At 60.6% G+C, this 57,671-nt stretch carries 42 protein-coding genes (1 of these 42 only partly in view); 32 read left to right on the plus strand and 10 right to left on the minus strand.

What is annotated here, in order from left to right:
* Nucleotides 1-257 precede the first annotated feature (257 nt).
* Entirely contained in the window at nucleotides 258-1,247 is a 990-nt protein-coding gene (locus tag ACOZK9_RS10715) for a GntR family transcriptional regulator (protein ID WP_421555865.1), read from the minus strand.
* Nucleotides 1,248-1,581: 334 nt separating this feature from the next.
* Here ACOZK9_RS10715 and ACOZK9_RS10720 point away from each other — a divergent pair, with 334 nt between their 5' ends.
* The 12 genes from ACOZK9_RS10720 to ACOZK9_RS10775 all read left to right on the plus strand — a co-directional run bounded on the left by ACOZK9_RS10720 (nucleotide 1,582) and on the right by ACOZK9_RS10775 (nucleotide 14,294).
* The gene (locus ACOZK9_RS10720) at nucleotides 1,582-2,913 is read left to right on the plus strand and encodes an amidase (RefSeq protein ID WP_421555807.1); all 1,332 of its coding nucleotides are present in this window, start codon (nucleotides 1,582-1,584) and stop codon (nucleotides 2,911-2,913) included.
* A gap of 11 nt (nucleotides 2,914-2,924) precedes the next feature.
* Nucleotides 2,925-3,803 carry a polysaccharide deacetylase family protein gene (locus ACOZK9_RS10725; RefSeq protein ID WP_099237173.1) on the plus strand — a complete coding sequence of 293 codons (879 nt, stop codon included), beginning with the start codon at nucleotides 2,925-2,927 and terminating at the stop codon, nucleotides 3,801-3,803.
* 30 nt (nucleotides 3,804-3,833) lie between these two features.
* Nucleotides 3,834-5,174: an MFS transporter gene (locus ACOZK9_RS10730; protein ID WP_058414024.1), complete on the plus strand. Its 1,341-nt coding sequence runs from the start codon at nucleotides 3,834-3,836 to the stop codon at nucleotides 5,172-5,174.
* Between the two features lie 10 nt (nucleotides 5,175-5,184).
* The gene (locus ACOZK9_RS10735) at nucleotides 5,185-5,946 is read left to right on the plus strand and encodes an SDR family NAD(P)-dependent oxidoreductase (RefSeq protein ID WP_122252072.1); all 762 of its coding nucleotides are present in this window, start codon (nucleotides 5,185-5,187) and stop codon (nucleotides 5,944-5,946) included.
* A 481-nt stretch (nucleotides 5,947-6,427) separates the two neighbouring features.
* Entirely contained in the window at nucleotides 6,428-7,177 is a 750-nt protein-coding gene (locus tag ACOZK9_RS10740; protein ID WP_058412990.1) for an SDR family NAD(P)-dependent oxidoreductase, read from the plus strand.
* Nucleotides 7,178-7,190: 13 nt separating this feature from the next.
* The gene (locus ACOZK9_RS10745) at nucleotides 7,191-7,490 is read left to right on the plus strand and encodes a hypothetical protein (protein WP_421555808.1); all 300 of its coding nucleotides are present in this window, start codon (nucleotides 7,191-7,193) and stop codon (nucleotides 7,488-7,490) included.
* Nucleotides 7,487-8,461: a CobW family GTP-binding protein gene (locus ACOZK9_RS10750; RefSeq protein WP_421555809.1), complete on the plus strand. Its 975-nt coding sequence runs from the start codon at nucleotides 7,487-7,489 to the stop codon at nucleotides 8,459-8,461. The genes ACOZK9_RS10745 and ACOZK9_RS10750 overlap by 4 nt, the downstream gene beginning before the upstream one ends.
* Nucleotides 8,458-9,636, plus strand: coding sequence for an ABC transporter substrate-binding protein (locus tag ACOZK9_RS10755; protein WP_421555810.1), 1,179 nt, complete (start codon nucleotides 8,458-8,460; stop codon nucleotides 9,634-9,636). The genes ACOZK9_RS10750 and ACOZK9_RS10755 overlap by 4 nt, the downstream gene beginning before the upstream one ends.
* 354 nt (nucleotides 9,637-9,990) lie before the next feature.
* Nucleotides 9,991-10,674, plus strand: a complete 684-nt coding sequence (locus ACOZK9_RS10760; RefSeq protein WP_421555811.1) for a methylamine utilization protein — start codon at nucleotides 9,991-9,993, stop codon at nucleotides 10,672-10,674.
* Nucleotides 10,658-13,006: a putative bifunctional diguanylate cyclase/phosphodiesterase gene (locus tag ACOZK9_RS10765; protein ID WP_421555812.1), complete on the plus strand. Its 2,349-nt coding sequence runs from the start codon at nucleotides 10,658-10,660 to the stop codon at nucleotides 13,004-13,006. Before ACOZK9_RS10760 ends, ACOZK9_RS10765 begins: the two co-directional genes overlap by 17 nt.
* A gap of 5 nt (nucleotides 13,007-13,011) precedes the next feature.
* Nucleotides 13,012-13,875: a DUF3034 family protein gene (locus tag ACOZK9_RS10770; protein ID WP_421555813.1), complete on the plus strand. Its 864-nt coding sequence runs from the start codon at nucleotides 13,012-13,014 to the stop codon at nucleotides 13,873-13,875.
* A complete protein-coding gene (locus ACOZK9_RS10775; RefSeq protein ID WP_058412983.1) occupies nucleotides 13,875-14,294 on the plus strand; it encodes a group I truncated hemoglobin in 420 nt (139 codons plus the stop codon). Before ACOZK9_RS10770 ends, ACOZK9_RS10775 begins: the two co-directional genes overlap by 1 nt.
* Before the next feature lie 1,037 nt (nucleotides 14,295-15,331).
* On the opposite strand, the gene ACOZK9_RS10780 is transcribed toward ACOZK9_RS10775, so the two are convergent.
* Complete coding sequence (locus ACOZK9_RS10780; RefSeq protein WP_058412982.1) at nucleotides 15,332-17,749, minus strand: glucose/quinate/shikimate family membrane-bound PQQ-dependent dehydrogenase; 2,418 nt, start codon at nucleotides 17,747-17,749, stop codon at nucleotides 15,332-15,334.
* Between the two features lie 368 nt (nucleotides 17,750-18,117).
* On the minus strand, nucleotides 18,118-20,136 hold the full coding sequence (locus ACOZK9_RS10785; RefSeq protein WP_421555814.1) for a TonB-dependent receptor: 2,019 nt from the start codon (nucleotides 20,134-20,136) through the stop codon (nucleotides 18,118-18,120).
* 215 nt (nucleotides 20,137-20,351) lie between these two features.
* Here ACOZK9_RS10785 and ACOZK9_RS10790 point away from each other — a divergent pair, with 215 nt between their 5' ends.
* Nucleotides 20,352-20,585 (plus strand): VF530 family protein, encoded by a 234-nt coding sequence (locus ACOZK9_RS10790; RefSeq protein ID WP_048720273.1) that lies wholly within the window; start codon nucleotides 20,352-20,354, stop codon nucleotides 20,583-20,585.
* A gap of 4 nt (nucleotides 20,586-20,589) precedes the next feature.
* Nucleotides 20,590-21,216: a Pr6Pr family membrane protein gene (locus tag ACOZK9_RS10795; RefSeq protein WP_421555815.1), complete on the plus strand. Its 627-nt coding sequence runs from the start codon at nucleotides 20,590-20,592 to the stop codon at nucleotides 21,214-21,216.
* 32 nt (nucleotides 21,217-21,248) lie between these two features.
* On the opposite strand, the gene ACOZK9_RS10800 is transcribed toward ACOZK9_RS10795, so the two are convergent.
* The 3 genes from ACOZK9_RS10800 to ACOZK9_RS10810 all read right to left on the minus strand — a co-directional run bounded on the left by ACOZK9_RS10800 (nucleotide 21,249) and on the right by ACOZK9_RS10810 (nucleotide 28,289).
* Nucleotides 21,249-26,366, minus strand: coding sequence for a dermonecrotic toxin domain-containing protein (locus ACOZK9_RS10800; protein ID WP_421555816.1), 5,118 nt, complete (start codon nucleotides 26,364-26,366; stop codon nucleotides 21,249-21,251).
* 637 nt (nucleotides 26,367-27,003) lie between these two features.
* Complete coding sequence (locus tag ACOZK9_RS10805) at nucleotides 27,004-27,771, minus strand: siderophore-interacting protein (RefSeq protein ID WP_421555817.1); 768 nt, start codon at nucleotides 27,769-27,771, stop codon at nucleotides 27,004-27,006.
* Nucleotides 27,768-28,289 (minus strand): PadR family transcriptional regulator, encoded by a 522-nt coding sequence (locus ACOZK9_RS10810; RefSeq protein WP_421555818.1) that lies wholly within the window; start codon nucleotides 28,287-28,289, stop codon nucleotides 27,768-27,770. Before ACOZK9_RS10810 ends, ACOZK9_RS10805 begins: the two co-directional genes overlap by 4 nt.
* Before the next feature lie 505 nt (nucleotides 28,290-28,794).
* Here ACOZK9_RS10810 and ACOZK9_RS10815 point away from each other — a divergent pair.
* From ACOZK9_RS10815 to ACOZK9_RS10875, 13 genes are all read left to right on the plus strand, one after another.
* The gene (locus tag ACOZK9_RS10815) at nucleotides 28,795-29,316 is read left to right on the plus strand and encodes a fimbrial protein (RefSeq protein WP_152751468.1); all 522 of its coding nucleotides are present in this window, start codon (nucleotides 28,795-28,797) and stop codon (nucleotides 29,314-29,316) included.
* Nucleotides 29,317-29,368: 52 nt separating this feature from the next.
* Nucleotides 29,369-29,929, plus strand: a complete 561-nt coding sequence (locus tag ACOZK9_RS10820) for a fimbrial protein (RefSeq protein ID WP_058412975.1) — start codon at nucleotides 29,369-29,371, stop codon at nucleotides 29,927-29,929.
* Between the two features lie 19 nt (nucleotides 29,930-29,948).
* Nucleotides 29,949-32,564, plus strand: a complete 2,616-nt coding sequence (locus ACOZK9_RS10825) for a fimbria/pilus outer membrane usher protein (protein WP_421555819.1) — start codon at nucleotides 29,949-29,951, stop codon at nucleotides 32,562-32,564.
* Nucleotides 32,561-33,322: a fimbria/pilus periplasmic chaperone gene (locus ACOZK9_RS10830; RefSeq protein ID WP_421555820.1), complete on the plus strand. Its 762-nt coding sequence runs from the start codon at nucleotides 32,561-32,563 to the stop codon at nucleotides 33,320-33,322. The genes ACOZK9_RS10825 and ACOZK9_RS10830 overlap by 4 nt, the downstream gene beginning before the upstream one ends.
* A 21-nt stretch (nucleotides 33,323-33,343) precedes the next feature.
* The gene (locus ACOZK9_RS10835) at nucleotides 33,344-33,916 is read left to right on the plus strand and encodes a fimbrial protein (RefSeq protein ID WP_152745415.1); all 573 of its coding nucleotides are present in this window, start codon (nucleotides 33,344-33,346) and stop codon (nucleotides 33,914-33,916) included.
* Nucleotides 33,917-33,926: 10 nt separating this feature from the next.
* The gene (locus ACOZK9_RS10840) at nucleotides 33,927-34,421 is read left to right on the plus strand and encodes a fimbrial protein (protein ID WP_152751476.1); all 495 of its coding nucleotides are present in this window, start codon (nucleotides 33,927-33,929) and stop codon (nucleotides 34,419-34,421) included.
* A gap of 29 nt (nucleotides 34,422-34,450) precedes the next feature.
* A complete protein-coding gene (locus ACOZK9_RS10845) occupies nucleotides 34,451-34,930 on the plus strand; it encodes a fimbrial protein (protein ID WP_421555821.1) in 480 nt (159 codons plus the stop codon).
* 11 nt (nucleotides 34,931-34,941) lie between these two features.
* Nucleotides 34,942-35,493, plus strand: coding sequence for a fimbrial protein (locus ACOZK9_RS10850; RefSeq protein WP_421555822.1), 552 nt, complete (start codon nucleotides 34,942-34,944; stop codon nucleotides 35,491-35,493).
* An 84-nt stretch (nucleotides 35,494-35,577) separates the two neighbouring features.
* Nucleotides 35,578-36,534, plus strand: a complete 957-nt coding sequence (locus ACOZK9_RS10855) for a fimbrial protein (protein WP_421555823.1) — start codon at nucleotides 35,578-35,580, stop codon at nucleotides 36,532-36,534.
* A 350-nt stretch (nucleotides 36,535-36,884) separates the two neighbouring features.
* Nucleotides 36,885-37,379: a CS1 type fimbrial major subunit gene (locus ACOZK9_RS10860; RefSeq protein WP_421555824.1), complete on the plus strand. Its 495-nt coding sequence runs from the start codon at nucleotides 36,885-36,887 to the stop codon at nucleotides 37,377-37,379.
* A 101-nt stretch (nucleotides 37,380-37,480) separates the two neighbouring features.
* Entirely contained in the window at nucleotides 37,481-40,000 is a 2,520-nt protein-coding gene (locus tag ACOZK9_RS10865; RefSeq protein ID WP_152751482.1) for a CS1-pili formation C-terminal domain-containing protein, read from the plus strand.
* Between the two features lie 62 nt (nucleotides 40,001-40,062).
* Complete coding sequence (locus tag ACOZK9_RS10870; RefSeq protein ID WP_152751484.1) at nucleotides 40,063-40,803, plus strand: molecular chaperone; 741 nt, start codon at nucleotides 40,063-40,065, stop codon at nucleotides 40,801-40,803.
* Nucleotides 40,800-41,297 (plus strand): CS1 type fimbrial major subunit, encoded by a 498-nt coding sequence (locus tag ACOZK9_RS10875; protein ID WP_421555825.1) that lies wholly within the window; start codon nucleotides 40,800-40,802, stop codon nucleotides 41,295-41,297. The genes ACOZK9_RS10870 and ACOZK9_RS10875 overlap by 4 nt, the downstream gene beginning before the upstream one ends.
* On the opposite strand, the gene ACOZK9_RS10880 is transcribed toward ACOZK9_RS10875, so the two are convergent.
* Nucleotides 41,255-41,584 carry a hypothetical protein gene (locus ACOZK9_RS10880; protein WP_421555826.1) on the minus strand — a complete coding sequence of 110 codons (330 nt, stop codon included), beginning with the start codon at nucleotides 41,582-41,584 and terminating at the stop codon, nucleotides 41,255-41,257. The two genes, ACOZK9_RS10875 and ACOZK9_RS10880, sit on opposite strands and share 43 nt — an antisense overlap.
* A 235-nt stretch (nucleotides 41,585-41,819) precedes the next feature.
* Between ACOZK9_RS10880 and ACOZK9_RS10885 the strand changes: the two genes are divergently transcribed.
* Nucleotides 41,820-42,584, plus strand: a complete 765-nt coding sequence (locus tag ACOZK9_RS10885) for a hypothetical protein (protein ID WP_421555827.1) — start codon at nucleotides 41,820-41,822, stop codon at nucleotides 42,582-42,584.
* A gap of 183 nt (nucleotides 42,585-42,767) precedes the next feature.
* Nucleotides 42,768-44,012, plus strand: a complete 1,245-nt coding sequence (locus ACOZK9_RS10890; RefSeq protein ID WP_421555828.1) for a hypothetical protein — start codon at nucleotides 42,768-42,770, stop codon at nucleotides 44,010-44,012.
* Nucleotides 44,013-44,029: 17 nt separating this feature from the next.
* Here the strand turns inward: ACOZK9_RS10890 and ACOZK9_RS10895 are convergent, their stop codons facing one another.
* From ACOZK9_RS10895 to ACOZK9_RS10905, 3 genes are all read right to left on the minus strand, one after another.
* Complete coding sequence (locus ACOZK9_RS10895) at nucleotides 44,030-48,991, minus strand: NEL-type E3 ubiquitin ligase domain-containing protein (RefSeq protein ID WP_421555829.1); 4,962 nt, start codon at nucleotides 48,989-48,991, stop codon at nucleotides 44,030-44,032.
* A 435-nt stretch (nucleotides 48,992-49,426) separates the two neighbouring features.
* A complete protein-coding gene (locus tag ACOZK9_RS10900) occupies nucleotides 49,427-54,505 on the minus strand; it encodes a dermonecrotic toxin domain-containing protein (protein ID WP_421555830.1) in 5,079 nt (1,692 codons plus the stop codon).
* Nucleotides 54,506-54,638: 133 nt separating this feature from the next.
* Entirely contained in the window at nucleotides 54,639-55,763 is a 1,125-nt protein-coding gene (locus ACOZK9_RS10905) for an OpgC family protein (protein WP_421555866.1), read from the minus strand.
* A gap of 222 nt (nucleotides 55,764-55,985) precedes the next feature.
* On the opposite strand from ACOZK9_RS10905, the gene ACOZK9_RS10910 reads away from it, so the two are divergent.
* The 3 genes in view from ACOZK9_RS10910 to ACOZK9_RS10920 are tightly spaced (at most 14 nt apart) and all read left to right on the plus strand, a layout consistent with a single transcriptional unit that may run on beyond the window.
* Nucleotides 55,986-56,360: a GtrA family protein gene (locus tag ACOZK9_RS10910; protein ID WP_058412960.1), complete on the plus strand. Its 375-nt coding sequence runs from the start codon at nucleotides 55,986-55,988 to the stop codon at nucleotides 56,358-56,360.
* Entirely contained in the window at nucleotides 56,357-57,313 is a 957-nt protein-coding gene (locus ACOZK9_RS10915; protein WP_421555831.1) for a glycosyltransferase family 2 protein, read from the plus strand. The genes ACOZK9_RS10910 and ACOZK9_RS10915 overlap by 4 nt, the downstream gene beginning before the upstream one ends.
* A gap of 14 nt (nucleotides 57,314-57,327) precedes the next feature.
* Nucleotides 57,328-57,671, plus strand: the 5' portion of a protein-coding gene (locus ACOZK9_RS10920; RefSeq protein WP_421555832.1) for a glycosyltransferase family 39 protein. Its footprint extends 1,192 nt past the window's final position; the window shows 344 of its 1,536 coding nt (coding positions 1-344); the start codon lies at nucleotides 57,328-57,330; its stop codon lies beyond the right edge, outside the window.

The following is a 57,671-nucleotide window of genomic DNA, read 5'->3' on the forward strand; positions in this document are numbered from 1 at the left end:
GGGTTTTGCATCACGGCAGATCTGCTTTTTTTGCTTTTTGTGGGAGGGGGCTTGCTCCCGATAGCAGTTTTACAGTTGATACATGAGTTGACTGACCCGCCGCCATCGGGAGCAAGCCCCCTCCCACAGTTTGAATGCATTCTGCTTGGGAGATTGGGTCGGCTTAGATGATCGTTCCCACGCTCTGCGTGGTAATGCCGCTCCGGACGCTCTGCGTCCCGCTTTTTCAGCCATAGAATCTCCCACAGCTGGCGGCATCAACTGATCTTGTGCAGGTACCCAGGCAGTGGCTGCTCGGGTAACACCGACAGCACTTTCAGCCGCTGCAACATCCGCTGCCGTGCTCGCTGCAAATGCTCGCGCAAATTCAGCGCAGCAGCATCGAACGCGCCGTGCAATAACAGCTCCAGGATCAAGCGATGTTCGGCAAGCATGGCCGGATCAGCGCCGATCCCCAGCAAACGGTAAAAAATCCGGCTGATGATCATCGGGCTCTGGCCCTGGCGAATCAGCGTAGCGATCTTGCGGTTTTGCAGGCCCGCCAGGCAATGCTGGTGCAAGTCCTCTTCGATTCGTTCGAGGGTCTCCAGGCTGCAGTGGGGGCTGTCCTGGGCGTCCAGCACGCGTTGCAACATGGCTTCGAGCACCTCGCGGTCGAGGTGCGGCGCGCTCTGGCGCAGGGCTTCGGGCTCCAGGCAGGCGCGCAGTTCGTAGTCTTCGGTCACTTCGCGCGCGGTCAGTGGCCCGGCCAGCCATTGCGAGTAGGGCTCTTTTTCGACCAGGCCACGGTCGCGCAGGCGCATCAGCGCTTCGCGTACTACCGCGCGGCTGACGCCGTAGTGGTCGGCGGCGGCTTGCTCATCCAGCCGGTAGTGGCCGAACGCGATGCAGGTGGACAGCGCCGCGCCGATTTCCTCGACGATGCGCTCGCCCAGTGGCCGCGTGTCGACCAACTCGTCGTCGCCATTCAGGCCCAGGTGCGCAGGGCTCACGGGCAGGCGCAACGGCTCCATTGCCAGGCCTTCAGGGTTGATCAGGTAGCCGCGACCGTTGAAGCGGCAGATCAACCCTTCGGCATGCAGCAGGTCCAGCGCCTTGCGCACCGGCACGCGGCTGGTGCCGAACAGTTCGGCGAGCGGCGCCTCAAGCAACACCAAACCGTGGCGGGCGGTGCCGTTGACGATCGCATCACGCAATAGCTGGTGAATCATCGCGTAACGGGAGGCCGAGGCGGACACTGCTTTCATCGCGTTCTTTGAAGCCTTCAGGAAGTTGGCCGGGGATTCTCTCATAGTTGCGCCTGTCACTCTGCGCCACGAAGGGGGCACTTTTTTGGGGCCTTGAAAGTCGCAGTGTTACTTTTTGCACCAAAATGTACTTATTAATAAAAGATACATTATTTCATGTCAGGCTTGGCCACGCGCCGTCGCCAGGTTTTTTTGCTGCCTGCCATGCCCTCTATCCCGCAGCTCCAAGCGATAAAGGCGGTTCGCGCAAAAAATCGTCAACAGAGACTGGCACGAAAGCTGCCTTTGTAAAACGTACATTTTATTAATATGTACGTTTTAGAGGGTTTTCTTGATGCCAGACGCCACTTCAATGGCCGAAGCGTTCGCCAGTGGTCGCAGCGACCCGGTGCAGGTCCTCGAACAGGCCCTGAGCCAAGCGAGCCAGGCGCCAGGCGTGTTTATCTCGCTGAGCGCCGAGCGCGCCCTGCGCGAGGCGCAAGCCGCCAGCGCACGTTGGCGCGCAGGCCAACCCCTGAGTGTGTTCGATGGCGTGCCACTGGCCTGGAAAGACCTGTTCGACGTGGCAGGCAGCATCACCACCGCCGGCGCCGCTTACCGCCGCAATGCGCCCGCCGCCTTGCTCGATGCGCCGTGCGTGGGCCTGTTGTGCCGCGCCGGAATGGTCAGCATGGGCAAGACCAACCTCAGTGAACTGGCGTACTCGGGCCTTGGCTTGAACCCGCATTTTGGTACGCCGCACAACCCCCACGGGCATGACCAACCGCGTATTCCCGGCGGTTCGTCTGCAGGCTCTGCGGTGGCCGTTGCCGCCGGGATCGTGCCCATCGCCATGGGCACCGACACCGCCGGTTCGATCCGCATTCCCGCTGCCCTCAACGGCCTGGTGGGTTACCGCGCCAGCAGCCGACGCTACAGCCGCGACGGCGTGTTCCCGCTGGCGCACACCCTCGACAGCCTCGGCCCGTTGACCCGCAGCGTGCGCGATGCGCTGGCCATCGACGACTTGCTTCACGGCCGCAGCCAGCGCCACCTCCCGCGTAGCCTCAAGGGCCAGCGCCTGGTGCTGGAGCAAGGTGCGCTGGAAGCCATTGAACCGGGCGTGCGCAATAACCTGTTGCGTGCGGTGGACCAACTCAAGGCCGCCGGTGCGCTGGTCGAGGTGCGCCCATCGGCGACGTTCCAGGCCACTCTGGACCTGATCAAAGACCACGGCTGGCTCGGCTCATTCGAAGCGTTTGCGCTGCATCAAGCGTTGCTCGACAGCACTGACGCGCAACAACTTGACCCGCGCGTACGCCGCCGCCTTGAAGCGGCGCGCGCACTGCCGGCCAGCCAGCTTATTTACCTGACGACGGCGCGCCGCCGCCTGCAACAACAACTGATCGACGAGCTCGACGGCGCCCTTCTGATCACCCCAACCGTCGCGCATGTAGCCCCGCCGTTGGCGCCGCTGGAGGCCGACGATGCGTTGTTCGTCAACACCAACCTCGCCACCCTGCGCCTGACCATGCCCGGCAGTTTGCTCGACATGCCGGGCGTCAGCTTGCCCAGCGGTCGCGATGCCCAAGGCCTGCCGACCGGGCTGCTGCTCAGCGCCCCGGCCGGGGAAGACGCACGCCTGTTGCGCGCTGCGTTGTCGGTCGAATCCGCAATGATTATTTAAGGAGACACACCATGGCTAAAGACATTCTCTGTGCATTTGGCGTCGACGTTGATGCCGTCGCCGGTTGGCTCGGCTCTTACGGCGGCGAAGATTCGCCCGACGACATTTCCCGCGGCCTGTTCGCCGGTGAAATCGGCGCACCGCGCCTGCTCAAATTGTTTGAACGCTACGGCCTGCGCACCACCTGGTTTATCCCCGGCCACTCGATGGAAACCTTCCCCGAGCAAATGAAAGCGGTGGCCGACGCCGGCCACGAAATCGGTGTGCACGGCTACAGCCACGAAAACCCTATCGCGATGACGGCCGAGCAGGAAGAAATCGTCCTCGACAAGGCCATCGAACTGATCACCCACGTCACCGGCAAACGCCCCACCGGCTACGTCGCGCCGTGGTGGGAATTCAGCAAAGTCACCAACGAGCTGTTGCTGAAAAAAGGCATCAAGTACGACCACAGCCTGATGCACAACGACTTCCACCCGTACTACGTGCGCAAGGGCGATAGCTGGACCAAGATCGATTACAGCCAGCACCCCGACACCTGGATGAAACCGCTGGTGCGCGGTGAAGAAACCGATTTGGTCGAGATCCCCGCCAACTGGTACCTCGACGACCTGCCACCGATGATGTTTATCAAAAAGGCGCCCAACAGCCACGGCTTCGTCAACCCGCGCCACCTTGAAGAAATGTGGCGCGACCAGTTCGACTGGGTGTACCGCGAGCATGAGCACGCGGTGTTCACCATGACCATTCACCCCGACGTGTCCGGTCGCCCACAAGTGCTGCTGATGCTTGAGCGCCTGATCGAACACATCCAGAGCCATGCCGGCGTGCGTTTTGTCACCTTCGACGAAATCGCCGACGACTTCATCCGCCGCCAACCGCGTACCTGACCCTTTGCTCCCACCCTTGAGGCGCGATTTATGTCCATCTATAACAAGCTTGACCTGACTGGCTGGAAACCCCGGCAACTGACGTCCCAGGAAGTGCGCTTCGCCACCTGGATCGCGTTTTTCGCCTGGGTGTTTGCGGTGTACGACTTCATTCTGTTTGGCACCTTGTTGCCGGAGATCGGCCGGCATTTTGGCTGGGGCGAAGTGGAGCAAGCTGAAATCGCGACATGGGTGGCGCTGGGCACGGCGGTGGTTGCGCTGGGCATCGGGCCTATCGTGGATAAATTGGGGCGGCGCAAAGGGATTATTTTTACCGTCGCAGGTTCGGCGCTTTGCTCGGCGCTGACCGCAATTGGTGGGGCGTGGGGCAAGTCGTCATTGATTCTGATCCGTTCGTTGGGCGGCTTGGGGTATGCCGAAGAAACCGTCAACGCCACGTATTTGAGTGAGCTGTACGCCGCCTCGCAAGACCCGAAACTGGCCAAGCGTCGCGGGTTTATCTACAGCCTGGTGCAAGGCGGCTGGCCGGTGGGGGCGCTGATTGCGGCGGGTTTGACCGCGCTGTTGCTGCCGGTCATTGGCTGGCAGGGCTGTTTCATTTTCGCCGCGATCCCGGCGATTGTGATTGCGGTGATGGCGCGCAAGCTTAAGGAAAGCCCGCAATTTCAGATTCACCAGCGCATCAGCCAACTGCGTAAAAGCGGCGCGGTGAGCGAAGCGCAAAACGTCGCCATGACCTATGGCGTGGACTACGACGAACACAGTAAGGCGGGCCTGAAAGCCGCGTTCCGTGGCCCGGCGCGTCGCGCCACGTTGGTGATTGGCGCCGCGCTGCTGCTCAACTGGGCGGCGATCCAGGTGTTCAGCGTGCTCGGTACGTCGGTGATTGTCAGCGTGCACCACATCTCGTTCGAGAACTCGCTGATTATCCTCGTGCTGTCGAACCTGGTGGGTTACTGCGGTTACCTGACTCACGGTTGGATGGGCGACAAAATCGGCCGTCGCAACGTGATTGGCCTGGGTTGGATGCTCGGCGGCCTGTCGTTTGCCGGGATGCTGTTTGGCCCAAGCAATATGCCGATGGTGGTCGGGCTGTACAGCTTGGGCCTGTTCTTCCTGATCGGGCCTTACTCGGCCGCGCTGTTTTTTATCAGCGAGAGTTTCCCGACCAGCATCCGCGCCACCGGTGGCGCGATTATTCATGCGATGGGCCCGATTGGTGCAGTGGTCGCAGGCTTTGGCGCCACCCAAGTGTTGGCCGCCGGCAGTGACTGGCAAACCGCCGCGCTGTGGTTCGGCGCGCTGCCGTGCTTCTTGTCCGGTGCCCTGATGTTTGCCGCGCGCCACGTGCGCCCGGAAACCGTTCAGTAAGGAGAGTGTGATGACGCGCAAAACAGCCCTGATTACCGGTGCCGCCAGCGGCATCGGCCAAGCCCTCGCCGTGGCCTATGCGCGCGCGGGTGTGCAGGTGGTGGGCGGGTATTACCCGGCCGATCCGCATGACCCGAAAACCACGCTCGATTTGGTTGAAGCCGCGGGCGGTGAGTGCCTGATGCTGGCGCTGGACGTGGGTGACACCGCTTCGGTAGACGCGCTTGCGGCGCATGCCGTGGAGCATTTCGGGCGCCTCGATTACGCGGTGGCCAACGCGGGGTTGTTGCGCCGCGCGCCGTTGCTGGAGATGACCGATGCGCTGTGGAACGAGATGCTCAATGTCGACCTGACGGGGGTGATGCGCACCTTCCGCGCGGCCACCCGGCATATGCGCGAAGGCGGCGCGCTGGTCGCGATTTCGTCGATAGCCGGCGGCGTGTATGGCTGGCAGGAGCACAGTCATTACGCGGCGGCCAAGGCTGGCGTGCCGGGCTTGTGCCGCTCGTTGGCGGTGGAGTTGGCGCCGTTGGGCATTCGCTGCAATGCGGTGATCCCGGGGTTGATCGAGACGCCGCAGTCGCTGGATGCAAAGAATTCGCTCGGGCCTGAAGGGTTAGCCAAAGCGGCGCGCGCCATTCCGCTGGGGCGAGTAGGGCGAGCGGATGAAGTAGCGTCGCTGGTGCAGTTTTTGACCAGTGAGGCGTCAAGCTACCTGACGGGGCAAAGCATCGTCATCGACGGCGGCCTCACCGTACGCTGGCCCGACTGAACTGTGGGAGGGGTTGCTCTAGAGGGTGGTGTGTCAGTCACAGTTGCTTTGTCTGGCCCACCGCCATCGGGAGCAAGCCCCCTCCCACAGTGGAATGTGTTTTTTTCAGGTGTTTTTGTATGGGCCACTCATCCGCAGCAGCATATTACCGTGCGCCGGTGAGGGTTAAATATGAGGGTTAAATGTGGGAGGGGGCTTGCTCCCGATGGCGGTGTGTCAGTCACAGTGTTTTATCTGGCCCACCGCTATCGGGAGCAAGCCCCCTCCCACAGTGGAATGTGTTTTTTTCAGATGTTTTTGTATGGGCCACTCACCATCTGCAGCGTATTACCGTGCGCCGGTGAGGGTTAAATATGAGGGTTAAATGTGGGAGGGGGTTTGCTCCCGATGGTGGTGTGTCAGTCACAGTGCTTTATCTGGCCCACCGCCATCGGGAGCAAGCCCCCTCCCACAGTGGAATTTGGTTTTTCAGGAGTTTTGTATGGATCAGTTGATTAACCGTCGTGCGGTTATTACCGGCGCAGGCAGTGGCATTGGCGCCGCCATCGCCCGGGCTTATGCGGCCGAAGGCGCGCGCTTGCTGTTGGCCGATCGCAATGCGGCAAGCCTTGCCGAAACCGCTATCACCTGCCGCAACCTCGGCGCCGAGGTGGTCGAATGCCTGGCCGACGTGGGCACCGTTGAGGGCGCCCAGGCCAGTGTCGACCGCTGCGTCGAACACTTCGGCGGCATCGATATTCTGGTCAACAACGCCGGTATGCTCACCCAGGCGCGTTGCGTCGACCTCACTGTCGAGATGTGGAACGACATGCTGCGCGTCGACCTCACCAGCGTGTTCGTCGCCAGCCAGCGCGCGTTGCCGCACATGCTGGCGCAGCGCTGGGGGCGCATCATCAATGTGGCCTCGCAACTGGGCATCAAGGGCGGCGCCGAGCTGACCCATTACGCCGCGGCCAAGGCCGGAGTGATTGGCTTCACCAAATCGCTGGCGCTGGAAGTGGCCAAGGACAACGTGCTGGTCAACGCCATCGCGCCTGGCCCTATTGAAACGCCGTTGGTGGGCGGCATCAGCGATACCTGGAAACGCGCCAAGGCCGCCGAGTTGCCGCTGGGCCGCTTTGGCCTGGCAGACGAAGTCGCGCCTACCGCCGTGCTGCTCGCGAGTGAGCCGGGCGGCAACCTGTTCGTCGGCCAGACCCTGGGCCCTAATTCCGGCGATGTCATGCCATGAGTGAGGTGTAGCCATGTGCGGACTCTGCGGGTTGCTCGGTGAAGACCTGCACTGGAGCGACCCCTTGGGCGATGAATTGCCCAGACGCCGCGAGCGCCAGCGCCGCATCGCCGCGATCAACCAGGTATTGGCGGTGTTCCGGCTCAAGGTCGAAGACTTCCAGGGCGCGTCGTATCTGCTGTTGGGCGCCACCGGCAAGCAAGCGCTGGCGAGCGGCCTGGATCAACTCTGGCAAGCGGCAGAAAGCATGCTCGGCCGCCCCATCGACCCACTCGACCCCAACCTGCTCGACTACATGATGGAGTCTGTATGAGCATCGCCCTCAACGTCATTACCGGCTTTCTCGGCAGCGGCAAAACCACGTTGCTCAAGCGCCTGTTACACGGCGAGAGCCTCGGTGACACCGCCTTGCTGATCAACGAGTTCGGCGACGTCGGCATCGATCATCTGTTGGTTGAAGAGGTTGCGCCAGACACCGTGCTGCTGCCCAGCGGCTGCGTCTGCTGCTCGATTCGCGGTGAGCTGAAAGACGCCCTGCTGAACCTGTTGCAACGGCGTGAACGCGGCGAAATCCCGGCCTTCAAACGGGTCATCCTGGAGACCACCGGGCTCGCCGACCCGGCACCGATCCTCGCCACATTGAACAATGACGTGCAACTGCGCGGGCGTTTCCATATTGGCCTGGTGATCACCCTGGTCGACGCCAGCCATGCCGCCCTGCAAGAACGCCTGCACCCGGAATGGCTGGCCCAGGTGGCGGCGGCGGATCGGTTGCTGCTCAGCAAGACCGACGTGGTCGGCGACTGCACGGCGCTGCGCACGCACTTGCAGGCGCTGAACGCGGGCACACCGATCCTCAACACCGATGAGGTTCACAGCGGCGATCAACTGCTGCTCGGCGAAGGCCTGCGCAGCGCCGAACCCGCTGCCGAAGTCAGCCGCTGGCAATTGCACCAAACCACCACCGCGACTCACGGCACCGCGCAAGTGTGCTGCCTGACCTTCGACCAGCCGCTGGACTGGGTGGGCTTCGGGGTGTGGTTGTCGATGCTGTTAAGATGCCACGGCGAACGAATCCTTCGCGTCAAAGGACTGCTCAACGTGAACGCAAGCTCGGCCCCTATCGTCATTCATGGCGTGCAGCACTGCCTGCATGCCCCGGTGCATTTGCCTGCGTGGCCAGGCACCGACCGGCAATCGCGCCTGGTATTTATTCTGCGTGGCCTCGACCCGGCGCTGGTACGGCGCTCGTTTGAGGTGTTCTCCCGGCGTTTTGCCGCATGATCACACTTCGCGTGCTCGGCACGTCCGTGACCTTGCTGGAATGCCTGCGCGTGCGCGCCGAGCAAGAGCTGGGCATTCGCCTGGTGTATCAGGTGCACGATGTTGAACAGGCCCAGCGCATTGCGGTGATGCAGCCCGACAGCTATGACCTGTACGACCAGTGGTTTCACAACGTCGACTTCGTGTGGCCGGCGCGGGCGATCCAGCCCATCGACACGCGGCGCATCGCGCTGTGGCACGAGATCAACGACCTGCCCAAGCGCGGTCGCTTGTCGGCCAACGACCGCCTCGGCAGTGGCAGCGTGCCCAGTGAGCGCCTGTTTGTGCAGCACGATGGCAGCCTCGGCAGCACCGTGACCGAGCGCATCAGCATGTTGCCGCTGACGCACAACGCCGACAGTTTTGCCTACCGCCCCGAGCGTTTGCCCGAAGGCTTCAGCCACGGCAACGAAAGCTGGGGCTGGCTGCTCGACCCGGCCTGGAGCGCGCGGACGGCGTTGCAAAGTGACGCCGCGATTGGCGCGCTGGACGCCGCGCTGGCGGTGCAGGGCGCGGGGCTGGCGCAGTTCAAGGACATCGGCAATATGAGCATCGAAGAGATCGATGTGCTGGCTGACATTCTGGTGCGCAAGCAGAAGGAGGGGCATTTTGCGGCGTTCTGGTCGGACGACGAAGAGGCGGCGCAGTTGATGTTAAGCCCCAGCATTGATATTCAGAGCTTATGGTCGCCGACATTGATGCGCTTGCACCGCGCCGGGGTCAAGTATCGGCTGGCGGTGCCGCGTGAGGGCTATCGCGCCTGGTTTGGTGGCCTGTCGCTGTCGCGGCATGCGCAGGGCGCGGTGTTGGATGCGGCCTATGCCTATTTGAATTGGTGGCTGTCGGGTTGGCCGGGGGCGGTGATGGCGCGCCAAGGCTATTACATCGGCAACCCGGCGCGCACGCGCGATCACTTGAGCCGTGCCGAGTGGGATTACTGGTATGCCGGTTTGCCTGCCCGGGAGCAATTGTTGGGCAGTGACGGCTTGCCGCTGATCGATGTCGGCGAGGTGCGCGATGGCGGCTCGTATGAGCAACGCATGGGGCACATCGCCGTGTGGAACTCAGTGATGGATGAGCACAATTACCTGGTGCGCCGATGGGGCGATTTCATGCGCGCCCGCTTGGGCACTTAGCCGAGAGCGTATTGATCGCTCCCACGCAGCGCGTGGGAGCGATCCTGCTGGCCAAATTCCCCGTTTGGCTGGGTGTACTTATCCCAACTCCCGGCTAATCTTCCAGCATTCGATTTTTCTGAAAATGAAGGCTTGGGCTGGCTTATCGGTGGGCTACAGCTTTTTCGGCTGTGGTCGATAACTTCTACAGAGCTTGTCCCGTTGCACAGGTTTTACCGACCAGCGGTTAGCGCTTGTCATACATTCAATAGTGGCTATTTGCCTTGTTTGCGGCATCATCTAAACCCTAACGCCTGTTGCAGCGTTTTTATGCCAAGGCTGGCCGCCACTTTTTTTCTTTCACGTGGACCCCGAATGGCCAGGTTATTTCAGCAGTTATCCCTAGTCATCCTCTTGCTCTCGGCCCACGCATTGGCCGCTGCGGCGACGCTTGAGGTGACGGTGCATCAAGCGGATGGCACCTCGGTCGGTGATGCGGTGGTGACACTGCAAGGGCCTATCGGTGCACCCGCGGGCACCCTCAAAGCCGACATGGACCAGCGCGGCCAGCAATTCGCGCCCCATGTGCTGGCGGTGCACACTGGCACGCAAGTGCGCTTTCCCAACAGCGACAACATCCGCCATCAGGTCTATTCCTTCTCTGCCGCCAAACGCTTTGAGCTGCGCCTGTACGAAGGCACGCCGGCTGCGCCACTGCTGTTCGATAAACCCGGTGTGGTGGTGCTCGGCTGCAATATTCATGACTGGATGCTTGGCTATATTTACGTCACCGACGACCCACGTTTCGGCGTCAGCGATGCTCAGGGCCGGGTGCGCCTGGAGCAACTGCCGGTCGGTGAATACCACGTCACCCTGTGGCACCCGCAATTGGCGGACATGCAACCGCTGGATGGCGGCACCTTGCGCATTCCTGCCACCGGCCTCAGCCACAACGTCGTCTTGAGCCTGGAGCCTGCCTCGGCGGACGTGCCGCCAACACCTGCGCCGACGCCTTTTGGCGACGCCTTCAATCGAGCTGCCCGTGAAACTGCGCAGTAGTTTCCAGGCGCGCGTCGCCAGTGTGCTGATCCTGCTATTGCTGGTGGTGATCGGTGCGCTGTATTTCAGCGTAAAAGCCGCGACCAGTTCCGCCGTGCGCGGCCAGGCCATGATGCAGTTGGAGGTGGGGTCGCGGGTGTTCGAACGCTTGCTGGACGTGCGCAGTCGGCGGCTGGCCGACGGTGTGCAACTGCTGGCGGCGGACTTCGGTTTTCGCGATGCGGTGGCCAGCGGTGATTCGGCGACGATGCGCTCGGTGCTGCTCAACCATGGCAAACGCATCAACGCCAGCGACATGATTTTGCTCGGCATGGACGGCACAGTCCTCGCCAGCACCCTGGCCGACGTGCCGGAAGGCTCGACCTTTCGCTACGACATGGCGCTGCGTGAGGCCCGACGCAACCGCCAAACCACGCTGATGGTGCCGCTGCAAGGCAAGCCGCACCTGTTGGTGGAAGCACCGGTGCTGGCGCCGTTGCCGATTGCCCGGGTGGTGATGGGCTTCAGCATGGACAGCGCGTTTGCCGATGAGCTGCGCTCGCTGAGCAATCTGGAGGTGTCATTCCTGACCATTGATCGCCAACAACCCGGCGAGTTGGTCAGCACTCAGCCGCAGGTATTGCGCGACAGCATCGTCAGCCTGATGTTGGGCACTGCCACGCGCAATGGGGTGTCCACCACCGAACACATGGAACACAGTTTTCTCAGCCAGACGCTGGTGTTGGCCAGCGACGACGACGGCCAGGTACTCGCGTTGCTGCAAAGCCCGCTGGACATGGCGCTGCAGGCTTTTGTGCCGCTCGATGAAAAGATTCTGGTGATTGCCTTGATCGCGCTGATGGCCTCGCTGACCGGCGCCTTGCTCCTGGCGCGTGGCGTGTCGCGACCGGTGCAGGCGCTGGCCCTGGCGGCCGAGCGCATTGGCCAGGGTGATTACCAGACGCCCGTGGCGCTGGACCGCAGTGACGAACTCGGGCGGTTGGCGCATACGCTCAATTTGATGCAAAACGGCATTGCCGAGCGCGAACAACAACTGGCGCACAACGCGCTGCATGATCGCCTCACCGGTTTGCCCAACCGCGCGCTGGCGATGGAGCGCCTCGGCAGTGCGATTTCCACCCAGCGGCCGATGGCGCTGATTTACCTGGGCATTGATAACCTGCGCATCGCCAGCGAAACCGTCGGGCCGGACGCTGTCGACCACGTGCTGCTGGAGGTCAGCCGCCGCCTGCAGGCCGCGTTACGCCCTGGCGATACCCTGGCGCATTTGATTGCCGACGAATTCCTGTTGCTGCTTGAAGGTGCGGGCAGCCAGGAAGCCGTGGGCCTGGCCGACAAACTTCAACAGTTGCTGCTGCGCCCCCAACGCATCAACGGCCATGACCTGGCGCTGGATTGCCGCTTGGGCATCGCCGCGTACCCGGCCGATGGCGAAAGCCCCCAGACCTTGCTGGAGCGCGCGGCGATTGCGATGAAAGACGCCGCACAAATGCCTGGCCGCTTGCAGGTTTACGAACACGGCAGCGACCTCGCACACCGCCGTCAGGTCACCTTGATTCGCGATTTGCGCCACGCGCCGAGCCAAGGCCAATTGCTGCTGCATTACCAGCCCAAGCTGGACATTCGCCAGGGCCATGTGCGCCAGGCCGAAGCCTTGTTGCGCTGGCAGCACCCGCAGTTCGGCATGGTCTCGCCGGCAGAATTTATCCCGTTGGCCGAGCGCTCGGGCAGCATTCGGTTGCTGACCCACTGGGTGATCGAGGAGGGCATTCGCCAGTTGTGCGACTGGAACCGGCGCGGGTTGTACCTGCAACTGTCGCTGAACATCTCGGCCGACGATTTGCTCGGCGACGAGTTGGCCCATCGCGTCTCGGCGCTGCTGCGCCGCTATAACCTGCCCGCCGAACAACTGTTGTTCGAGATCACCGAAAGCGCGGTCATGCGTGAGCCGGAAAAAGCCCTGCACGTGCTGCACCTGCTGCGCGACTGCGGTATCGGCCTGTCGGTGGACGATTTCGGCACGGGCTATTCGTCGCTGGCGCACCTCAAGCGCCTGCCGGTGCAGGAATTGAAGATCGACCAATCCTTCGTTCGCAACCTCGATGAAACCAGTGAAGACGCAGTAATCGTGCGTTCCACCATCGAGATGAGCCACAACCTGGGCCTTAAAGTGGTCGCCGAGGGCGTCGAATACGCCCACAGCCTGCGCCTGTTGGAGCGTTGGCAGTGCGACACGGCGCAGGGTTACCTGATCAGTCGGCCATTGACCGCCGACGCCTTCGAAGCTTGGGTGGCCCTGCCGCTCAGCGTGCACACTTCCATGGTTCATTGAGCGATATGACGGTGCGTTTTTATCTATTGATAGGCTGCCTCACCGCGTTAACCCTGCAAACGGCAGTGGCCGACAACGGCCGTCTGCTTGCCACCGGCGGCGCCAGCAGCCTTGAGGGCGCGGCGGGCGGCGGCATCACGCCGTGGGCCGTGTTGGCCGGTTACGGCGAACAGGGCGAATGGGGCGCGACGGCGTTCGCCACCACGGTCAACCTGCCGGACTACCGCTTGGATGTGGCCGGGCTGGCGCTGGCGTATGACAACCGCGTCGAGGTGTCTTTCGCGCGTCAGCGCTTCGACCTCGGCACCTTGGTGCACCGGCTGAATTTGCCGGATGACCACCTCGGCCAAGACGTGCTGGGCCTCAAGGTTCGGCTGTTTGGCGATGTGATTTACGACCGTCTGCCGCAGGTCTCCCTCGGCCTGGAGTACAAGCACCAGAACAATTTTGAGATACCCAGCCTGGTCGGCGCCAAACGCGACAGCGACGTCGAAGGCTATTTGGCCGCCAGCCGGTTGTTCATGGGCGCAGCCTTTGGCTACAACGTGTTGGTCAACGGCAGCCTGCGTTACAGCCGGGCGAATGAAACCGGTTTGCTCGGTTTTGGCGGTGACCGCCGCGACAGCCGCAGCCTGCTCAAGGAAGGCTCGCTGGCGCTGCTGTTCAACCCGCGCTGGGCGGTGGGCGTGGAATATCGCCAGAAGCCCGACAACCTGTCGTTTGCCGGTGAAAGTGACTGGGCGGATGTGTTTGTCGGGTACTTCCCCAACAAGCATGTGTCGTTTGTATTGGCCTATGCGCGGCTTGGGGAGATCGCCACGCTGGATAACCAGAACGGCACGTATTTGTCGGTGCAGGGGAGTTTCTGATGCGTTTTCTGGCGTTTTTTATGATGCTGTTGATCGGCGCATGCGCTCAGCAACCGGTCAAGGATGACAGCTTGTACCGCGACCTTGGGGCGATGCCCGGGATTACCCGGATTGTTGAAGGCATGCTGCTTAACGTCGCGCGCGATGGGCGCATTGTTGAGCACTTTCGCCGGGTCGATATACAGCGCTTGCGTAACAAGTTGATCGAGAAGTTCTGTGTAGAGGCGGGCGGGCCATGTACGTATACCGGAGACGGTATGGCTGAGGTGCATAAGGGCCAGAAGGTCAGTCGCAGTGATTTTAATGCGCTGGTGGAGGACTTGATCAAGGCCATGGACAGCGAAGGTATCGCAGTGCCCGTGCAGAATCGGTTAATAGCGCGACTGGCGTTGTTGCGCGGTGAAGTGATCGAACACTGATCCAAGTGTGGCTTCAATCCCCCAAGCAGACTGCATTCAAAATGTGGGAGCGGGCTTGCTCGCGATGCAGGCACCACGGACCATCAGGTACACCGCATCGATGCCATCGGGAGCAAGCCCCCTCCCACAGTTGGCGGCACTGCGCGGTGGCAGGGGACTTGCCCACCTCCCACTTTCAATCCCCCGAGCAGACTGCATTCAAAATGTGGGAGCGGGCTTGCTCGCGATGCAGGCACCTCGGACCATCAGTCACACCGCGTCAATGCCATCGGGAGCAAGCCCCCTCCCACAGTTGGCGGCGCTGCGCGGTGGCGGGGGGCTTGCCCACATGCCACTTTCAACCCCCCAAGCAGACTGCATTCAAAAATGTGGGAGCGGGCTTGCTCGCGATGCAGGCACCTCGGACCATCAGTTACACCGCGTTGATGCCATCGGGAGCAAGCCCCCTCCCACAGTTGGCAGCACTGCGCGGTGGCAGGGGGCTTGCCCACCTCCCACTTTCAACCCCCCAAGCAGACTGCAGTCAAAATGTGGGAGCGGGCTTGCTCGCGATGCAGGCACCTCGGACCATCAGGTACACCGCGTCGATGCCATCGGGAGCAAGCCCCCTCCCACAGTTGGCGGCGCTGCGCGGTGGCAGGGGCTTTGCCCAACTCCCACTTTCAATCCCCCAAGCAGACTGCATTCAAAATGTGGGAGCGGGCTTGCTCGCGATGCAGGCACCTCGGACCATCAGGTACACCGCGTGGATGCCATCGGGAGCAAGCCCCCTCCCACAGTTGGCAGCACTGCGCGGTGGCAGGGGCTTGCCCCATGCCACTTTCAACCCCCCAAGCAGACTGCAGTCAAAATGTGGGAGCGGGCTTGCTCGCGATGCAGGCACCTCGGACCATCAGTTACACCGTGTCGATGCCATCGGGAGCAAGCCCCCTCTCACAGTTGGCAGCTCCCACAGTTGGCAGCTCAAGCACCTTCCCATATTAAAAAAGGCGGCTACCTGGTCACGGTAGCCGCCTTTTGTGTACCGCCGAGGCTGCTTAATCCGGCAGTTTGAACGCCATCACGTAGTCACCTTGCTTGGTACCCAGCGAGCCGTGACCGCCGGCCATGACCAGCACGTATTGCTTGCCGTCCTTGCCGGTGTAGGTCATCGGTGTGGTTTGCGCGCCTGCAGGCAGGCGGCCTTCCCACAGTTGCTTGCCGTTTTTCACGTCATAAGCACGCAGGTACTGGTCGAGGGTGCCGCTTAAGAACGCCACGCCACCGGCAGTGGTGAACGTACCGCCCAGGCTAGGCACGCCCATGGTCAGTGGCACTGGAATCGGCGAGCTGTCGCGCACGGTGCCGTTTTTGTGCATCCAGATGGTTTGGTGGTTGGTCAGGTCGACCGCTGCCACATAACCCCATGCCGGTGCCTGGCACGGCAGGCCCAGCGGCGACAGCAGTGCTTCGAGGATCACGCCGTATGGCGCGCCTTTGTTCGGCTGTACGCCTTCTGTTTCGCTGACGCGCGGGCCTTGCTTGGCGATCTCGGCGGCCGGGATCAACTTCGATTTGAACGCCATGTAGCTCGGGTTCACGAAGGCGATCTGGCGTACCGGGTCAACAGAAATGCCGCCCCAGTCGAACACACCGAAGTTACCTGGGTAGACAATCGAACCTTGCAGCGATGGCGGCGTGAACGGGCCGTCGTAGCGCATGGATTTGAAGTCGATCCGGCACAGCATCTGGTCGAACGGCGTGACGCCCCACATGTCGCGTTCTTTCAACGGCGGCGGCATGAAGTTCAGGTCGGACTTGGGTTGCGTTGGCGAGGTGTGATCACCGGCCACGGCACCTTGCGGTACAGGGATTTCGTTGATCGGCACCACCGGCTGACCGGTGCTGCGGTCGAGCACGTAGATGCTGCCTTGCTTGGTCGACGCCATCACCGCTTGCTTCACGCCGTCAGCGGTTTTGATGTCGATCAGCGACGGCTGGCCGCCGACGTCCATGTCCCACAGGTCATGGTGAGTGAACTGGAAGGTCCATTTCACATGGCCGGTATCGATGTCCAGCGCAGTCAGGCCGGCGCTGTATTTTTCCGAGTCTTCGGTACGGTCGCCGCCGTATTGGTCGGGCATCTGGTTGCCCATCGGCAGGTACAGCATGCCGAGTTTTTCATCAACGCTGAACATGGACCACATGTTCGGCGAGTTACGCGTGTAGGTTTTGCCCTCGGCCAACGGGGTGGTGTCGTCCGGGTTGCCGCTGTCCCAGTTCCACACCAGTTTGCCGGTGTGCACGTCGAACGCGCGGATCACGCCGCTAGGCTCGTCGGTGGAGACGTTATCGGTCACGTGACCGCCGATCACCACCAGGTTTTTGGTCACCGCAGGGGGCGACGTGGAGTAGTAACCGCCTGGGGCGAAGCTGCCGATGTTGGCACGCAGGTCGACCTGGCCTTTGTCGCCGAAGTCTTCGCACATCTTGCCGGTGTCGGCGTTCAGCGCGATCAAACGGGTGTCGGCAGTCGGCACGAAGATGCGTTTCGGGCAGGCATTCGGAGCAACAGCCGGGCTGGCGCTGCCGGTAGGGCTCTGCTCGGACGCGTAGGCGGCGTCATCGTGATACGACACGCCACGGCAGGTCATGTGTGCCCAACCCTTGAAGTTCTGCGCACCTTCGGTGCTGATCTTCGGGTCGAAACGCCAGATTTCCTTGCCGGTGTCCGGGTCGAGTGCAATCACCTGGCTGTGCGGCGTGCACACGTAGAGCATGCCGTTGACTTTCAGCGGGGTGTTTTCTGCGGTGGTTTCACCGGGGTCGCCGGCACCAGGGATGTCGCCGGTACGGAAGGTCCAAGCCGGCACCAATTTGTGCGCGTTGGCCGGGGTGATCTGCGCCAGTGGCGAGTAGCGATCACCGAAGGCCGAGCGGCCATACGAGTTCCAGTCGCCATCGGCCTGAGTCGGCGCAGCGCTGGCCATGCCCGGCACGGCGTCGCGGTCGAGTTGGCCGGTTTTGACCATCTCACCGGGGTTGGTGAACTGGCTGGCAAGCGCGGTAGCACCGGCCAGCACCACGGCCACGCTCAGCGCGCCAGTGCCCAGCGGCGCGGGTTGGCCACGCAGCAACGGACGGCGAAACCACGGCAGCAGCAAGACGATGCCCAAGGCGAACAGCAGGGCCAGGCGTGGCACCAACTGCCACCAATCCAGGCCGACTTCCCACAATGCCCACACGGTACTGGCGAACAGCACCAGCGCGTACAGGCCCAGCGCTGCGCGGCGGTTGGCCAGCAGCAGGACGCCGGTGAGGGCAATGCCGATACCGGCCAGCAGGTAGTACAGCGACCCGCCGAGCATGCTCAGCTTGACGCCGCCGGCCAGCAAGGCCAGGCCCATGATCAGCAGCAAGACGCCTAGCAACCTGGGCAGCAGGCGGCTTGGGCTCGAAGCACCATCAGTGCTCATAGTGTGTTTCTCCGTCACGTTGGAATTATGTAACCGCGTGCTTCACTGTAGATGACGATTCGGCGCGGGCTTGGTTCAGCGTTATTTGGGGTTTTTGTGGGGATAACCAGGTTATTCACAGGCGGGCGATTTATTCCCGTGCGCAGGCCGGTGTAAGACAGCGCTGTCCAGGCGTACAAGGAACGTCGTCAAGAGGGATCGACCGCGGCGTGAAGCGTTTCAGGTTATTGCCGCAAGGATAAAGTGCTGGCGCGCCGAGAGAAAGCGTAAATCGCAAGATGCATCATTTCAGATTTGGTAACAGTGACAGAATGTCGCTGCTGAAATGTGGGAGCGGGCATGCTCCCACAGGGATCTTCGGTGTTTTTTTAGAACGTAGTGCGCAGGCCAACCTGCACGCTACGGCCCGGTGCGGGGGCGATGTCGCGCAGGATCGAGCTGGCATACCGCACGGTCTGGTTGGTCAGGTTTTCGCCGTCCACAAACGCCAGCCATTGGCTGCCACCGAGGTTGAAGTGGTAGCCCGCGCTCGCGCCAAGGGTGGTGTAGCCGTCTGTGCCACTTTCGTTGTCCGGCACACGGCCCTGGCCCGCGGCATGCTCGACGTCGATGCGCGCCTGCCAGCGGTCGAATTCCCACAGCAAGCCGCTGTTCAAGCGCAGCGGTGCAATGCGCGGCAAGGCTTCGCCGGTGTCCAGGTTGGTGGCGCGGGTGTAGTCGCCCGACAGTTCCAGCGCGAATTTGCCGTAGGCGCCCTCACTGAGTTTCCAGTGATCCTGGGCTTCGAAGCCGGCGAACCGTGCACGCACGCCGGAGTAGGTGTACTCAGGGATACCGCTCGCGTCCTCTTCACCGTCATCGTTCAAGGTGCGCCCCGTGCCCAACAAGCCGATGTAGTTGGAGAAGCGGCTGTAGAACACGCCAAAACTGCCCTTGTGGGTGCCATTGTCAAAACGCAGCGCGAGGTCGCTGGACACGGCTTTTTCTTTCTTCAGGTTGGCATTGCCCAGCTCGTAAGTGCCGGTGGCGACGTGCGCACCGTTGGCGTACAGCTCGTAAAACGTCGGCGCGCGCTCGGTGTAGCCCAGGGTCGCGGCCAGCGACCAAATCGGCGTGAGCGTGTACAGCGCGCCGGACGACAGGCTGCCGGCGGTGAAATCGTTGGTTTTATCGGCCGCCGCGAAGCGCGCGTTGCCCTTGGCGTCCGGGTCGACGCTGGTGTGTTCCAGGCGCCCGCCGAGGCTGAGTTTGAGGCGCTCGGTGGCCTGCATCTCTTCGAGAATAAACAGCGCGGCAGCGTTGGTGTCGGTTTGCGGCACGAAGGCTTCTTCGCCAAGGGCCGAGAACTCGTTGCGCGTCACTTGTGCGCCGACCACGCCGTTGAGCGGGCCAATCGGCTGATGACGGGCTTCTACCCGCGCTTCATAACCCTTGTTCTTGAAGATCGTCCCGGTTTCGCCGCCTTCGATTTCGCGGTGCTCGTAGTCGGTGTAACCCGCGTCGAGTTTGACCGAGGTAAACGGGCCTTGCAGGTTGCGGATCTCGGACGCAAACGCGTAGTGATCCTGCTGCATGCGAATGCGCACATCCTGCTCGGCGGGCGAGCCGTAGTTGCTGTCGTAGTTGCTGTAGGACAGCCCGGCGTAACCGTCATCCCACGTGTACGAACCGCCCACTGCACCGCCGTCCTGGCGCCCGTCGCTGTTGCCCAGGCGGCCGTTTTTGCCGGGTGCGTCGTCGGTCTCCGGTGCATGGCGGCTGCGTGCCTGGCCGGGGATTTTAAGGTCGTTAAACTCCCGCGCATTGGCGTCCAGGTGCAAGGCGAAGGTGCCGTTGCCAGCCTCCAGCTTGCCCGCGCTGCTGCGGGTTGTGTCGGCGCCGCCGTAGCGCAATTCACCGGCGCCATGGAGGCCTTCGATGGCTTCGGTGGGGATGCGGTTATCGAAGGTGTTGACCACGCCGCCGATGGCGCTGCCGCCGTACAACAGGGCAGCCGGGCCGCGCACGATTTCAATTTTCTCGACGTTCACCGGGTCCAGCGGCACTGCGTGGTCGTAGGACAGCGACGATGCATCCAGCGCGCCTACGCCGTTACGCAGGATGCGAATGCGGTCGCCATCCTGCCCGCGAATAATCGGCCGGCTGGCGCCTGGGCCAAAGTATGAAGACGACACACCCGGCTGCTTGTTCAGGGTTTCGCCCAGGCTGCCTTTTTGTTGCAGGGTCAGCTCATCGCCGTCCAGCACGGTGGTCGGCGAGGCGAGTTGTGCGCTGCCCAACGGGTTGGCGGTGATGACTTGGGGTTGCAGCTCAAGGGCGTGCGCTTCGGAGCAGACCAGCAAGGCGGCGGCGAGAGGGGTCAGGCGCCACAGAGAAGAGAGGGACATCGGGACATTCCTTGGCAAAACGGCACAAAAAAGAGAAGGCTGAAACGGTATCGAACCGGTTACTTTTGATAAGTATCGTTACAATATAACATCTCTTTTTTCGCTGAAAAGGGGAACTTTTTTTCCAAGGGCTATATTCAATGCAGTGCTTCCACCTGTACGCCCCGTCGGCTAAGGTGCGCGGCTGTATTTCCTCTTATTGCAAAAGGCCCGGCATGACCGCGACAAGCAACGACCCGCTGCACGGTGTGACCCTGCAGCACGTGCTCACCACCCTGGTTGAGCACTACGAATGGGCAGGTCTGGCCGAGCGCATTGACGTGCGCTGTTTTAAAAGCGACCCGAGCATCAAGTCGAGCCTGACCTTCCTGCGCAAAACCCCTTGGGCGCGCGAAAAAGTCGAAGGGTTGTATGTGAAGCTGATGCGCACCAAGCGTCCGCTGGACTGAACCCGTGAAGCGCTTTGTCGCGGTGTCGGCGTTGGCCGGTTGGGTGGGGTTGGCGATTCAGCAATACCTGATTTTCTATTCACGCTGGCAAGCGGACGCCAGCCTGCTGGGCGGGCTGATCAACTTTTTCAGTTTCTTCACCGTGCTGACCAACACGTTGGTAGTGGTGGTACTGAGTTATGCACTGGCCGGTCGGGATTCACGCGCCAAGCGGTTTTTTTTGGCGCCCCAGGTCAGCAGCGCAATTGCCGCCAGCATCATCGTGGTGAGCCTCGCCTATAACCTGTTGCTGCGGCATTTATGGAGCCCCACAGGCTTTCAGTTTATCGCCGACGAATTGCTCCACGACGTGATGCCGGTGCTGTTTGCCGTGTACTGGTGGCGGTATGTGCCCAAGGGTTTTCTGCGCCTCAAACACATCAGCGTCTGGGTGATTTACCCACTGGTGTACTTCGCCTATGTGCTGCTGCGCGGGCATTTGCTGGGGCAATATCAGTACCCGTTTATCAACGTCGACACCCTCGGCTATCCACAAGTGTTTGTGAATGCCGCGGGGATTCTGGCGGGGTTCGTGCTGATTGCACTGGTGGTGCTGGCGCTGGATCGACGCCTCAAGCAGCAAGCCCTGTAGCGAGCGCTACAGGGTGTGAAAGGCCCGTTCGGTCACTCAGCGTCAAGTGCGCTCAAAGACTCATGGGTTTTTTCTCGCAGCCACTGTTTGCGCTGGTTCCCCAGATCATTCAGCACTTGGCTGTACAGCGCGTCGCTCAGTGGCTGGCCTGTGGTGACTTGCTCCGGCAGCAGGTTCAATTGGCTGGCGAGGGTGGTGAGTGACTCAAGTTTTTGCGCCTTCTGTGCCTCGTCAGGCGGTGGGGATTGGGCGTAGGTCTGCATCTGTTCGTGCAGTTGATCAAGGCGCTCGAATTGCTGGTTGATTTCGTTCCGGTTGTAGTCGTATTCAGCGGTGTACTGTTTCACCAGAAACTGCTCCCAGTAGGGTTCGAGCAGCATCTGGTCCACCAGCCCATCACCTTCGCTCAGCGCGAGCACGGCGGCATGCGCTTGGTTGATGGCGTTCTCTTGAACATCGGCGGTATCGCGGTAAAGCATCTGCTCACTGATCCAGGGCAGGTCGAGCCGTCGCGCCAGGCGCGTCTGGTAAGCCAGGTACACTTCCACTTCATCGACGGTGCCAGGCTGGCCGTCAACCATCTGCGAGGAAAAACGCAGGCCCAGCCCACCTTCTTCCACAGGTTTTAGCCGGTAAGCGATGTCGGCGCGCGCGACACTGTTGAGCATTTTGAGACGCGCAGCGCCCTTGGCCAGTTTGCGCAGTTTTGTTTCTTGTTCGGCCGGGGTCTTGCTGAAAAGTCTGGCGCGGGTAGCCTCTACTTCGATTCCCATTTCGTTGAAAATCTGCCTGCCCGCATCCGGGCACAAGCCCGGAAAGCTCGACATCTTGAACAGTCGTTCGCGAAGTTCGGCGTCTTTCAGTGTGGTCAACAGCAGCTTTCTGACCTGTGACCGCAGGTGGGGAATATTACGTTCATAGAGGCTCTCGTCGGCAGGGTCTTGAAAAAAATCAGGAGGCTCCAGCGCCTTGATAACCTCGAAGAAACCTTGGGAGCCAGGCTGGTATTCCAAGTCGTCCCAACCGGTTCGGTAAGCGTCGGCGGACTCGTCGTCCATGCCTTCAACCCAGAACTCGCTGTTGCCCATAGGTTCGTAGGTGCGGTGCGGGTCGAGCCCGGCAGATTCCCTGTGTGACTCGAAGAGCGCTTGGTCCTCGGCGCTCAGGTGGTTGCGGTCCAGGCGTGTCAGCGCGATCACCAGCGCTTGGTCCGAGCCTTTCACGGCCTCAGGTAACGTCGTGATAGGGTTGCCGTGCAGCTCCATAATGAAGGATTCATTGCGTGGTTGATCGAACAGGCCGGCGGGCCACTCCGTGATCCTGGTGTTGCCCAGCTGGAGTATGTTCAGCTCGGGCATCAGGCTTATATCCGGCGCTGCGCCCAGCGGGTTGTCGGCGAGATTGAGTCGGCGCAGGCGCGACAGCGTGCGCAACTGACGGATCGCTTGCGGGTCAAGCATGATGCGGTTATTACGCAGGTTCAGCTCCTCAAGTGAACGCATGTGTGCGATAGGTGCCGGCAGCGTTTCCAGCAGGTTACCTTCCAAACTCAGCGTATTCAGGTTGGGAAAGTGCCCCAGGAAGCTGGCCCGGTCCGAAGAGAACTCACAATCGCCCATGTACAAACGGGTAACGTGCTTCAGGTCCGGCAGTGTGGGAAGCGAGTCCGGTTTTGGCAGCTCGGACAGGTCGAGTACCACCTCCTCCCCGTGAAGAGGGCTGAACGGGTCATGCTCGCGTGTATAACCTTGGCGCCAGGCTTCCTGCAGTTTGTCGGCATAACTTTTTCTGGCTTGCCGGGCGACTATCGCGCCGCGACTCCCTTTAGGCCACCGGGTGCTCCGCCTCATGTAACCCAGCAGCGCTTCGTGAACGGCTTTGCCCTCTGCTTCAATGGCCTTCAGTACCTGGCTTCCCTCAGGCGTACTCGATGCTTGGGCAAAGCGTCTGACGCCCTCACCGGACATATTGGGCAACACGGTTTTGATCCGTCGCTGCACACTCTCTATGGCCGTTTCAGGCGTCGGGGCAGCACTTAATCGGCTGGTGTTACCACCCTTGAGCAGGGTGAGGGTTTCACGGTTGGCCTCTTTGGCAAACGGCGCGTCGGCGAGCACCTGGCGGCGTGTTGCGGGCTCGATGGTTTTTTCGACCACCCAGCGTCTGAGGCTTTCACCCTCGGTAAACTGCGTGGGCGAGATCAGACATCGCTGAGTTGCGCTGTAAAAATCCGATGGCCCGTGGAGTTTTTTGCCGCTGAGATCGAAGACCCGGTAGCGTCCTTTTTGATCACGTACCAGCACTCGCACCACCGGTGCGTCGGACGCTCCGGTCGCGCAGCGAATGGCCTCGGAAATACTCCCTTCACGCACTTCTATGCGCAGGCCTGCCATGGCGTCGCTGTGAAGCAGCAGGGTATTGAGTATCAGGCTTTCGGCTTTTGACGATAACGGTTGGCTGTATTCCATCTGCTCGAACAGGCGCGTGGAGGTGACCTCAAAATCCAGCTCGTGCAGTTGGTTCTTGGTGTCCAGCGGCAGGCGTTGTTCCTCCTGCATGACTTTAAGGTGACGCTTGCGGGTATGGCGCAGCAGTTGCCGGGCAATACTCAGCGGCAGTTCGGGGTACTGCGTACGCAGCAACTGCACATCGGGATCGGTGGAGACCTCCTGTGGCCAGGAAATATTCTGGATGAACGATTCAGTCTGGCGTTCAACATAGCTGGCCAACAGTTCGCGCAGTGCTTGCGGCTGTTGGTCTGCGGGCAGGGCATCGCCCAGCAAGGTGTCTATTTGCGCTTGATCGAGAAAAGCCACGACTTTCTCCGGGAGTTTGCCGGCCATCACCTCGGCGGTGTTCATCGTCAGCACGTCGCTTCCCTCGGCTGCAGGGTTGCCGTATTGATGCACCGCACCGGTGTAGTCGGAGCGCGCATAAACATGCAGGGCCTTGTTCTTCGGCCAGCCCTTGAGTTCGCTGACCATTTGTTCGAACCAATAGGCCGATGGGTCCAGCTCCCGGCCGCCGAGGATACTGGCGATACTGGCCTTGAGGTTTTTGGCGCTGACGAAACGTTTCAAGGTATCGGTCAAGAGCGGCGGGGCGGGTTGGTTGTTGACGTACATATGGCGCACGGCGTCGTGACCGACCCCGCTGATGACGCGGATCTGTTCCAGCTCGCTGTCACTCAAACCCTGCGTCTGTGGCCCCAGGCGACGCAGCAGTTGGGCATCGCTCCAGCCGCGTGGCGCTTCGCTTTCGAGTACACAGGCGCCGCTGCCGTTGAGCCTGGCCAGCGGGCGGTAGGCGTCTGGGCGCACGGGGTGGATGAGGTGATGGTCATCGGTAATCGGGTCTTGCCTTACCAGGTAATGCTGGTCATCGACCCGCACGATCTGGTTGCCGTTATAAGCGTGCCGGCCCGCTTCGTCAGGGATGATGTCAGCCGGCAGCCGCACGTTCTTGTGTTGATAAGGCGTGGGGTCCGGGTTCCACAGGCGGGTTTCGTCATTGGCCAGCAGCACCGGTTTCAACCCCTCTACAAAGGGTGAAAGTTTCACCCGTGCGACTTCCAGAATTTTCCCGCCGCGCTCGAATATCAAACCCTGCACAACGTTTTGCACAGCCGACAGCAGGTGTTCCGTGGCCTCGATGCGTTGGCCTTGCGCCCAATCGAGGATGCCCTCGAATACGTCGTTGGCCAGTTGATAGGCGGTGTAGGCCAGCATCAGTTCGCCCAAAAAGGGTACGAACGGGGTGATTACCAACAACGCCAGGTTGAAAATATCCGAGGCGATTTTTTCCAGGTTGTCCCACCAGGCAGTGCGCGCCATGCGGTCGGCATACGCGGTCGACACAGCGACTTCATTGGCATCATTGATGACCTTGTTCAAGTTGACCCTGTACACGTATTGCCAGATGTCGTCACACATCTCGCTGCCCGAGCGATTCTGCGTATCGTCTTGCACCGCCTGCAGTTGCCATTGCAGGTTGGGGCGGCCAATCGCTTCTTCGGTCCACACCGGGCCTTCAACGGCGGGTTTGGGATCGCGCTGCCATTCATACAAGCGTTGCTTGAGCACGGCGAAAAAGCTACCGCGCTGTTCATGCGCGATGAACTGGCTGATGAACTGTGGATAGCTGGCGGGGAACGTGTCGGCCAACGCCGGTTGGCCGCGCAGGCGTTGCGCGAACTCGTTGCCGAAGGCCGAAAAGGTGAGGTACTCCTTGAGCGGATGTTGCCGGTCTTCGGGGATGTACACGAGTACTCGTTCGATGCCGAACGGCGTCAAATCGCGAGGGCCGATCACCAGCACCCCGGTGAGCCGGGTCTCCAGCAGGTCGAGTGTGTGAAACTGCATGTCGCGGCCGTCCAATTGCAACCGTGACTCGCCGCGCAACAGCGCCTGCACCAGTGCGTAGGCGTCCGGCGCAATGTGTTTATTCGCCAACGCCATGTGAGCCGCGCTGTTGAGGGCGGCTTTATGCTGGGTAATCAGTTGAAGACGCAGCGCATCGGACACCGCAGCCTTGCCGAAACCCAGTGCGGTGCGGACCTGCTGTTGGTAGCGGGCGCCGATGTCCAGTGCTCGGCATAGGCTCTTGAAGCCAGTGGCGGTGAGTGCCTGGCCGGTTGTCTTATGGGTGAACGTCAACAACGCTTGTTGCCCACGCGCATCGGCAGCCGACAAAAAAGCGAAATCTTTGAATGTTTCTGAAGCCGCGAAGTTGTGCAGGGCGGCGTTGAGCAGCGAGAGGGTGCGGCTTTTGAGCCCCGGCATTATCGTGCCGGTGGAGGTGTAGAGGCGAATAAAGGTCTGCCTTACATCAATGTCGCCATATTCCATCAGTGCGTTTTTCAGCAACGGCTCGGCAAACGCGCCGATGTCGTTCAAGTGCGCGAGTTTTTGATCAATCGTGTTTTGCGCGGCCCAGTGCGCACCGATCGATTGCGCCAGGGCTGAGCGCTGCATCGGGCTATGCGCAGCCGCGTCGGCGATGGGCTGTGCGTGCTGGCGCGAGGTCAGTGCAGTGATGCGTGGCAGTGCGGTTTCGCTTAACCAGGTGGGTATTTTTTGCTTGATGAAGGGGTAGTGAATGCCGACATTTTCGGCGACGGGAACTGTCGAGGGTAATGCACGCGTGGACATGCTCGGTGGTCCTTACAAGTGAAATTCGAGCCTTTGATTATGTGCATGACCCGTGCGATTAAAAGCGCGAAATTCGGTTGTATGTACCGTTAAAAGTTGGGGTTCAAGCAGGTTTTTCGGGACTGAAAAATAGCCGGTTACAGCACGTGCAGGTGAGTTGTTTGCAGGGGGTGTTGGTGGCTTCGGGATTGGCTGTATACCCGTTGTTTGGGCCATGGCTTATATCGGTTTCGCTTCTACAGCGAGTCACTTTTGATAGCGATCAAAAACAGCTTTTGCAGACACAGCAGATCTGCTTTTGCTTGTTGTGGGAGGGGGCTTGCTCCCGATAGCAGTTATACAGTTGATACATGAGTTGACTGACCCACCGCTATCGGGAGCGAGCCCCCTCCCACAGTTTGAATGCATTCTGCTTGGGGGTTTGGGAGCAAGCCCCTCCCACAGTTGAATGCATTCTGCTTGGGAGTGTGGGAGCGGGCTTGCTCCCGATAGCAGTTATACAGTTGATACATGAGTTGACTGACCCACCGCTATCGGGAGCAAGCCCCCTCCCACAGTTTGAATGCATTCTGCTTGGGGGTGTGGGAGCAAGCCCCTCCCACAGTTGAATGCATTCTGCTTGGGGGATTGGGTCGGCTTACGCCTCTTCGCTGCCTTGCGCACGCCAGTAACCCACGGCCTTGAGGAACTCTTCGTTAACCTGATGGGTGTCCAGCAACACCCGCCGCACCTGGCGCGACAGCTTGGTTTCGGTGGCCACAAAGGTGTACAGCGAACCACTGGGCGGCGTCAGTTGGCGCACCGTATCGAGCAGGTCATCCTGGCCGCGTATCACCCAAATCGCCTGCACATCCGCAGCACTCTGCAGCACCTGTTGCTCCGCCGCATTCGCAATTTCAATCACCGCCAGCACCTTGCGGCCCGCCGGTAATTCCTCCAGGCGTCGCGCAATGGCGGGCAGGGCGGTTTCATCACCGATCAGCCAGTAGCTGTCGAACATGTCCGGCACGATCATCGAGCCACGCGGCCCGCCGATGTACAGGTACTGCCCGACCTGCGCCTGCTCGGCCCACGTGGAGGCAGGGCCATCGCCATGCAACACAAAGTCGATGTCCAACTCACCGATGCTCAGGTCGAAACGCCGTGGCGTGTAGTCGCGCATCGCCGGTTGCGGGCCGTCGCCCTTGATGCTGAAGGTCGGGCTTTCCAGGGCAGCCTGTTCGGCAGCGTTCTGCGCGAACATCAGCTTGATGTGGTCGTCGCTGCCCAGGCTGACAAACCCCGCCAGCTCAGGCCCGCCCAAGGTGATGCGGCGCATGCGCGGGGTGAGGTCGACCACCCGCAGCACTTGCAGGCGGCGACGTTTGATTTCGTGGGTAACGCGGTGGATAGCGTGCGTATTCATGGGTGTTTCCCGTCGGCAATGGCTTGAGCGGTGCCGTTGAGCAGCGCCGCGACACGATCGATTTCTTCCGGGCTCCAGCGCCCGTGGTGTGAATGCAAGGCATGGCGCAGGTTATGCACCGCCTCGTGGATTTCTGGCGGGCGGTCCTGGCCACGCAGCGAACGCTTGCTGACATCAATGCGCATGCGCACGCCGTCCAGGGCAACCGCTTGTTCGCTTAAGAACAGACGACCGGCGTCGGTAATGGTGTAGCGTTTTTTTCCGGCGTCGGCGTCGCCCTGAATCAAATCGCTTTCTTCCAGAAACGTCAGCGTGGGGTAGATCACGCCGGGGCTGGGGCTGTAGGCGCCGTCGAACAGGCTTTCGATCCGGCGGATCAGGTCGTAGCCGTGGCACGGCTGTTCGGCGATCAAGGCCGGCAGCAGCAGCTTTAAATCGCCGGGTGCAAATACCCGGGGGCCGCGACCGCGGCCGGCGCGCGGGTCAAAACCGTCGCGCTGGTGAGGATGGTCTCGCATGGTGGGAGCCTCTGTGTGTGTCTAGATATAACGTAAGATATATCTTGTGCGCCGTGCAAGGGCTTCTGACGGGCGGTCCTGCAGTGCTGACACTCTGTTTAAGGGGTGAGTTGATCTAACCCTATAAACACTGTTATTTATAAGTGCCTGTCATCCATGTCTTACAGATGTATTGAGTGTTAAAACAGCCTCATCAAGTTGCAAGTAGTCCATCTCTTACAGACGCTTTTAAAGTTTTGGCAAAGTGCCATACTTTTCCTATATGTCTTGGTGCTGCAGGGCTACGCAATTAAGCGAACCGGACGGCTTACTTATTTAAAAATGAACGCGACACTTGCCTGGCGTTGAACGGGCTCCGATAAGCAATACAACAAATTGGAAAAAGCAGTTTTCAGCGACACCCTCGTGGTTCGAAGCTACCGCCCGCTCAGCGCTTGCTGGACAGTCCTGCGCACTCCTGCGGCAGGGGGTTTATGACACTTATCAATGTGTGAGTACTTAGCTGATGAAAACTAAAATAAACGTTGCGCTGTTGTCTCTCGGGCTATTAGTGGGTTCGATCTCCGTTGCCAAGGCGGCGGACGGGACGGTTACGTTTGTGGGTTCGGTGCACTCGGGTGCTTGCTCTATCAAACCTGACTCGGTAGACCAGACCGTTAACCTGGGGGCGATTGCAAAACATCAGTTGGACAGGGGCGGCAAGTCTGAAGCCCGGCGTGTGCTGATCGAACTTGAAGGCTGCAGTTTGGCCGACCTCACCGATAACACCGTGACCACTACCTTTACCGGTGCGCCATCAGGCGCTGTGCCGGGTGCGATCGGCATCGTCGGTGGCGCCGGCAACGTGGGCATCATGATGACGCATGGCGGCAGGCCCGTTGTATTGGGCGTCGCAACGGCCCCGCAGGTGATTGCTGCCGGTGAGAACACGCTGGAGTTCGGTGCTTATGTTCAAGGCGCCCTCGCGGGTGCCATCGTTCCTGGTGGTTTCAGCGCGGTAACCAATTTCACCTTGGCTTATCAGTAAGTTTTGCTCGCGCCCCTTAACGGGGGCGGGAGGAAGCTGACGGGAGATAAAGGTGAAAACATTCATAAGTCTCGCTGTCGCCTCTTCGTTGACGCTGTTCATCAGCCCTTGGGTGCTCGCGCAAGCGTCTGCCCAAGGCAATGGCGTCGTCACGCTGGGAGGGGAGGTTATTGACTCCGCTTGCGGCCTGGAAGCGGCCACTGTGAATCAAACCATTGAGATGGCTGCCGAACCGATCGGCCGGCTGTTGCGCCATGCGCGGGGAATCATTCAGCCCTTCCAGTTGCGTCTGGTCAATTGCTCTTTGACGCGGCCCGACCCGTCGCGCCCCGATGTAAACCTGCCGGACTGGCAGCACCTGCGCGTCACGTTTGACGGCCCCAGCGATAGAGGCGGGCGTTCCTTTGCGGTGTTCGGTGGCTCACAGGGGGTTGCCCTGCACATCGTCGACTCGGCGGGTGAAGAGAGCGTTCCGGGTGAGCCGATGGCGCTGCGCCCGTTGGCCGAGGGCGACATCACACTTCACTACACGCTTCGCCTGGTCGGTAACGGCCTGCCGATGGTGGCTGGCGCTCACAGTGCCGCAGTGCGGTTCAAGTTGGAATACTTTTGAACAGTGATGGGTTGCGTTCATGTTGAATACGTCGAAGATCAAAAACAGCTTCCGCCCCGGCCTCTTTGGTGGGTTGATGTCACTGGCAGGCACTGCAATGGGTGCCGGCGATATTGAGTTTAATACCGACGTTCTTGACTTGAATGATCGCAGCAACATTGACTTGTCTCAGTTCGCGCGCAGCGGGTTTATTCTGCCGGGCACCTATTCGATGATGGTGCAGATCAATAGCCAGCCTACCTCTGAGCAATCAGTGGGGTTTTACCCGCCCGATAATGACCCCAAAGGCAGTCAAGCGTGTTTATCGCAGGGCCTCGTGGAACAGTTGGGCCTCAAAGAGTCCGGTGCGGCCACGCTCACGTGGTGGAAAGGCGGGCAATGCCTTGACCTTCAAAGCTTGCCAGGCATGGAGGTCAGCGGCGATTTAGCCACCGCCACGCTGAACATCAGCCTCCCGCAAGCCTACCTTGAGTACAGCGCCATCAACTGGGACCCGCCGTCGCGTTGGGATGAAGGCGTGCCGGGGCTGCTGATTGACTACAACCTGACGGCGCTGTCCAGCTACCGAAAAAACGACGGCACGCGTAATAACCTCAGTGGTAACGGCACACTCGGCGCCAACGCCGGGGCATGGCGCCTGCGCGGCGATTGGCAAGGGCGTGCCGAAAAAGGCCGCAACGGCGGCGGCGCCAGGCAGCAAAAGCTGGAGTGGAGCCGCTACTACGCCTATCGCGCCATTCCTGCGCTGAAGGCGCGTTTGGTGGTGGGCGAGGACTACCTGTATTCGGACCTGTTTGACAGCTTCCGTTTTACCGGCGCCGCGCTCAACTCGGATCAAAGCCAGCTACCGCCGAACTTGCGCGGTTACGCCCCGGAAGTGGTGGGCGTGGCCAAAACCAATGCCAAGGTGGTCATCAGCCAGCAAGGCCGCGTGCTCTATGAAACGCTGGTCGCAGCCGGGCCGTTTCGGATTCAGGACCTGAATGACGCAGTCACCGGCACCCTGGATGTGCGGGTGGAAGAACAGGACGGTTCGGTGCACACCTTCAAGATGGACACGGCCGGCGTGCCCTACCTGACGCGCCCAGGGCAGGTGCGTTACAAGCTGGCGACCGGGCGCCCGTCGAACCTTCAGTACGGCAGCGACGGCGACTTTTTTGGTACAGGGGAATTCTCTTGGGGCGTCAGCAATGGTTGGTCGCTGTTTGGCGGCGGTATCACCGATAACAACTACCGCGCGCTCTCCGTTGGCGCGGGCCGTGACTTGCTCGCGTTCGGCGCCGTGTCGGTGGATGTGACCCAGTCTCACGCCACTGTGTGGAATGAAGCGCTCTCGGGTAAATCGTACCGCGTTCAATATTCAAAAAACTTTGAACAGTACGACAGCCAAGTGACCTTCGCCGGTTACCGGTTTTCCGATAAGAACTATTTGAGTATGGGTGAATACCTGGATGCTCGTCATTACGGGCTGAACGGCGAACTCGGCGGGCGTGGCCGCTTCGACGAAAACGGTGAATACAGCGAAGATTGGCGGCCTATCGGCGGCAGCAAGGCGCTGTATACGGTGACGCTTAACAAGCAGTTTCGTGACCTGGGCGCGACCGTCTACGCCAGTTACAACAAGCAAACGTATTGGGACCGGCCAGACACGCAGCGCTTGAACGTGGCGCTGTCGCGCTACTTCAAAGTCGGCACCGTGAAAAACATGAGCCTGTCGCTGAACCTGTACCGCGCTCAGGAATACAACTACAAGGACAACGGCATGGCGCTGACGGTCAGCCTGCCGATGGGGCGCACCGGCACACTGTCGGTGGATGCGAGCAGAGCCGCTGGCAAAAACGGCTTTTCAACGCGCTACAGTGACCGCATTGATGAGCGCAACAGCTACCAGCTGAGTGCCGGCAATAACGCCGCCAGTGGTTACCTGAGCCATATCGGCGACCAGGCAGATATAAACCTCAGCGCCAGTACCCAACAAAGCAGTAGCACCAGCCTCGGTGCATCTGTTCGCGGCGGTGGCACGCTCACGCCGTACGGCGCAGCGCTGCACCGTACCAATGGCATCGGCGGCACGCGCCTGATGGTCGACACCACGGGCGTGCCCGATGTGCCGGTGCGCGGTTACGGCACATCGACGCGCAGCAATGCCTTCGGCAAGGCGGTTATCGCCGACATCAGCAGCTACCAGCGAACGGCGGCGAGTGTCGACCTGGAGAACTTGCCGAGCAATGTCGAAGCCACGCAATCCGTCACGCAACTGACCCTCACCGAAGGCGCCATTGGTTATCGATCGCTGGAAGTGATTGCCGGCGAGAAGGCCATGGCGGTTCTGCGCCTGCCCGATGGCAGCTCGCCGCCCTTCGGCGCGACGGTCAAGAACCTGAAACAGCAAGACACCGGCATCGTCAATGACGGCGGCAATGTCTACCTCAGCGGCATTCAGGCAGGCGGGCAAATGAGCGTCAGTTGGGGCGGGGCCGAGCAATGCCTGTTCACCCTGCCCGCCATTTTGCCGGCTGATGGTTTAACCGATGCCCTGCAACTGCGCTGCCAGACGCTAGCCCCTGATCAACCCTTACCGGCGACGGCAACGTTGACCGGTAAGCCAATCGGAACGGAGAACACAGCCTTATGATGCTGAACACACGCCGCACCCTTCAGGGCTTCGTGCTGCTGGCTTTAGGCTTGAGCCCAAGCGCCAACGCCGCGATTGGCCTGGACCGTACACGAGTGATTTTTGATGGCGGCAAAGAGGCCACCAGCGTCAACATCACCAATAACAATACCCAGTTGCCGTACCTGGCGCAGGGCTGGATTGAGAATGAAGCCGGCGAAAAAATCACCACGCCGCTGATCGTTTTACCGCCGGTGCAACGCCTGGAGCCCGGCAAACAAAGCCAGGTGAAAGTGCAGGCGTTGCCGGCGGCCAAGTCGCTGCCGCAAGACCGTGAAACGGTTTACTACTTCAACCTGCGCGAAATTCCGCCGCGCAGCGACAAGGCCAACACCCTGCAAATTGCGCTGCAAACGCGGATTAAATTGTTCTACCGACCGCAAGCCATTACGCCCAGCCAGCAAGACCTGTCCAACCCCTGGCAAGAAAAACTCACCCTTGCCCGTGAAGGCGACCACTACCGGGTGCATAACCCTACGCCTTACTACGTGACCCTGGTGGATGCGCGCAGCAGCAAAGACGGCAAAACCGTGCCGGGTTTTGAACCGCTGATGGTCCCGCCCAAAGGCTCGCTGCTGTTGAGCCCCACTGCCGAAGCGCTCGGCACCACGCCCTATTTGGCCTACGTGAATGATTACGGCGGCCGCCCGGTGCTGGCGTTCACCTGCAGTGGCGCAACCTGCAAAGTGAACGTGCACGTGTCACCGGCCAATGAGTAGCGCCGGCTGCGGGAGAACACCATGAAGTTGCACAACGTGAAGGCTCTGGGCGGCGTGCTGTTGGCCTTGGCGGGCCGGGCACACGCGCAGGATGTTGAAGGCATGAACGGGGTGTTGAACATTACCGGCTCCATGCATGAAACCCCTTGCAGCCTAGACATGACATCACTGAACCAAACAGTTGACCTGGGCGTGGTGTCGGCCAGCCAGTTGCAACGGCCCGGCGATCAGGCAACCGCCGTGGCGTTTCAACTGCGCTTTGAGGATTGCCACCGCACCGCCGGCAGCATTCGCAGTGAACGCACCGGCAACCTGACATGGAGTGCCTTTCAACCGGTGCTGTCGGTAGCGTTTATCGCGCCCGCCGATGCCGATGACCCACGCCTGGTCAAGGTGCAAGGCATCACCGGAATGGGCCTGCGTTTGACCGATGCCTTGGGCCGCGATGTACAGCTGGGTTTCAGGGGCGAGCCGTTGTTTTTGCCGATTGGTGGCAACACCCAAGTGTGGAAGGTTCAGCCCACGCGCACCTCGGCACCGTTGACCAGCGGGGCATTTAGGGCCGTGGTCGATTTCAGGCTCAATTATGAGTGAGGGCACAACGATGGCTACGTCAACCGGCTCGCGGGCCATGCTTATCAGTTGCACGCTGCTGTGGGCGGTGAGCCAAGGTGTGCAGGCCCAGACCAGCCTGACCATTCGCGCGGTCATCATCGCGCCGCCGCCGTGTGTGATTAACAGCGGCAGCACGCTGGATGTGCCGTTTGGCAATGACCTGCTGACCACCCGCGTTGACGGGGTTAATTACCGCCGCGACGTGCCTTATACCGTCACCTGTGATGCGCCCTTCAACAACGCGCTGAAACTCGAACTCAGGGGCAGCGGGGCTGCGTTTGACAGCCGCGTGCTGTTGACCCGCAAGGCAGACCTTGGGGTCAAGCTGTTCGTCAATGGTGCTGACTGGCCGTTGAATACCGCCGTGAACTTTACCCATCCGAACTTTCCGGTGGTGCAGGCAGTGCCCGTCAAACGCGTGGGCAGCACGCTGACCGCAGGCGCGTTTGATGCCGCCGCGACCCTTGTGGTCGATTACCAATGAAGTCGATTACCCATCAAGGGAAACGCTCAATGACAAGTTGGCAGCCGCGAGCGTTGCTCGCCGTGTGTTCCCTCAGCCTTTGCAGTGGTGCCTGGGCCAACCTCACCTTCAGCGGCACGCTCAACGAGCCGCCGCCCTGCACGATTGATGCAGGGAACACCATTGAAGTCGATTTTGGCGACGTGGGGGTCAAGCGCGTTGACGGTGAAAAGTACCGTCAGGGCGTCGGCTACATCATCACGTGTGGCCCCGACACACTCCCGTGGGAGCTGAAGTTGAGCGTTAACGGCACCGCCACGACGTTTGACGGCGCTGCGGTGCAGACCAGCGTGCCGGCACTGGGCATTCGGCTGTTTCAGAACAACGTGCCGTTTTTACTCAATACGCCGCTGGACATCACCCTGTCGTCACCACCGACATTGGAAGCCGTGCCGGTTAAACAGCCCGGCGCAATTCTGGCCCCCGCAAGCTTTACGGCGGTGGCCACGCTGTTGGCCGAATACGAGTAGGAGTCGAGTCTATGCGACATGCAATTGTTGTTCATAAGGGTTGGTCAGGTGCCGGGCTGGCATTACTGCTTACCGCAGGCCTGGCGCCCGCCGCGCAGGCGGCGGACAACCTGCGTTTGAAGGGCAACCTGGTCGAAGAAGCGTGCACCATTCGCCCCGGTGACGAGGCCATCACGTTGGAGCTTTGGGACCTTACCAGCAAGCACCTTTACATCAACACGCGCTCCGTGGGTAAGGGTTTCAAGCTGCACCTGGAAGACTGCGACACCACGATTGGCAACACGGTCAACATCACCTTCGGCGGTGTCGAAAACACAGCGCTGCCTGGCTTGCTCGCGCTGGATGGTGGCAGTGGCGCCACAGGTATTGGGGTCGGCATAGAGACGCTGGGTAACAAGCCATTGCCGTTAAATACCGTCGGCGACGATCAGGTGTTGACCGATGGCAACAACGTTATCGAACTCAAAGCCTATGTGCAGGGTGAGCCGCAGGCCATCAGCGATCAAACCATCGGGCATGGGGCGTACACGGTGACCTCTACATTTACGCTGGACTACCCGTAGGCATTCACAGGCTGAAAACGGCCTCAAGCAAACCTCAATTCTCTGCTGGGCGGTGCCCGGGCATAGAAGCAACGAGAGATCAATATGAAACGACTCTATGGAGCCATCGTGCTTCTCGTTCTGACGGGTGTGACTACGACCGCGCAGGCTGTCGATTGTCGGGTCAATGGAGGGCCTTGGCAAACGGGCAATCCCAACTGGTCTGTCCCCGTTACGGTCACCCTGAGCGCAGACCGCACCAGGATCACGCTGGAAGGGGCAAGGCTGGAATGTCGATATAGCGCTGGACAGGGTCCCGCTTGGGGGGAGGACTATTGGGCAACTGGAAGCTCAGCCGGTACCGCTTGGACTCCCGGCCCCAAGTTCGGCAGCGAACAGACGGGTTTGCGAATCAACGGGGCGTTCCATAACACCCCGGTACCGGCAGGTATACGGGCGGCCACGATGCCCAACAACGGGGTCGCTTACCCGATCAATATCACCCCCTATATTCTGGTGCGTAACTCCCCGTCTAATCCAATCGATGTTCGAATAGGCGACAACCTCGGGGTTCTCCGTCTCACCGCCACAAACAACTACAGCGGCGCCTCGGCGAACCTCACCGTTACGTACACGGCCGCCAACAACTTCACTGTTTCCCCCTCAACCTGCACGATCAACAATAACAACCCCATCGAGATCAACTTCGGCACCGTGCACCAACGGGCAATCGGCACCGACCCGCTGACCACCACCATCCGCAGCGACCGCAGGCTCACCTACGCCTGCCCGGACGGCGGGATTAATACGCCGATCACCATCACCTACAAAGGCAGCCCATCCTCGTTCGACTCGCGCTTGTTGGTAATGACCAACCCGGACGTGGGCACCGCCATGGTGCGCGGCGGGGCGGCGGTGCAAGTCGGCAGTTCATTCCTGACCCGCATCACCAATAGCGCGGGCGGCGACGATGTAACATTTTCGCTGGTGCGGCGCGCGGGGTCGCTGCCGACCACCGGGGCCATCAGCGGCAGCGGTGTACTGGTGATGGGGGTGCCATGACCTGACAATCGCAAACCGTCGCTTGGCATGGCAAGCGCCAAACACGCCAACTAAAGGCTGGTTCTTTTAGAGGCTGTAAGTCTATTCTTACGGAACATGCCCTTGATTAAAACCTGTTGATTGGCGTGTAAGTAGTCCATCTCTTACAGCTACTTTTAAAGTTTTGGCAAATTGCCATACTCTTCCTATGTGTCTTAGTGTGACAAGGCTACGCTATTAAGAGAATTAGACGGCTTACTTCTAAGTGGCTGAACCGGAAACTTGCCTGGCGTCGAACGGGCTCCTGATGTGCACCACGCTTTCAACGCACTCAGGGGCCGATTTTTTGATAACAGAAACAGGTAATGACCATGTTCAAGAAGTTCGCAGTTTCGCTCCCTCTGGCGGTTGCTGTATTGGGCTCTTCGGCCGTGATGGCCGCTAACGATGCCAGCTCCATCATCAATATCCGCGCGGATATTCCGACCAAGCAGTTCCACGCTCAACCGCTGGACCCGGAGTTCGGTAAAAACGAGACCATGGTCTATAACCCGGTCACCAGCACCTTGAGCAGCATCAGCACGCCTTACACCATGAAAAACACTGACGGCTCCATTGATGCTTACCTGCAAGACGGCCCGGCTGCGCTGACCAACGGTGCTGATGAGATCAAGTTGGCCATCAGTCTGGGCGGCGTAGTCCTGGATGGCACGCCCAAAGAAGTGGCGGCCGATGCCGAGTCCAACCCTGGCTTGCAAAAAATCCTGACCATCACGCCTGAAAAACCGACGGACACGCAAAGCGGCGTCTACACCGCTGTGGCTACGGTGATCTTCGATAACGTGCCACGCACGATTACGCCTTGATCACGGGTTGATAAGTAAGGCGTTGCCTTACTGAAAATTCCGGCCGCAGTGTGCGGCCGGGTTTCAGCCTGCCTGTCGTTCGCCAACCGAGTATTAAGTTCATGTTCCCTTTAAGACCCCTCGTGGCGGCGCTAGCCCTGGCCGCCTGTTCGGTCGTTATGGCCGCGCCTGAGAATACCTACACGCCGCGCAGTTTGCTGGCCCAGGCGAAAGGCTTGCCGAGCGACTTCGAAGAGCACTTTTTCGATGTGCCGTTGGCGGTACGGGTTGAGCGCGATCAACAATTCGTGGGCGAAGCGATGATTGTATTGACCCGTGATGACCGGCTCACCTTACTGGCGTTCACCGACTACAGCGACAGCCCGGTCACCGGTGCCGAGCGTGATACCTGGGAGAACTACCTGAAGGCCGGTATTCCCTTGGGGAGCTGCACTGTGCGCTGTCCCGAGCAGTTGTTGGCGGTGCATTACAACCTGGAAAACTCGCTGGTCTCGATTCTCACCGAGAACGCCGAGCGCGATACCACGCCCCAACAGTTTTACACCCAACCCGACGGCGGCAGCACCGGGCTGATCATCAATAACCAACTGAACCTCAATGGCGGGCAGAACCAGGATTTGGGCGGGCGTTTCGGCGTTGAAGCCAGCAGCAGCCTGGGCAACTGGAGCCACACCCTGAATTTTCAACTGGCACGCCTCGGCGGGCCAGACACCCAGCTTTACCACGCACTGTATTCGGCTTACGCCCAGCGCGAGTTTGAAGGCCAGTTTTTGCGCCTGGGGTATTTCACCCCCAACTCTGAAGGCCTGAACCGCCAGCCGCGCTCGTTCGGTGCGGCGCCCGACGTGGCGGTCGGGGTGATGGTCGGCAGCTCCGACAGCCTGGTGATGAACAACCCCAAGCCGAGCATCTACCCGATCTACGTCACCTCCAACCGCCTGGGCTCGGCAGAGATCTACCGCAATGGCCTGCTGATCAACACCCAACCAGTACCGGCCGGTTTGCAGACGCTGGACACGCGGCCGCTGCCCGGCGGCATCTATGAAGTGGAGGTGCGCCTGATCGAAGACGGCCAGGTCACCTCCACCCGCCAGGAGCTGGTGTACAAGCCCAACAACTGGCGCAACCACGACGAGCGCTGGCGCTACAACCTGTTTGCCGGGCGTGAAAGCACCTTGCTTAATAACTGGGAGCAGCGCGACAAGGGCGACATGACCGCCGGCGCCTCGCTCAACTATTTGCTGCACCCGCGCGTAATCCTCGGTGTGTCGAGCCGCCAGGTGCAGGACCGCCTGCAGTTGGGCAGCTCCATCGACTGGACCCTGGCCCAGAGCGCCAGTGTGTATGCCAATGTGTACCAAACCCGCGACTACGGCACCGGCATGGACGTGCAAGGGTTGTACAGCTACGGCATGGGCAGTGTGATTGTCAGCCACAACCGCAGTTGGCTCGACACCCGTAACACTTACGAAACCCTGCCCGATGGCACGCGCCTGCGCCAGCGCAACACCTTTGTCGGCCAGACCAGCAGCTCGTCGCTGTCGATCAACCACCGGCTGGCCAACCGCAATTCGATCAACGCCCGCGTGTCCCACAGCCAGGGCAATATCGAGGGTGTAGGGCTTGACTTGGGCTGGACCCGCCACGACATGCTGTTCGGCAGCGATGCCAACTGGCGCCTGTCGGTGTTTGACCGACCTTCCAGCAGCAGCACCGGCGACAAGCGCAACCGTGGCGTCGACCTGACCCTTAACCTGGCCCTCGGCGGCCCTGGCGAAAGCTGGTCGGGCAGCCTCGGTTCGCGCACCGCGCGTGAAGGCCAGCGCGACAACAACGCCTCGCTGACCTACCGCAAAGAGCTCAAGGACCACGCCCTGCAAAACGTCTCGGTCACCGCGCTGACCGATGTTTACGGCGTGGGCCTGTCGAGCATGACCAGCTTTGCCACCGATACCCTGTCGGGCGATGCCTTTGCCCAACGGTCCTCGTATAACGGCGATTTAACCGGCGGCCTCAACCTCAACAATACCCTCGCCGTGGGCGCGCAAAAAATGGTGCTGACCAGCCAATACCACGGCAGCGGCTCGGGGATGATCATTGATGTGGAAACCGACGTGGACGGCATTGCCCTGCGCGCCGATGACATGACCGGCTCCAGTATGGCGCTGCGGCCGGGCCGCAACTTTGTGCCGATTACCGCCTACAAAAGCAGCTCGGTCGCCTTCGACTTCGAAGGCAACCACCCACCCGCCGCCACCATCCAGCCGGCGCGCACCACCTACCACCTGAACAAGGGCGGCGTGGAGTATCGCAAGATCAGCGTGATGAAAACCGTCACCGTGTTGGGCCGCTTGATCGACCCGCAAGGCCAGCCGCTCAAGGGCCACCACATCATCAACCACGCCAGCCGTGGGGTGAGCGAGGTCGATGGCTTTTTCTCGATGGAAATGAACGCCGGTTCGCCAACCCTTGAGGTAAGGCGCGGCACCGAGTTGCTCTGCCAGTTCCGCCTCGACCCGAGCAAGGCCCGCAGCGAGAACGATGTGCTGATGATCGGTGATTTGCGCTGTACCCGAGACACCCTGGCCGAGACGGCGGTGGCGCCGCAAGGCGCGGGTTGAGGGTGCTGAAATGAGCAGGCGGCTCCAGCCCCTGCGCCCGTTATTCGATGAGGTTCACCGCAATGAAACGAGTATTGGCAGTCCTTGGTTTTAGCCTGTTGGGCCAAGCGGCCCTGGCCGGGCCGAGCATCAATGTGGGGGTGGTTTACGACTACCTCGACGGCGACAAAAGTACCTACCTCAAGCGCATTTTCAACGGCGGCAGCAGCACCGCGTTTGTGAAGGTGCAGATTCTGGAAATTCTCTACGACGAGCAGGGCGTGGGCAAAGAAGTAGCGCTTAAAACCCAGGCCGACGGCAGCGCCCGTGACGGCTTGATGGCCAGCCCGGCCCGGCTGATTGTGCCAGCCAACGGCATGCAGGGCACGCGCCTGTTGTTTTTGGGCGAGCGTAACAGCGAGCGCTATTTTCGGGTGCGTTACATCCCGGTGGTGCCGGAGAAAGAGGACGCCTTCGCCGTCTCCGAAGCAGAACGTGAAGCCTACCAAAGTAACTTGCAGGCCGGCGTCAGCGTGTTGGCCGGTTATGGCACGGTATTTTTTGTGCGGCCCAAAGACACGCGTTACAACACGCGTATTGAAGACGGCAGCGGCCACTATGCCGTGCGCAACAACGGCAACAGCGTGATCCAGGTCGATGAGTTCAAAAACTGCGTGGCCGGCAAACCCGATGACTGCTACCCCACCACCAAGAACCATATCTTGCCGGGGCGTACGTTCTCTTTCGACAAGCAAGCGGGCCGCGAATACACCTTCAAAATCGTTGAAGGCGAGGCCCAGAAAAACCATGTGGTGAAAGGATGAACCGGCTCACGTCGCAGCGGCAGTTGTCTTGGCTGCTGGTGTTTTGCGTGCTGGCGTTGAGCAGTGCGCGGGCGTTCGCGATCCGTGAAGAGGCGGAGTTTTTTGTCTCGGTCACGGTGCCCACCAGCGAATTTTTTGTGCTGCCGGTCAACCCGGGGTTTCTGGAGCGTGAGCAGGTCATGAGCTACAACCCGGTGACCGAGCGGCTAAGCCCGCTGCGCGAACTCTTCGACGTGAAAAACGTGCTGGGCGGCATCAATGCGCGCTTGGGTTTTGAGCCGGTGTTGTCCAATGGCCGCGACCTGATTGCGTTGCAAGTCACCTTCAACGGGCAGCGCCTGGACCTCACCGACACGCTGGTGGTGCCGGAAGCCGAGGCCAAGGCCGGTAAACGTGTGCAACTGATGATCGCCGCCACGCCGGCTGAAGACGGTTATGTGGGCGGTGCTTATTACGGCAGCGTGCAAATCATTTTTGATGCCTTGAGGCCTTGAGGCTTCTGCCCCGACAGATGAGTGATAAAGATGAACCTCAAGACAGTGAAGCGCTCTGCACTCGCCGCAGGCTTGACCAGCGTGGTGTGGGGCGCCTGCATGGCCCCCGTGAGCGCCGATACCCAGCGCATCAACGCGCTCTTCAAACCCAACCCCGCAGAACCTCGAGATAACAAATTCAGCAATAAAACCCCGCAAAGCTCCATTTGCGTGTCGCACATACCGACACAGTGCAAGGCGCTGGGTATTTTTAGCCTGCGCTTCAATAACTTCTCAGCCGATTCCATCAGGCCAATCGAGGCGAACCATGCAGACCCGAGGGCCGGGGCTTATTTCCAGGTGCCTTCCTCGTTCAGGAACGTCGATGTTCGCCATACACAAACGGGGGCCGAGGAGGTCGTCCAAATGCGTATCGCCGGCGTCGGTGGGGTATGGGGCTTGCCAAGGCCACCGGGTGTGAATGCATGGGCGCAACCTGGCCTTGATTGGGGCAGCGCGTGGAGGCGAGCACCAAGTCCGTGTGTGACCACGGGTCATTTAGCGGCCAGCACCACTTATGCCTCGTTCTTCTGGGTCGTGCCGCAAGATGCGGGAGCCTGTACGCGCAAACCGTCGGTAAACATCCCTTCGTTCTGGTACAGGACCATGGAGTACGCCTACGAGATGGTCGCACCCAACCCCTTGACCATGTTGTCCGGGCAATACGTGGGCAGTATTACCTACACCGTAGGCGGGGCCGGCTCTGACTTTGACTTCGGCGATGTGCTGGTCCCCACCAGTGATGGCTTGATCACGCTGGAGTTCATCCTGGATGTGCAACATGAACTCAAGGTGGAAATCCCCCCCGGTGGCAACACCATTGAACTGGTGCCCCAGGGCGGCTGGCAAGCCTGGCTGAACCAGGGGCGCAAACCCACCCGGTTGTTCCGTGACCAAACGTTCAATATGTCCACCTCATCGCCCTTCGGCATGCAGATGAGCTGTGAGTACAGCAACGGCACCGGCTGCGACCTAGTCGAAAGCGCCACCGGCAAGCGCGTGCCGCTGGAGGTCGCCGTCAGCCTGCCCGCAGGCCTGACCGATGGCAGTGGCCAGGCCGTCAAGCGTCGGCCATTGCGCCTGGACGGCTCGGGAACAAGCTTGTTCGAACCGGGTTACTACGTGAACCGCAGCCCTGGCACTTTGCATTTTGAGGTGACGCGTGACGAGGTCGAAAAAATGCTCACGCCGGATGTCGAGGCGACTTATCGAGGCAACGTGACGGTGGTCTGGGATTCGGAGATTTAACCCGCCAGGTCATCCGTCAGCGTTAAACGACAGGTAGATATTTGATGGGCGTGTCTAAAGGCGTGGGCCGCTGCCGAGCAGCCCGAAGACGGCTACCTGCCGGGCCAGTACTTCGGCAGCGTGCACATTAGGGTTGATGCCCTCAGGCCATGAGCCACCCGATGAGAGAGAGCGATAAATACAATGCGTTATTCACAAGGTTTCAAGCATTGCCTGCGTACATGGGGGGCTGCCCTGTTATTGGCAGGCGCCAGCGCGCCTGCCAACGCATTGGTGCAGACTATTAATGCGGAATTCAAGCCTGACCCGACTGCCCCGCATCTGAACAAGTTTGAGAATAAGACCCCGCAAACCGGGGTCTGCCCGGGGCACATGCCGTCAACGTGCAAACAACTGGGTATTTTCAGCATCCGTACCAATGACTTTCAGGCCTACTCGACAGGGCCGATTCAAGCCAACCATGCCGACCCGCGCCAAGGCGCCATGTGGCAAGTACCGTCGTCGTGGCGTGACCTTACGGTGACCCATCAGGGAACCGGAAGGACTGAAACTGTGCAGTTTCGCATCGCCGGTATTGGTCATCGCTGGGACGTCAGGCCGGGTGTCAATGTGTGGGCGCGCCCCGGTGAGTATCTGTGGGGCAGTGCGTGGCGCAACGCACCAAGCCCCTGTACCGGGACCAACTTTCTCGCGGCAGGTGTTAACTTTGCGTTGTTCTTCTGGCTGGTGCCTGAGGGCGCCGGGGTGTGTAATCGGGTGCCCGGTTCAACCATGACTCAGCTGTGGTACAGCAACCTGGAATATGCCTATGAAATTCGCACACCCAACCCCTTGGAGATGGCGAGCGGTCAATACACCGGATCAACCACTTACACCATGGGGCCTGGCGCCGACTTTGATTTTGGCGACGTGGTATTGCCCCGAGACAACCTCTTTACCTTCAACTTCATTCTGGATGTTCGGCATGAACTCAAGGTCGAAGTGCCCCCCGGTGGCAATCGCGTCGAGCTGGTCCCCGAGGGGGGTTGGCAGGCCTGGCTGAACAGGGGGCGTAAACCCAGCCGATTGTTTCGCGACCAAACCGTCAATATCTGGTCCAGTTCGCAATTCAAGATGACCCTGGCCTGTTCGCTGCCCATGGGCAATACCTGCGGCATCAGCGACTCCAGTGGTAATGAGGTGCCTGTGGAGGTGGCGGTCACCTTGCCGTCGGGCTTGACCGATGCAATCGGCAGGCCGGTGAACCGCTTGCCTCTGCGCCTGGACGGCATTGGCACCGAGCTGTTCCAGCCCATTCGCTACGTGGACCGCAAGCCCAGCACCTTGCATTTTGAAATCACCCGCGACCATGTGGAGCAGATGCTCGGTGCCGCTGAGTCCAGAACCTATTCGGGCAGTATCACGGTGATCTGGGACTCAGAGGTTTAGCCGCCACAACCCAAGGGTTACTGCCCTGGCAGGTTCAGCGTGGCGCGGGTCAAGCGGCGGCTCAGTTCGTTTTCATCATCCAGGCTGTCGCCGAACAGGCGCAGGTAAGTCGCGTCGCTCATTTCCTCGCCCGTCAGCACCACGCTGTGCGGCACGCCGAGTTTATCGGCGAGCCCGGTCAACTGTTGGTGCAGCTGTTCGGTGACCTTTGGGTCGCGCTGATCGGCCGGTTTTTTCTGCTCCAGCGCCCAGTCTTTTTGCGCGTAGCGCAAGTCGTCGACACCGCTGGTGGCGTCCGAATGCACACATTGGTTGTCACGGTACGCTATCGGGTGGGTTTCAATCAGGTAGTCGCGCCAGAAGTCCTGTTCCAGCATCTGGTTAACCAGACCGTCGCCTTGCTCCAGCGCCAGCACGCTGTCGTAAGCTTGGTTGATTTGTTCGACGCTGACACGGGCGGTGATTCTGTAGGCCATGTGGTCGGCCAGCCACGGCAGGTCGAGGCGTGCCTTCAGGGCCGTTTGATAAGCCGCGTACACCTCGACTTCATCGACCGTGCCTGGCCGCCCATCGACTATTTCGGTGTACAGGCGCAAGCCCTGGCCGCCGCTGTTTACAGGCGCCAGACGGTTACGCACATCATCCTGGGCGATGCGGTTGACCTGGTGCAGGCGCGACTTCTGTTTCGCCAGGCGGGCCAGCGCCGGCCCCAGGTTTTGTGGGGTAACGTCGCGGTACGCTTCGAACACCAGCACTTCGACACCCATGGCGTTGAATATCTGCGCCCCGGCATCGGCACAACTGAACGGCGTGGAGGCCATGCTGAACAAGCGTTCGCGCAGCCCGTCGTCGCCGTGCATGGCCTCAAGCATGCGCAGCACATTGAGGCTCAACTCGGTTCGGTTGAGTCGGTACAGGCTGGCATCCTCAGGGGTCTGAGCGCCCACCTCTTCCAGCTTGAGGCTTTGGATGACTTCGAAAAAGCCTTGGGAGCCGTGTTCGGCTTCCAGCTCATCCCACCTCTGCTGGTAGAGTTCCTGCTGCTCGGGCGTTCGGCCCTCAAGCCAGAACAGGCTGTCTGTTTCGCCCCGAGGCGGGTAGGTGCGGTAGGGGTCCAGGCCGCTGGCTTTGCGCAGGTTCACCATCAGGGTTTCGCTGTCAAAGTCGAGCTTGCGCCGGTCCAGCCGCGCTCGGACCACGACCTGCGCTTCCCAGGAGCCGGGCTCCACCGGCGGCAATTGAGTCACCTGTGTGTTGCGTATGTCCAGGGTGAACGCGTAAGCGCGCGGGAACTCGAACAGCCCCGCCGGCCAGTCGCGAATGCCGGTGTTGTTGAGCATCAGCACTTGCAGCTCCGGCATGCGGCTGATGTCCGGTGGTACCAGCAGGTGTGGGTTACTGGACAGGATCAGCACGCGCAAATGATTGAAGTGCTTGACCTGCGCCAGGCTTTGTTCGGTCCAGCGTATCGGGTTTTCGGCCAGCCCCAGCAGGCCGAGCTTAGGCATCTCGCTGAGTGCCGCCGGCAGCTGAGTCAAGCGGTTGCCGGTGAGGTCCAGGCTGAACAGGTTGGGGAAGTTGTGCAAAAAGACCGCGTCGGTATCGAGCATGCCGGCGTCGGTCATATTGAGGCTGGTGACGTGCCCGAAATCCGCCTTGAGCCTGGGGAAGTGCTTGAAGTAGCCGCGTATGGCTTGCCCGCTGAAGTCAAGTTTGCGACCCACAACCGGGTCGCCATAGTCGGACCTGTAATGCTGCGACTGTTGTTCCCAGCATTCGCGCAGCTTGGCGCTTATATCAACCCGGAACAGGCGCTCTGCGGTTGCCTCTGCCTGGTTGTTGGAGGCCGTGGGTGTGAGCATCCACTCATCCAGGTCGTGCAAGAGTTTTCTCTTCTCGGCCTCGAAGGCCTCCAGGGTAATCAGCCCGTCAGGCGTACTCATCAGCACGGCGTAACTCTGCGCTTGTTCGTCGGTCATGCGTGGATAGAGCCGCTTGATCCGCGCAGTGACCGAGCGGCCACGGCTGAACAACTGGCGCAGTGCCTTGAAGCGCGGCCGTTGCAATAACAGCTGGGTTTCGCGCTGTACCACCGGCAGCACCGGCGGCTGCGCCAACGCGGTTCTGCGTTCGGCGGGCGGCAACAGCTTGGCCTTGAGCCATTGGGCGAGTGCCTGGCCTTCGCCTGGCTGGTAACCGAGGGCCGTCAGTTGGGCTTCGGGCAGTACGCGCAGCGCGGCTTCATACAGGTCGAAGGTTTGCAGCGGCGCATCGGGTAATGCATAGCGACCGTCCGGCATCAGCAGCAGGACTTTGGATGTCGACGCGTCGCTGGGCCCGACGCTGCAGCGCAGTGGGCCGCGGGTGCTGGCGTTGTAAACGCTGATACGCAGGTCGCCGAAGGTATCGGTATGCAGGCGCAGCGCGTTGAGCAGCAGGTGTTCGGTGTCGGCGCTGGGCGGCACGTCCGGGTACAGGCCTTCGTACGCATGGGCGGCGCGGGTTTCAAACGCCAGCTCACGGGCCAGGTGCGTGAGGCGCAACGGCACGCGGCGTTCATCGGTCATGACCTGGCGTTCATTCGGGCGGGCGCGGCTGAGCAGGGTGCGCGCCAGTGCGTCGGGCAGTTCGGGAAAATGCTCACGCAACAACTGGGCGCGGGCGTCGCCGCTGGCCTGCGCGATGAGATACAGATGGTCGAAGAGCGTGCCTTGTTGCGTGTCGAGGGCGTCGGCCAGTTGATCGCGCACGGCCTGCACCCGTTCAGTGGCCTCGCTCGGTGGGGCAGTTGCCAGCACGTCCTCAAGTTCTGGTGCGCTCAAAAACGCCACGAGTTTCTCCGGCAGCCGCCCGGCCTGCACATCCGCGAGGCTGGTTTGCAGGGTGTGCAGGGCGTCGGCGTCCTTGGCTCCGTAGCGCATGGGTTCGCCGCTCAGGTCGCCGGCTGCAAACACTTCAATGGCTTTGCTCGCCGGCCAACCCGCTAGCTCGGTGACAAATTGCGTGGTCCAGTTGTCGGCTTCGCCGGTCGGTTCACCGCTGCGCACGCGTGCAACGAGGCGCGTGACTTCACGGCGCAATTCAAAGCGTTCGAGGGTATCGGCGAGCAGCGGCGGCAGCTCGGTGTTTTCGACATAGATGCGTTGCAGCTCACGGATGCCGGTACCGCTGGTATCGCGAATCTGCTGCAGTTGCGCGGGCGCAAGGTCGGCCGTGGCCGGGGTGAGGCGCTGCATCAAGCGGGTGGCGTCCCACCTCAAGGGTTCTTCGCCCTCATGCACCAACGTGCCTTCGCCGTTGCTGAACACTTGGGGTTGATAGGCCTCGGGTCGCTGTGGATGCACGACGCGGTGTTGGCCGGAGTCCGGGTCTTTGCTGATTTCGTAGTGATGGTCCTCCAGGCGCATGATTTTTTTGCCATCGCGGCTGTGGAAGCCGTCCGTATCGGCTTTCGAGCCCGCTGTCGGCACCCGTGCCGTTTGCCGGTAAGGGCTCAGGTCGGGGTTCCACAGGCGTTGTTGCCCGCTGGGCAAGCGCACGGCGACCAAACCGTCAACGAAGTCCGACACCTTCAGTTTGGCCAATTCGCCCAGTTGGGCACCTATCCCGAAGAGGCCCAGTTGCACGATGCTTTGCGCAACGCCTACCGCATGTTCGATGGCCTCGATGCTGTGGCCCTGCGCCCAGTCCAGCAGGCCCTCGAAGACTTCATCGGCAAGTTGCCAGGCGCTGTAGGCGAGCATCAGTTGGCCCAGCACCGGCACGAACGGCGTGGCGACCAGCAACGCCGCCTGGAAAATCTCGTCGAGAATATGTTCAAGGTTGTCCCACCAGGCCCAGCGCTCCATGCGGTCGGCATAGGCGGTGGCCACCGCGATCTCGCGGCTGTCGTTGAGTAGCAGGTTGAGTTTTTGCTGATACAGATGGTTCCACAGGCCTGCCGAAATTGCGCGCGGGCCAAGCTGCAAGGCGGGTTTTGCAAGCGGGGTAGCGCGCCAGCTCGGCAGTGGGTCCAACGGTTGCCGTGCATGCCAGGTGACCTTGCTCAGGCGCTCGTTGAGCTTGGCCAGGAACGACCCACGGCTGGCATGCGGTACGAAGCGACAGAAGAACTGTTGGTAATCAGACTCGCGCAGTTGGCGGGTCAGTTCTTGCACAAAGGCTTCGGTGTCGGCGTATTGCTTGAGCGGATGTTCCGGGTCATCGGGTATGTACACCACGATGGGCGCTGACTGGCGGCTGCGCTCAAGGTCGGGAGCAATCAATACGATGCCGGTCAGTACGGTGTCCATCATCACCAGGTCGTGGCAACGCACCGGCAAGCGATTAAGCGTGAGCCCCGGCAGGCTGTCGATCAAGCCTGGCAGCATGCCGTGGGTGGCCGCGTCGATATGCCCCATCAGCACGGCACTGTGGATCGCGGCCCTGAAGGCGGCTTGCTGGCCAAGAATGACCCTGGCCCGCAACACGCCTTGGACCACCGGTTGCTTGAGCCCCAGTTGCTCTTCGAGGTGCTGTTGGTAACGCGCGCCGATGTCCAGTTTGCGTACCAGCGTTTTGAATTGCCCCACGGTGATTCGGTGTTTGATGTGCTTGACGTCGAACCTGCCCTGGGCGTCGGGGTGGGTGATGAACGCGGAGTCGATGGTGAAGTTTTCTGCGGCGGCAAAGTTGTGCAGCGCCGCATGCAATAACGAAACGGTCCTGATCTTGGCGCCTTTGACCAGCGCACCGGTGGGGGTAAAGAGTTTCAGGAAGGTTTCGCGTACATCTTCTTCGATACCGTATTGCGCTTTTAACGCCTGTTTTAATAACACTTCGGCAAAGGTATCGATGCCTTGCAAGTGGTTAAGTTGTTTATCCACGGCATTGTGGGTTTGCCACTGTTGGGCAATCGCGGTTTTTAATGCTTGATGATGCGGCGAGTATGTTAGATACCCGGCCGGGATGGTTTTTTTTGCCGTTTTCAAGGCGTTCATGCGTTGCGGGGAGGCTTGTGTTATCCAGGCGGGGAGTGCCTGTGAAATAACCTCGAAGTGTAAGTTTTTGTCGTCAGCCGCCGTGGGGCTGACAAGTTGAACCGCTGACATGAGTAGTGCCTTTTATACTGAATGAGCCAGTAGTTTAAGCCGTTGGCACACCGGTAATAAGTTTGAAATTCAGCGCTAGGGGGTCCGTGTTTATTAACCGATCGAACCACTAATAGAGATGAACTTATACATGATTAACACCTTTTTATAACGGCCTCGGCACCGTGCATGTCGAGACCGAACGAGTGAGCAAAACTTGTGGCAAGCGGGCTTGCCACAGGGTGCGGTCAGGCGGGAGGCAAGGATGGCCCCGCCCACACAAAGACCCTCGTGAACAGGGCAGGAATACATAACCACCACACCTCGCAAGCCCGTCACGACCGGTTAAAGCCCCGCGCTGATCATGGCCAAACGGGTCAGGTGCCGGCCCAGTTCTTTTTCATCGTAGAAGCTCTTGAGAAACAGGCTCAGGTACAGCTCCTCACTCATGGGCTCGTCGGTCAAGATTTGCTCATGGGCCACGTTTAATGTGTCTGCCAGGTCTGTCAGGTTTTTCCTGAGTTGGGCGCTGGTGGTCAGGTTCTTGTGTTCCTCAGGCAATTGCTCATCGGCGGCCCAGGCGCTTTGAGCCAGGCGCAAGCCGTCGATATTTTCACTCGCCTGTGAATGTTGGCAGCTGATTTTTTGGTACTCGTCGGGGTGCGTGTCGCGCAAATAGTCGCTCCAAAAATACTGCTCAAGCATTTGCTCCACCAGCCCGTCGCCCTGCTCATCCTCGATCACTTTGTTGTAGGCAATCACCAGTTGCCTGGCTTGAACATTGCCGGTCTCGCGGTACAGCATGTGGTCCGCCAGCCAGGGCAGATCCAGGCGCGCCTTCAAGCCGGTCTGGTAGGCGCTGTACACCTCGACCTCATCCAGGGTGCCCGATACACCGTTGACGATGTCGGTGGTCAGCCGCAGTGCGGGGCTTTCACTGCCATCCTCATTGCGCGTGGGCGTGTTGAGGCGCGCCTGAATATCCCGATTGGCAATGTGGTTGAGCTTGTCCAGCCGGGCCTTTTGTTTGGCCAGCCGCACCAGCGCGTTAACCCGGGCTTGGGGGGTGGGCTCGCGCAACGCCTCCAGCTTCATGGTTTCGATGCCCATGGCGTTGAACAAATGGGCGCCCGCATCGGCGCAGTGGGTGGGCGTGGCGGCGAGGTTGAAGAGTGCAGTGCGGGTGGGCTCGTCACAGTCGGCGGCCCTCAGCAGTCGCAGCACGTTAATGCGCAATTGCGTCAGGTTCTGCTGATAGCGCAACAGGTCGGCCGTGTCCTGCACGACCAGGGACTCCGGTTGTTGCTGGCTTCTGATGACCTCGAAAAAGCCCTGGGAGCCGTGTTCCCGCTCCAGGTTGTCCCAGACTTCCTGCCACGCCTGGCGTGGCTCGGCCGGCAGGTGGCCGAGCCAGTATTGACTGTCCAGTTCGCCTCGCGGGGGGTAGGTGCGATAAGGGTCCAGGCCTGCGGCGCGGCGGTAGCTGACCAGCCGGTCCTCGGCATCGTGCTCAAATTTGTTGCGGTCCAGGCGCGTGCGTGCCACCAGCTCGGCCGACGCGGAACCTGGCTCGACAATGGGCACTTGGGTAATGGCGGTGTTCAGCAGGTTCAAGTTGAAGTTTGGCGAACGGGGCAGCTCGAACAGACCCGTGGGCCACTGGTTGAGCTGGGTGTTATTGAGCATCAGTATGTGCAGTTCAGGCATGCGGCTGATGTCTGGCGGTATCACCAAATGTTCGTTGTGCGAAAGGATCAGCACCCGCAGATGCTGCAAGTGTTTGAGCTGCTCAACGCTCTGTGGGGTCCAGCGGATCGGGTTTTGCGCCAGCCCCAGTTGCGTCAGACGAGGCATGCCGATAATCGCTTGCGGCAGCGCAGTCAGGCGTTTGCCGGTGATGTCCAGGCTGCGCAGGTTGGGAAAGTTATGCAGGAACGCGCCGTCGGCAAGGGTGAAATCGGTGCCCGCCAGGTTCAGGCTGGTAACGTGGTGCAACCGGGTGTCGAGTGTGGGGAAGTTCTGTAAAAAGCCGTAGAGGGTTTCTCCGCGCAGGTCCAGCTCGCTGCCCAACCGCCGGGCGCCGGAGTTCGTTTCGTAACCCTTGGCCGATTGCTCCCAGCCTTCCTGTATCACCTTGGCCACCCGCTGCCTGAACAGCTGTTCGGTGAGTGCAGGCCGACGTCTCTGGCTACCGGCGGCGGGAAGTTGCTGCCAGTTTTTCAGATCGTCAAGCAGGCTTTTTTTGCGGGTTTCGAGCTCGCGCAACTGGCGTTGCCCATCAGTCGAGTTCAGGGCCTGGGCATAGGCTGTCACGTCTTCCTCGGTCAGCGTCGGGTACAGGGCCTTGAGCCGGTCCTCAATGCTGTCTAAACCCAGCCTTTGACGCAGCGCGCTGAACAGCGGTTTTTGCAGCAGTTGCTGGGTATCTTGGGAGGCAACTGCGAGGGTCGGCCCCTCGGCCAGCGCGGTACGGCGTTGGGCGGGCGGTTGCAGGGTTTGCTGCAGCCACTGGCGCAACGCTTCGCCGTCGCCCGGCGCGAAGCCCAAGGTGTCACGGGGCACGGCTTGCAGTACGCCTTCATACAAATTCCAAGTGGTATCGACCGCTGCCCCGTGGAGCGCGTAGCGTCCTGGCGCGGTGCGTATCAGCAGCGTGTCGGTGGTCGCGTCGTCCGGCCCCACGCGGCAACGTAATTGCCCGCTGGGCAGTTGCTCGCGGATGCTCAGGCGCAGGTTGCCGAAGGCGTCACTGTGAATTCTCAGGGCATTGAGCAGCAGCCGTTCGGTGTCGGGTGTGGGCGCGTCGCCCTGGTAAAAACCTTCATAGGCGTGGGTGGCCAGCGCTTCAAATTGCAACTCCCTGGCCTGGTGCTTGAGGCGCAATGGCAGGCGCTGTTCTTCGCTCATAAGGTGTACTTCAGCGGGGCGGGCCTGGGCCAGTATCGCTTGGGCCAGGCGGTCGGGCAGGGCGGGAAATTGCTGTTGCAGCAGCAACCCGTGGGCGCTGTTTGACTGGCGTTTGAAGCTGTACAGGTGTTCGAAGATTTCGTCCTTGCGCGAGGCTACATAAACGCTCAGGTGTTCGCGCAGTGCTTGCGCACGCGCGCTGGCGGTGGCGGGCAAGGGGTCGCCGAGCAGGGCGGCGAGTTCGGTCTCGTCCAGAAAACCCACCACCCGCTGCGCCAGCCGGCCTGCCAGTAAGTCGTCACGGCAGATGGCCAAGGTTTTATCCGACGGCGCCTGCAGCGCGCCATGTCGGATCGACTCGCCACTGAGGTCGGCCGCCTCAAACACGGCGATGGCTTTGTCGCTGGGCCAGCCGTGCATCCGCGTGACCATGTCGGCACACCAATACACCGCTTCATCGGTGTCGGCGAGGGGCTCGCTGAGGGTGTCGATGTGCTGCCTCAGTTCGAAACGGTCGAGGGTGTCGGCCAGCAGCGGTGGCGGTGCCTGGTTTTCGCTGTACATACGCCGCAGCGCGCCGGGTTCGGTGCCACTGATGGCGCGCAACTGTTGCAATTGCGCGTCTGGCCAGGCAGCCGTTGCAGGGCTCAGGCGCTGGAACAACTGTGACTCGTCCCAGGCTCTGGGTTCCTCGCCCTCCAGTACAACGGCGCCGTGGCTGTTAAGCAGCACTTCGGGGCGATAGGCCTCGGCGCGGAGTGGATGGACGATTCGGTGCCGGCCAGTCTCGGCGTCCTGGCTGACTTCGTAGTGCGTGTGCTGCACGCGCAGGATTTTTTTACCGGCGTGCAGATGAAACCCGTGGGTGTCGGCTTGCGATTCGGCGCCCAAGGTCAGGTTTTTTTGTGCATAGGGGCTCAAGTCCGCCTGCCATAAACGCCGTTTGCCGTCGCTTCGGGTCACAGGTTTCAAGCCCTCGACGAAGGGCGACAGCTTGAGCTGGGCGAGTTGCCCGGCTGCGCCGAACGCGAGCAGTTGCAGCACGTTTTCTGTCACTGCAACCACGTGTTCAATCGCCTCTATGCCCAAACCTTCGGCCCAATCGAACAGGCCTTCGAACACCTCGTCGGCCACTTGGTAGGCGGTATAGGCCAGCATCAATTCGCCCAAAAAAGGCACGAACGGGGTTACCACCAGTAATGCTGCGTCGAGTATGCCCGAGAGGATCTTCTGCAGATTGTCCCACCAGGCCCAGCGCGCCATGCGGTCGGCGTAGGCGGTGGAGATGGCCAGCTCGCGGGCATCGTTGAGGGTCTTGTCGATTTTTTGCTGGTACAGGTATTCCCACAACGGCGTTGCCACACGCTTCACGCCAAATTGCAGGTTGGGGTTGTCGAGCGCTGTTTCGCGCCAGCTCGGTTGTGGGTCGCCAGGCACGTGTTGATGCCATTTGACTTGGCTCAGGCGCGAGCCTAACTGAGCGAAAAAATGCCCCCGGTATTGCTGCTCGATAAATCGGCTGAAGAACTGTTGGTAGTCGGGCTGACGCAATTTTTGCGTCAGCTCCAGCATGAAGGCGACGGTTGAGGCGTAGCGCTTGAGCGGGTGCTGCGGGTCATCGGGCAGGTAGACGATAACGGGCACGGCCTGGCGGCTGTGTTCGAGGTCGGCGCCGATCAACACAACCCCGGTCAATGGGGCGTCCAGCAGGCTTAGCGCATGGCAATGCACGGCCTTGCCGTCGAGGGTGAGTGCCTGGCGTTCGCTGATCAGCGCAGTGATCAGGCGGTGGTCTGCAGGCAGGATGTCGCCTTTCATCAGCGCCATTTGCGCTGCGACGTTGAGGGCCGCCTGATGGTTGCCGGTAACGCGCGCGCGCAGCACGCCGTGCACCACAGGTTCGGTAAGCCCCAGGTAAAGCTCAAGGTCTTGGCGGTATTGGTCGCCGATGTCCAGGCTGCGAACCAGGGCGATGAACTGTTGGATCGTCACGGTGCTGTGCAGCGGTACGACGTCGAAATGGCCCTGCGCATCGGGCAGGGTGATGAATTGCGAATCGGCGCTGAACGCCTCGGTGTGGGCAAAATTGTGCAATGCGGCGTCGAGCAACGACACCGTACGGCTGTGCACGCCAGCGTTGAGATTTATCACCCACCAGGGCGCTTGGGCCGGGGCATACAGGCGCAAGCAGGTCTTGTGTACATCCACCTCAAGGTTGTATTGCTGTTTCAGTGCGGCTTTTAACAAGGGCTCGGCGAACGCTTTGAGGTCAGTCACTGCGGCCAGTTTCTGGTCGACCAGGCGTTGGGTTTTCCAGTGTTCGGCCACTGCGGTTTTCAGCCGTTGGTGTTGCTCGGGCGAGGCGCTTTTATACCAGCCCGGAATATTTTTTCGGCTGGCCTTCAACGCGCTGATGCGTGCCGTAGACAAGGTTTTTAGCCAGTCGGGCAAAGCGTCCCGGATGAGTGCGTAGTGCTGGCCTTTATCGTCGAGGGCCGGCGCGGGAATGGCGGTCATGGTGTGTTTTTCTGTGCGAATCGGGCACTCAGACTAGGCCCGCAGGGGGGCTTGCCTGGCAGTAACTGTGTATCGGTTGTGGCTGACGTTCAGGCGCTCAACAAAAAGCCCCGAGGTCGGGGCTTGTGGTTATTCAGGCGGTAGCCACCTTGGGCGACTGGCTCAGGCGTTTGTTGAACTCCAGCCAAGCCGCCAGCGCGGCCATCAGTGCGGCGCCGATCAGGGCGGTAATAATTTGCACCGCGAAGGCATCGTCGGCCAAGGCGTTGACCATGTCCGCCAACGGCGCCAGCAGCACGCCGAAGCAGAACACCTCCAGCGAATAACGCCCCATTCGGCAGGTGTGCTGCGCCAGCCAGTGTTGGGTCCAGGCACGCCCCGGCAACAGTTTGGCGGTGACGTAGGCCAGGGCCAGAAAATGCAGCAGGCGCACCGGCGACAGATCCGTCTTGCTGATCGGGTAAAGCCATTCGCTGAGCGCGTACGGCATAAACGCATCGTGTACGTGTGGCCAACGCCAGGCGATCGTGATCACGCCGGCGGCCAGTACGTAAACCGCCGCCATCACCAACAACGGCTGGCGCAGCAGTGGCCGTTCAGCCTGTACGCGGGGTTTTTGCGCGTGAATTGCTGCCGCGCCGCCGAGTATAAACAGGAACTGCCAGGTGATCGGGTTGAAGTACCACACACCGTCGGCAATCGCGGCCAGGTTCCAGCCCAGCAAAGGTGCCAGCAGGTAGACCGCCATCGACACCGCGACCACCGCCCGGGTGTTGCGCAACAGCCACGGCAGCACTAACGGCAAACCCGCCAACAGCACGATATACAGCGGCAACGGGTCCATCAGGTTCGGCTTGAAGCGCAGCAGCAATTCATCCACCAGGGCTTGCTGCGGGTGGGTGATGAAATGCGTCAGGCCCATCTCTTCAACCAGGTCGCGGGTTTCCACATGGCTGTTGGCGAAGAACACAATGCCCATCAACATCGCCAGCAGGAAGATATGCACCACGTACAACACCCACGTGCGTCGCAAAATCTTCAAGCAGGCCATCCAATACCCTTCACGCTGCAAGACCTTGCTGTAGGCCAGCACCGAGGCGTAGCCGGCAAGAAACACAAAGATTTCAGCCGCATCGCTGAAACCGATGTTGCGCAAGGTTATTTGACCCAGCGGATTGTAGGGAACGTGATCCCAGAAAATAAAGATCAACGCCAGGCCCCGAAAAAAATCGATGCGCGGGTCGCGTCCGTTCAGCATGGCGGCGGGCTCTTGAACAAATAGTTTAGTCATGAAAGACGCAAGGCAGGCGTGTCGCAGGCAACACGTCTGAGGGTGGCAGGTTGGCGGTATTTGTAAGCAATTGCAAAAGCCGGGTATTGCTGAATGTCTCAACCGCGCAGCGGTGACCCTGTTAATTCTGACAGTAGACGCCGCTCAGGCGCCGTGGCTTGCTTAGCCTGGCCTCAACAGGATGAAGCAATGAACAGCGCGTGGAAGGGATTTTCCAGTTATACGGTCATTGGTGTTGCCAATACGCTGATCCATTGGCAGTTGTTTTTCGTCTTGCGCGGCGCTTTTGACCTCAGCCAAGCCACGAGCAATCTCGTCGCCTTCTGCACGGCGGCGTCTTTTTCCTTCTATGTGAATGCGCTCTATACCTTTGCCACGCCGGCCTCGTTGCCGCGCTATCTGGTGTTCATGCTGTGCATGGGCGGCTTGAGCCTGGGCGTGGGGGTGCTGGCGGACCACTGGCGGGTGCCAGGGATTGTCACGGTCGTGGTGTTTTCGCTGATCAGCCTGGTGTGCGGCTTTTTTTTATCGAAGTGGGTGGTTTTTCGGGAGCGCGCGCAATGAGGATCTCACTGGTGGTGCCTCTGTTTAACGAGGAGAAGACGCTCGGCCTGTTTTATCACGCCATTCGGCATGCGCCTGCGCTGCGTGCACACACCGTCGACATCGTATTTATCAACGATGGCAGCACTGATTGCACCGCCGAGTTCGCCCGCGACATCGCCTTGGCTGACAGCGACGTGATGGTGATCAACTTCTCGCGCAACTTCGGCAAGGAAGCGGCGCTGTTTGCCGGGCTGGAGTATGCCCAAGGCGATGCGGTTATTCCCATGGACGTCGACCTGCAAGACCCGGTCGATGTCATCCCGCAATTGCTGGCTGAATGGCAAAAAGGCGCAGACGTGGTGCTCGCCAAGCGCCGCGATCGCGCCAGCGACAGCTACCTCAAGCGTCACAGTGCCTCGATGTTTTATCACCTGCTCAACCGCATCGCCTACACGCACATTGAGGAAAATGTCGGCGACTTCCGGCTGATGGACCGCAAGGTGGTGGACGTGATCAAGGCCTTGCCCGAACAGCAGTTATTCATGAAAGGTGTGTTGTCGTGGGCCGGCTTCACCGTGGCGATTGTCGAATACGACCGTGCCCCGCGCACCGCCGGCCAGAGCAAGTTCAACGCCTGGAAACTATGGAACCTGGCGCTGGACGGGATCACCTCGTTCAGCACCTTGCCGCTGCGCTTGTGGAGTTACATCGGCGGGTGCATTTCGCTGTTCGCGTTGGTGTATGCCGCGTACCTGATGCTGGACAAGTTGCTGTTCGGCAACGCGGTGCCGGGGTACCCGTCATTGATGACGGCGATATTGTTTCTGGGCGGCGTGCAACTGATTGGGTTGGGGATACTGGGCGAGTATGTGGGGCGTATTTATATGGAGACGAAACATCGGCCGAGGTATGTAGTGAAGGACGTTATCAAAGGCAACGTTGAAACCAAGGTTTGGGAGACAATCACTTGACGGCGAATCGGCAAATGGGCAGCGACGCGGGACGGGCTGCCGCGTGGTTGTTGGTCATTGTATTAGCGGTGGGCGTTCGATTTTACGACATCAGTGGGGCTTATGTTTCGTATGATGAAGCTTTTAGTGTCTGGATAAGTTCGTTATCCCCTGAGGCTATTTGGTTTCATACCGGAAAAGATGTCCACCCACCCCTCTACTATTTACTGCTGCATTACTGGATGGGGCTGTTCGGGACGTCTCCTGTCTCGATCAGAAGTTTGAGTGCTGTGGCGGGGAGTGTGGCAGTTGTCTTAAGCGTGGCGCTGGCTCGTCGTGTCATGAACGGTCGAGCTGTGATGATCAGCGGGCTTTTCGT

Origin of the sequence: Pseudomonas kitaguniensis (genome assembly GCF_049199985.1) — a bacterium.
In the GTDB taxonomy this organism is placed as follows: domain Bacteria; phylum Pseudomonadota; class Gammaproteobacteria; order Pseudomonadales; family Pseudomonadaceae; genus Aquipseudomonas; species Aquipseudomonas kitaguniensis.

What these genes read in the sequence shown, in the direction of transcription:
- ACOZK9_RS10715 (WP_421555865.1), bottom strand. Translation starts at nt 1,247, where the DNA reads ATGAAAGCAGTGTCCGCCTCGGCCTCCCGTTACGCGATGATTCACCAG.
- ACOZK9_RS10720 (WP_421555807.1), top strand. Translation starts at nt 1,582, where the DNA reads ATGCCAGACGCCACTTCAATGGCCGAAGCGTTCGCCAGTGGTCGCAGC.
- ACOZK9_RS10725 (WP_099237173.1), top strand. Translation starts at nt 2,925, where the DNA reads ATGGCTAAAGACATTCTCTGTGCATTTGGCGTCGACGTTGATGCCGTC.
- ACOZK9_RS10730 (WP_058414024.1), top strand. Translation starts at nt 3,834, where the DNA reads ATGTCCATCTATAACAAGCTTGACCTGACTGGCTGGAAACCCCGGCAA.
- ACOZK9_RS10735 (WP_122252072.1), top strand. Translation starts at nt 5,185, where the DNA reads ATGACGCGCAAAACAGCCCTGATTACCGGTGCCGCCAGCGGCATCGGC.
- ACOZK9_RS10740 (WP_058412990.1), top strand. Translation starts at nt 6,428, where the DNA reads ATGGATCAGTTGATTAACCGTCGTGCGGTTATTACCGGCGCAGGCAGT.
- ACOZK9_RS10745 (WP_421555808.1), top strand. Translation starts at nt 7,191, where the DNA reads ATGTGCGGACTCTGCGGGTTGCTCGGTGAAGACCTGCACTGGAGCGAC.
- ACOZK9_RS10750 (WP_421555809.1), top strand. Translation starts at nt 7,487, where the DNA reads ATGAGCATCGCCCTCAACGTCATTACCGGCTTTCTCGGCAGCGGCAAA.
- ACOZK9_RS10755 (WP_421555810.1), top strand. Translation starts at nt 8,458, where the DNA reads ATGATCACACTTCGCGTGCTCGGCACGTCCGTGACCTTGCTGGAATGC.
- ACOZK9_RS10760 (WP_421555811.1), top strand. Translation starts at nt 9,991, where the DNA reads ATGGCCAGGTTATTTCAGCAGTTATCCCTAGTCATCCTCTTGCTCTCG.
- ACOZK9_RS10770 (WP_421555813.1), top strand. Translation starts at nt 13,012, where the DNA reads ATGACGGTGCGTTTTTATCTATTGATAGGCTGCCTCACCGCGTTAACC.
- ACOZK9_RS10775 (WP_058412983.1), top strand. Translation starts at nt 13,875, where the DNA reads ATGCGTTTTCTGGCGTTTTTTATGATGCTGTTGATCGGCGCATGCGCT.
- ACOZK9_RS10780 (WP_058412982.1), bottom strand. Translation starts at nt 17,749, where the DNA reads ATGAGCACTGATGGTGCTTCGAGCCCAAGCCGCCTGCTGCCCAGGTTG.
- ACOZK9_RS10785 (WP_421555814.1), bottom strand. Translation starts at nt 20,136, where the DNA reads ATGTCCCTCTCTTCTCTGTGGCGCCTGACCCCTCTCGCCGCCGCCTTG.
- ACOZK9_RS10790 (WP_048720273.1), top strand. Translation starts at nt 20,352, where the DNA reads ATGACCGCGACAAGCAACGACCCGCTGCACGGTGTGACCCTGCAGCAC.
- ACOZK9_RS10800 (WP_421555816.1), bottom strand. Translation starts at nt 26,366, where the DNA reads ATGTCCACGCGTGCATTACCCTCGACAGTTCCCGTCGCCGAAAATGTC.
- ACOZK9_RS10805 (WP_421555817.1), bottom strand. Translation starts at nt 27,771, where the DNA reads ATGAATACGCACGCTATCCACCGCGTTACCCACGAAATCAAACGTCGC.
- ACOZK9_RS10810 (WP_421555818.1), bottom strand. Translation starts at nt 28,289, where the DNA reads ATGCGAGACCATCCTCACCAGCGCGACGGTTTTGACCCGCGCGCCGGC.
- ACOZK9_RS10815 (WP_152751468.1), top strand. Translation starts at nt 28,795, where the DNA reads ATGAAAACTAAAATAAACGTTGCGCTGTTGTCTCTCGGGCTATTAGTG.
- ACOZK9_RS10825 (WP_421555819.1), top strand. Translation starts at nt 29,949, where the DNA reads ATGTTGAATACGTCGAAGATCAAAAACAGCTTCCGCCCCGGCCTCTTT.
- ACOZK9_RS10830 (WP_421555820.1), top strand. Translation starts at nt 32,561, where the DNA reads ATGATGCTGAACACACGCCGCACCCTTCAGGGCTTCGTGCTGCTGGCT.
- ACOZK9_RS10835 (WP_152745415.1), top strand. Translation starts at nt 33,344, where the DNA reads ATGAAGTTGCACAACGTGAAGGCTCTGGGCGGCGTGCTGTTGGCCTTG.
- ACOZK9_RS10840 (WP_152751476.1), top strand. Translation starts at nt 33,927, where the DNA reads ATGGCTACGTCAACCGGCTCGCGGGCCATGCTTATCAGTTGCACGCTG.
- ACOZK9_RS10845 (WP_421555821.1), top strand. Translation starts at nt 34,451, where the DNA reads ATGACAAGTTGGCAGCCGCGAGCGTTGCTCGCCGTGTGTTCCCTCAGC.
- ACOZK9_RS10850 (WP_421555822.1), top strand. Translation starts at nt 34,942, where the DNA reads ATGCGACATGCAATTGTTGTTCATAAGGGTTGGTCAGGTGCCGGGCTG.
- ACOZK9_RS10855 (WP_421555823.1), top strand. Translation starts at nt 35,578, where the DNA reads ATGAAACGACTCTATGGAGCCATCGTGCTTCTCGTTCTGACGGGTGTG.
- ACOZK9_RS10860 (WP_421555824.1), top strand. Translation starts at nt 36,885, where the DNA reads ATGTTCAAGAAGTTCGCAGTTTCGCTCCCTCTGGCGGTTGCTGTATTG.
- ACOZK9_RS10865 (WP_152751482.1), top strand. Translation starts at nt 37,481, where the DNA reads ATGTTCCCTTTAAGACCCCTCGTGGCGGCGCTAGCCCTGGCCGCCTGT.
- ACOZK9_RS10870 (WP_152751484.1), top strand. Translation starts at nt 40,063, where the DNA reads ATGAAACGAGTATTGGCAGTCCTTGGTTTTAGCCTGTTGGGCCAAGCG.
- ACOZK9_RS10875 (WP_421555825.1), top strand. Translation starts at nt 40,800, where the DNA reads ATGAACCGGCTCACGTCGCAGCGGCAGTTGTCTTGGCTGCTGGTGTTT.
- ACOZK9_RS10880 (WP_421555826.1), bottom strand. Translation starts at nt 41,584, where the DNA reads ATGGAATCGGCTGAGAAGTTATTGAAGCGCAGGCTAAAAATACCCAGC.
- ACOZK9_RS10890 (WP_421555828.1), top strand. Translation starts at nt 42,768, where the DNA reads ATGCGTTATTCACAAGGTTTCAAGCATTGCCTGCGTACATGGGGGGCT.
- ACOZK9_RS10895 (WP_421555829.1), bottom strand. Translation starts at nt 48,991, where the DNA reads ATGAACGCCTTGAAAACGGCAAAAAAAACCATCCCGGCCGGGTATCTA.
- ACOZK9_RS10900 (WP_421555830.1), bottom strand. Translation starts at nt 54,505, where the DNA reads ATGACCGCCATTCCCGCGCCGGCCCTCGACGATAAAGGCCAGCACTAC.
- ACOZK9_RS10905 (WP_421555866.1), bottom strand. Translation starts at nt 55,763, where the DNA reads ATGCTGAACGGACGCGACCCGCGCATCGATTTTTTTCGGGGCCTGGCG.
- ACOZK9_RS10910 (WP_058412960.1), top strand. Translation starts at nt 55,986, where the DNA reads ATGAACAGCGCGTGGAAGGGATTTTCCAGTTATACGGTCATTGGTGTT.
- ACOZK9_RS10915 (WP_421555831.1), top strand. Translation starts at nt 56,357, where the DNA reads ATGAGGATCTCACTGGTGGTGCCTCTGTTTAACGAGGAGAAGACGCTC.